Annotated in this window: 43 protein-coding genes, 2 tRNA genes and 1 pseudogene; 26 read left to right on the top strand and 20 right to left on the bottom strand. The window is 49.0% G+C overall.

What is annotated here, in order from left to right; genetic code table 11:
* The 8 genes and pseudogenes from rpoB to Q0577_RS14330 form a co-directional block, all read left to right on the top strand.
* Window positions 1–1,533, top strand: a pseudogene (gene rpoB, locus Q0577_RS14365) (DNA-directed RNA polymerase subunit beta); the annotation flags it as partial.
* A gap of 117 nt (window positions 1,534–1,650) precedes the next feature.
* Complete coding sequence (gene rpoC / locus Q0577_RS14360) at window positions 1,651–5,946, top strand: DNA-directed RNA polymerase subunit beta' (RefSeq protein WP_298737424.1); 4,296 nt, start codon at window positions 1,651–1,653, stop codon at window positions 5,944–5,946.
* 146 nt (window positions 5,947–6,092) lie between these two features.
* Entirely contained in the window at window positions 6,093–6,806 is a 714-nt protein-coding gene (locus Q0577_RS14355; protein ID WP_298737422.1) for a DUF4397 domain-containing protein, read from the top strand.
* A gap of 141 nt (window positions 6,807–6,947) precedes the next feature.
* Window positions 6,948–7,565, top strand: coding sequence for an OmpH family outer membrane protein (locus Q0577_RS14350; RefSeq protein WP_298737421.1), 618 nt, complete (start codon window positions 6,948–6,950; stop codon window positions 7,563–7,565).
* Window positions 7,566–7,682: 117 nt separating this feature from the next.
* A complete protein-coding gene (locus Q0577_RS14345) occupies window positions 7,683–9,089 on the top strand; it encodes an amino acid permease (protein WP_298737420.1) in 1,407 nt (468 codons plus the stop codon).
* Between the two features lie 756 nt (window positions 9,090–9,845).
* Window positions 9,846–10,415 carry a FecR domain-containing protein gene (locus Q0577_RS14340; protein ID WP_298737418.1) on the top strand — a complete coding sequence of 190 codons (570 nt, stop codon included), beginning with the start codon at window positions 9,846–9,848 and terminating at the stop codon, window positions 10,413–10,415.
* A 39-nt stretch (window positions 10,416–10,454) separates the two neighbouring features.
* Window positions 10,455–10,811 carry a DUF4974 domain-containing protein gene (locus tag Q0577_RS14335; RefSeq protein WP_298737416.1) on the top strand — a complete coding sequence of 119 codons (357 nt, stop codon included), beginning with the start codon at window positions 10,455–10,457 and terminating at the stop codon, window positions 10,809–10,811.
* A 159-nt stretch (window positions 10,812–10,970) separates the two neighbouring features.
* On the top strand, window positions 10,971–12,164 hold the full coding sequence (locus Q0577_RS14330; protein ID WP_298737415.1) for a carboxypeptidase-like regulatory domain-containing protein: 1,194 nt from the start codon (window positions 10,971–10,973) through the stop codon (window positions 12,162–12,164).
* Here Q0577_RS14330 and Q0577_RS14325 read toward each other — a convergent pair.
* Together Q0577_RS14325 and Q0577_RS14320 are read right to left on the bottom strand one after the other, a co-directional pair.
* Window positions 12,142–12,603 carry a hypothetical protein gene (locus Q0577_RS14325; RefSeq protein ID WP_298737414.1) on the bottom strand — a complete coding sequence of 154 codons (462 nt, stop codon included), beginning with the start codon at window positions 12,601–12,603 and terminating at the stop codon, window positions 12,142–12,144. The two genes, Q0577_RS14330 and Q0577_RS14325, sit on opposite strands and share 23 nt — an antisense overlap.
* 6 nt (window positions 12,604–12,609) lie before the next feature.
* Window positions 12,610–13,143, bottom strand: coding sequence for an RNA polymerase sigma factor (locus Q0577_RS14320; RefSeq protein ID WP_298737413.1), 534 nt, complete (start codon window positions 13,141–13,143; stop codon window positions 12,610–12,612).
* A gap of 125 nt (window positions 13,144–13,268) precedes the next feature.
* On the opposite strand from Q0577_RS14320, the gene Q0577_RS14315 reads away from it, so the two are divergent.
* The 4 genes from Q0577_RS14315 (at window position 13,269) to Q0577_RS27215 (ending at window position 15,755) form a co-directional block, all read left to right on the top strand.
* Window positions 13,269–13,874 carry a DUF4254 domain-containing protein gene (locus tag Q0577_RS14315; RefSeq protein ID WP_298737412.1) on the top strand — a complete coding sequence of 202 codons (606 nt, stop codon included), beginning with the start codon at window positions 13,269–13,271 and terminating at the stop codon, window positions 13,872–13,874.
* 7 nt (window positions 13,875–13,881) lie between these two features.
* Window positions 13,882–14,913 (top strand): glycosyltransferase family 9 protein, encoded by a 1,032-nt coding sequence (locus tag Q0577_RS14310; RefSeq protein ID WP_298737410.1) that lies wholly within the window; start codon window positions 13,882–13,884, stop codon window positions 14,911–14,913.
* 83 nt (window positions 14,914–14,996) lie between these two features.
* A tRNA-Gln gene (locus tag Q0577_RS14305) sits at window positions 14,997–15,067 on the top strand.
* A 448-nt stretch (window positions 15,068–15,515) separates the two neighbouring features.
* On the top strand, window positions 15,516–15,755 hold the full coding sequence (locus tag Q0577_RS27215) for a hypothetical protein (RefSeq protein WP_366884428.1): 240 nt from the start codon (window positions 15,516–15,518) through the stop codon (window positions 15,753–15,755).
* Between the two features lie 45 nt (window positions 15,756–15,800).
* Here Q0577_RS27215 and Q0577_RS14300 read toward each other — a convergent pair whose 3' ends face one another.
* Genes Q0577_RS14300 through Q0577_RS14290 form a run of 3 tightly spaced genes read right to left on the bottom strand, consistent with a single transcriptional unit; the run spans window position 15,801 to window position 18,536 of the window.
* Window positions 15,801–16,700: a DMT family transporter gene (locus Q0577_RS14300; protein WP_298737408.1), complete on the bottom strand. Its 900-nt coding sequence runs from the start codon at window positions 16,698–16,700 to the stop codon at window positions 15,801–15,803.
* A 37-nt stretch (window positions 16,701–16,737) separates the two neighbouring features.
* Entirely contained in the window at window positions 16,738–17,463 is a 726-nt protein-coding gene (locus Q0577_RS14295) for a response regulator (protein ID WP_298737406.1), read from the bottom strand.
* Entirely contained in the window at window positions 17,460–18,536 is a 1,077-nt protein-coding gene (locus Q0577_RS14290; protein ID WP_298737404.1) for a histidine kinase, read from the bottom strand. Before Q0577_RS14290 ends, Q0577_RS14295 begins: the two co-directional genes overlap by 4 nt.
* Before the next feature lie 202 nt (window positions 18,537–18,738).
* Between Q0577_RS14290 and Q0577_RS14285 the strand changes: the two genes are divergently transcribed.
* Window positions 18,739–19,740 (top strand): DUF6268 family outer membrane beta-barrel protein, encoded by a 1,002-nt coding sequence (locus Q0577_RS14285; protein WP_298737402.1) that lies wholly within the window; start codon window positions 18,739–18,741, stop codon window positions 19,738–19,740.
* A gap of 24 nt (window positions 19,741–19,764) precedes the next feature.
* Complete coding sequence (locus Q0577_RS14280) at window positions 19,765–20,010, top strand: hypothetical protein (RefSeq protein WP_298737400.1); 246 nt, start codon at window positions 19,765–19,767, stop codon at window positions 20,008–20,010.
* Between the two features lie 339 nt (window positions 20,011–20,349).
* On the opposite strand, the gene Q0577_RS14275 is transcribed toward Q0577_RS14280, so the two are convergent.
* Genes Q0577_RS14275 through Q0577_RS14265 form a run of 3 tightly spaced genes read right to left on the bottom strand, consistent with a single transcriptional unit; the run spans window position 20,350 to window position 24,170 of the window.
* A complete protein-coding gene (locus Q0577_RS14275) occupies window positions 20,350–22,479 on the bottom strand; it encodes a type IA DNA topoisomerase (RefSeq protein ID WP_298737398.1) in 2,130 nt (709 codons plus the stop codon).
* A 48-nt stretch (window positions 22,480–22,527) separates the two neighbouring features.
* On the bottom strand, window positions 22,528–23,490 hold the full coding sequence (locus Q0577_RS14270) for a hypothetical protein (protein WP_298737396.1): 963 nt from the start codon (window positions 23,488–23,490) through the stop codon (window positions 22,528–22,530).
* Entirely contained in the window at window positions 23,490–24,170 is a 681-nt protein-coding gene (locus Q0577_RS14265) for an aspartyl/asparaginyl beta-hydroxylase domain-containing protein (protein ID WP_298737394.1), read from the bottom strand. The genes Q0577_RS14270 and Q0577_RS14265 overlap by 1 nt, the downstream gene beginning before the upstream one ends.
* Before the next feature lie 124 nt (window positions 24,171–24,294).
* Here Q0577_RS14265 and Q0577_RS14260 point away from each other — a divergent pair, with 124 nt between their 5' ends.
* Genes Q0577_RS14260 through Q0577_RS14245 form a run of 4 tightly spaced genes read left to right on the top strand, consistent with a single transcriptional unit; the run spans window position 24,295 to window position 28,073 of the window.
* On the top strand, window positions 24,295–26,229 hold the full coding sequence (locus Q0577_RS14260; protein WP_298737392.1) for a PAS domain S-box protein: 1,935 nt from the start codon (window positions 24,295–24,297) through the stop codon (window positions 26,227–26,229).
* Window positions 26,230–26,263: 34 nt separating this feature from the next.
* Complete coding sequence (locus Q0577_RS14255) at window positions 26,264–26,566, top strand: hypothetical protein (protein ID WP_298737391.1); 303 nt, start codon at window positions 26,264–26,266, stop codon at window positions 26,564–26,566.
* Window positions 26,563–27,246, top strand: coding sequence for an ATP-binding cassette domain-containing protein (locus tag Q0577_RS14250; protein WP_298737389.1), 684 nt, complete (start codon window positions 26,563–26,565; stop codon window positions 27,244–27,246). The genes Q0577_RS14255 and Q0577_RS14250 overlap by 4 nt, the downstream gene beginning before the upstream one ends.
* 23 nt (window positions 27,247–27,269) lie before the next feature.
* Window positions 27,270–28,073 (top strand): AraC family transcriptional regulator, encoded by an 804-nt coding sequence (locus Q0577_RS14245; protein ID WP_298737387.1) that lies wholly within the window; start codon window positions 27,270–27,272, stop codon window positions 28,071–28,073.
* A gap of 59 nt (window positions 28,074–28,132) precedes the next feature.
* Here Q0577_RS14245 and Q0577_RS14240 read toward each other — a convergent pair whose 3' ends face one another.
* The 4 genes from Q0577_RS14240 to Q0577_RS14225 all read right to left on the bottom strand — a co-directional run bounded on the left by Q0577_RS14240 (window position 28,133) and on the right by Q0577_RS14225 (window position 34,856).
* Window positions 28,133–28,993 (bottom strand): SDR family oxidoreductase, encoded by an 861-nt coding sequence (locus tag Q0577_RS14240; protein WP_298737384.1) that lies wholly within the window; start codon window positions 28,991–28,993, stop codon window positions 28,133–28,135.
* Between the two features lie 95 nt (window positions 28,994–29,088).
* Window positions 29,089–31,449: a phosphoketolase gene (locus Q0577_RS14235; protein ID WP_298737382.1), complete on the bottom strand. Its 2,361-nt coding sequence runs from the start codon at window positions 31,447–31,449 to the stop codon at window positions 29,089–29,091.
* Window positions 31,450–31,460: 11 nt separating this feature from the next.
* Entirely contained in the window at window positions 31,461–32,594 is a 1,134-nt protein-coding gene (locus Q0577_RS14230) for an acetate/propionate family kinase (protein ID WP_298737380.1), read from the bottom strand.
* A gap of 63 nt (window positions 32,595–32,657) precedes the next feature.
* A complete protein-coding gene (locus Q0577_RS14225) occupies window positions 32,658–34,856 on the bottom strand; it encodes a PQQ-binding-like beta-propeller repeat protein (protein ID WP_298737378.1) in 2,199 nt (732 codons plus the stop codon).
* 180 nt (window positions 34,857–35,036) lie between these two features.
* On the opposite strand from Q0577_RS14225, the gene Q0577_RS14220 reads away from it, so the two are divergent.
* From Q0577_RS14220 to Q0577_RS14210, 3 genes are all read left to right on the top strand, one after another.
* Window positions 35,037–35,885: a helix-turn-helix transcriptional regulator gene (locus tag Q0577_RS14220; RefSeq protein ID WP_298737376.1), complete on the top strand. Its 849-nt coding sequence runs from the start codon at window positions 35,037–35,039 to the stop codon at window positions 35,883–35,885.
* Window positions 35,886–35,991: 106 nt separating this feature from the next.
* Window positions 35,992–36,540 (top strand): carboxymuconolactone decarboxylase family protein, encoded by a 549-nt coding sequence (locus tag Q0577_RS14215; RefSeq protein ID WP_298737375.1) that lies wholly within the window; start codon window positions 35,992–35,994, stop codon window positions 36,538–36,540.
* A gap of 171 nt (window positions 36,541–36,711) precedes the next feature.
* A complete protein-coding gene (locus tag Q0577_RS14210) occupies window positions 36,712–37,707 on the top strand; it encodes an alpha/beta hydrolase (RefSeq protein WP_298737374.1) in 996 nt (331 codons plus the stop codon).
* A 72-nt stretch (window positions 37,708–37,779) separates the two neighbouring features.
* Here the strand turns inward: Q0577_RS14210 and Q0577_RS14205 are convergent, their stop codons facing one another.
* From Q0577_RS14205 to Q0577_RS14180, 6 genes are all read right to left on the bottom strand, one after another.
* Window positions 37,780–37,950: a hypothetical protein gene (locus Q0577_RS14205; protein ID WP_298737372.1), complete on the bottom strand. Its 171-nt coding sequence runs from the start codon at window positions 37,948–37,950 to the stop codon at window positions 37,780–37,782.
* Window positions 37,951–38,025: 75 nt separating this feature from the next.
* The gene (locus Q0577_RS14200; RefSeq protein WP_298737371.1) at window positions 38,026–39,828 is read right to left on the bottom strand and encodes an ABC transporter ATP-binding protein; all 1,803 of its coding nucleotides are present in this window, start codon (window positions 39,826–39,828) and stop codon (window positions 38,026–38,028) included.
* Window positions 39,770–41,527, bottom strand: a complete 1,758-nt coding sequence (locus tag Q0577_RS14195; RefSeq protein ID WP_298737370.1) for an ABC transporter ATP-binding protein — start codon at window positions 41,525–41,527, stop codon at window positions 39,770–39,772. The genes Q0577_RS14200 and Q0577_RS14195 overlap by 59 nt, the downstream gene beginning before the upstream one ends.
* A 108-nt stretch (window positions 41,528–41,635) precedes the next feature.
* Window positions 41,636–42,961: a GntP family permease gene (locus tag Q0577_RS14190; protein WP_298737369.1), complete on the bottom strand. Its 1,326-nt coding sequence runs from the start codon at window positions 42,959–42,961 to the stop codon at window positions 41,636–41,638.
* Between the two features lie 12 nt (window positions 42,962–42,973).
* On the bottom strand, window positions 42,974–43,372 hold the full coding sequence (locus tag Q0577_RS14185; protein WP_298737366.1) for a response regulator: 399 nt from the start codon (window positions 43,370–43,372) through the stop codon (window positions 42,974–42,976).
* Between the two features lie 14 nt (window positions 43,373–43,386).
* Entirely contained in the window at window positions 43,387–44,565 is a 1,179-nt protein-coding gene (locus Q0577_RS14180) for a PAS domain-containing sensor histidine kinase (protein ID WP_298737364.1), read from the bottom strand.
* A gap of 109 nt (window positions 44,566–44,674) precedes the next feature.
* Here Q0577_RS14180 and Q0577_RS14175 point away from each other — a divergent pair.
* Window positions 44,675–44,745 (top strand) — tRNA-Gln (locus Q0577_RS14175).
* A 77-nt stretch (window positions 44,746–44,822) separates the two neighbouring features.
* Here Q0577_RS14175 and Q0577_RS14170 read toward each other — a convergent pair.
* The gene (locus Q0577_RS14170; RefSeq protein WP_298737362.1) at window positions 44,823–45,308 is read right to left on the bottom strand and encodes a hypothetical protein; all 486 of its coding nucleotides are present in this window, start codon (window positions 45,306–45,308) and stop codon (window positions 44,823–44,825) included.
* Window positions 45,309–45,731: 423 nt separating this feature from the next.
* On the opposite strand from Q0577_RS14170, the gene Q0577_RS14165 reads away from it, so the two are divergent.
* Window positions 45,732–45,956, top strand: coding sequence for a hypothetical protein (locus Q0577_RS14165; protein ID WP_298737360.1), 225 nt, complete (start codon window positions 45,732–45,734; stop codon window positions 45,954–45,956).
* A gap of 1 nt (window position 45,957) precedes the next feature.
* Here Q0577_RS14165 and Q0577_RS14160 read toward each other — a convergent pair whose 3' ends face one another.
* On the bottom strand, window positions 45,958–46,098 hold the full coding sequence (locus Q0577_RS14160) for a hypothetical protein (protein ID WP_298737358.1): 141 nt from the start codon (window positions 46,096–46,098) through the stop codon (window positions 45,958–45,960).
* A 90-nt stretch (window positions 46,099–46,188) separates the two neighbouring features.
* Between Q0577_RS14160 and Q0577_RS14155 the strand changes: the two genes are divergently transcribed.
* From Q0577_RS14155 to Q0577_RS14145, 3 genes are read left to right on the top strand one after another with little or no spacing between them, the layout of a single operon-like run.
* Window positions 46,189–49,374: an NAD(P)/FAD-dependent oxidoreductase gene (locus Q0577_RS14155; RefSeq protein WP_298737357.1), complete on the top strand. Its 3,186-nt coding sequence runs from the start codon at window positions 46,189–46,191 to the stop codon at window positions 49,372–49,374.
* A gap of 28 nt (window positions 49,375–49,402) precedes the next feature.
* The gene (locus Q0577_RS14150; RefSeq protein ID WP_298737356.1) at window positions 49,403–49,909 is read left to right on the top strand and encodes a hypothetical protein; all 507 of its coding nucleotides are present in this window, start codon (window positions 49,403–49,405) and stop codon (window positions 49,907–49,909) included.
* 19 nt (window positions 49,910–49,928) lie between these two features.
* The gene (locus Q0577_RS14145) at window positions 49,929–50,108 is read left to right on the top strand and encodes a hypothetical protein (RefSeq protein ID WP_298737354.1); all 180 of its coding nucleotides are present in this window, start codon (window positions 49,929–49,931) and stop codon (window positions 50,106–50,108) included.
* Window positions 50,109–50,351 lie beyond the last annotated feature (243 nt).

The raw sequence follows: 50,351 nt of genomic DNA, 5'->3' as shown, positions 1-50,351 counted from the left end.
CTGGCCCTGGGCCGTAACCTGAAAGTGGCCTTCATGCCCTGGAAAGGTTACAACTTTGAGGATGCGATTGTGATCTCTGAGCGTGTTGCACGTGAAGACCTGTTCACCTCCATCCACATCGATGAATATGAACTGGAAGTACGCGATACCAAACTGGGTGAAGAAGAACTGACACCGGATATTCCGAACGTAAGTGAAGAAGCTACCAAAGACCTGGATCAGAATGGTATCATCCGCGTAGGCGCCCATATTAAAGAAGGCGATATCCTGATCGGTAAGATCACCCCCCGCGGTGAATCCGATCCTTCTCCGGAGGAAAAACTGCTCCGCGCCATATTCGGCGACAAGGCTTCTGATGCGAAAGACGCTTCCCTGAAAGCGCCCCCGAGCACAGAAGGTGTGGTGATCGACAAAAAACTGTTCAGCCGCGCCAAGAAAGATAAAAACTCCAAGACCCGTGAAAAAGCGGCGCTGGAAAAACTGGAAAAGGTACACCAGAAGAACGAGGAAGACCTGCTGGAAGTGCTGATGAGCAAACTGCTGGTACTGCTGAAGGAAAAAACATCTGCCGGTATCACCAATACCTACGGCGAGGTGCTGATCTCCAAAGGCTCCAAGTTCTCTCCGAAGAACCTGGCCAATATCGACTTCCAGAACGTAAACCCGCTGGGCTGGACCACAGACGATGTGACCAACGAGCAGATCAACATGCTGCTGCACAACTACAACATCAAGTACAATGAAGAACTGGGCCGCTACAAACGCGAGAAGTTCAACATTTCCATTGGTGATGAGCTGCCTGCAGGCGTGCTGAAACTCGCGAAAGTATACCTGGCCAGCAAACGTAAACTGAAAGTAGGTGATAAGATGGCAGGCCGCCACGGTAACAAAGGTATTGTGGCCAAGATCGTACGCGATGAAGACATGCCGTTCCTGAGCGACGGTACCCCCGTAGATATCGTACTGAACCCGTTGGGCGTACCTTCCCGTATGAACCTCGGACAGATCTACGAAACGGTACTGGGCTGGGCTGGTCTGAAACTGGGCGTAAGGTTTGCTACCCCGATCTTTGACGGTGCTACTACCGAAGAGATCGCAGACTACATCGGAAAGGCAGGGCTGCCGAGCTTCGGCCACACCTACCTCCAGGATGGAGAAACCGGCGAACGCTTCCACCAGAAAGCAACCGTGGGTGTTATCTACATGCTCAAACTGAGCCACATGGTAGACGACAAGATGCACGCGCGTTCTATCGGACCCTACAGCCTCATTACCCAGCAGCCGTTGGGTGGTAAAGCGCAGTTCGGTGGTCAGCGTTTCGGTGAAATGGAAGTGTGGGCGCTGGAAGCATACGGTGCATCCAATATCCTGCAGGAACTGCTCACCATCAAGTCTGATGACATTGTAGGCCGTGCAAAAGCTTACGAAGCCATCGTGAAGGGCGATAACATACCGAAAGCCGGTGTGCCTGAATCCTTCAACGTACTGATCCACGAATTACGTGGTCTGGGCTTGGACCTGAAGTTTGAATAGAGCTTTTAGCTATTGGCCGTTAGCATGCAGCTAATGGCCAATAGCAATATGATATTTCGGGAAAAAAAATTTGCCAATAGCCAACAGCTAAAGGCTAACAGCTAAAAGCTATAGAAGATGGCCATTAAAAAAGAAAATCGTCCTAAATCAAATTTTAGCAGCATCACCATCAGCCTGGCTTCTCCGGATGCAATCCTGGAGCGCTCTTATGGAGAGGTGCTGAAACCGGAAACCATCAACTACCGTACTTACAAACCGGAGCGTGATGGCTTATTCTGTGAAAGGATATTTGGCCCTGTAAAGGACTATGAATGCTATTGCGGAAAATATAAACGTATCCGTTATAAAGGCATTGTGTGCGACCGCTGTGGTGTGGAAGTAACGGAGAAGAAAGTACGCCGTGAAAGGATGGGGCACATCCGCCTGGTAGTGCCTGTTGTACACATCTGGTACTTCAAATCACTGCCTAACAAGATCGGCTACCTGCTGGGTATGTCGTCCAAGAAACTGGAAACCATCGTATACTATGAAAGGTATGTGGTGATCCAGCCGGGCGCCAAGCAGGAAAAAGGCATGAACTACGGCGACCTGCTTACAGAAGAAGAATACCTGGATATACTCGATACCCTGCCTAAAGACAATCAGCTGTTGCCGGATGAAGATCCCAACAAGTTTATTGCCAGGATGGGCGCCGAAGCGGTAGAAATGATGCTGGCCCGTATAGATCTGGACAGCCTTTCTTACCAGCTGCGTAACCAGGCCGCTACTGAAACCTCTCAGCAACGTAAGGCAGAAGCCCTGAAACGCCTGAGCGTAGTGGAAGCCTTCCGTGAAGCAAATACCCGCGTAGAGAACCGCCCCGAATGGATGGTAATGCAATATATACCGGTGGTGCCGCCTGAACTGCGCCCGCTGGTGCCCCTGGATGGCGGCCGTTTCGCGTCTTCTGACCTGAACGACCTGTACCGCCGGGTGATCATCCGTAACAACCGTCTCAAACGCCTGATCGAGATCAAGGCGCCCGAGGTGATCCTTCGTAACGAAAAACGTATGTTACAGGAAGCGGTAGACTCCCTGTTCGATAACTCCCGTAAGTCGAACGCAGTGAAGGCAGAAGGCGGCCGCGCCCTGAAATCACTGTCTGATGTACTGAAAGGTAAACAAGGCCGTTTCCGTCAGAACCTGCTCGGTAAACGTGTGGACTACTCCGGTCGTTCCGTGATCGTGGTAGGCCCCGAGCTGAAACTGCATGAGTGCGGTCTGCCCAAGGATATGGCGGCTGAACTGTTCAAACCGTTCATCATCCGTAAGCTGATCGAAAGAGGTATCGTTAAGACCGTTAAATCCGCTAAGAAGCTTGTTGACAGAAAAGAAGCGGTAGTATGGGACATCCTGGAGAATGTACTGAAGGGACATCCTGTAATGCTGAACCGTGCTCCAACGCTGCACCGTCTGTCTATCCAGGCCTTCCAGCCTAAACTGGTGGAAGGTAAGGCTATTCAGCTGCACCCGCTGGTATGTAGCGCGTTCAACGCCGACTTTGACGGTGACCAGATGGCGGTACACGTGCCCCTGAGCAATGCCGCAATCCTGGAAGCCCAGTTGCTGATGCTGTCTTCACACAACATCCTGAACCCGCAGAACGGTACGCCGATCACGCTGCCTTCTCAGGACATGGTGTTGGGGCTGTACTACATCACCAAAGGACGCAAGTCTACTGAAACAGAAAAAGTGCAGGGTGAAGGTAAAGCCTTCTATTCTGCAGAAGAAGTAATAATAGCATATAACGAAGGCCGTGTTGACCTGCATGCACACATCAAGGTGAAAGCCCTGGTACGTAATGCAAAAGGTGAACTGGAAAATAAACTGACTGAGACCACCGTAGGACGCGTGATCTTTAACCAGTACGTTCCGAAAGAAGCCGGTTACGTGAATGCGCTGCTCACCAAGAAATCACTGCGTGAGATCATCGGCGACATCATCAAGTATACCGACATCCCGAAAACGGCCAAGTTCCTGGATGACATCAAACAGCTCGGTTTCCGTATGGCATTCCGCGGCGGTCTGTCATTCAACATCAATGACCTGATCATCCCCGAAGTGAAACAGCACATGATCGATGGCGCTGCCGGCGAGGTGGATGAAGTGTGGGATAACTACAACATGGGTCTGATCACCAACAACGAACGTTATAACCAGATCATCGACATCTGGTCACGTGTGGATACCAAGGTAACGGAAACACTGATCCGCGAGCTGGCAACAGACAAACAGGGCTTCAACTCTGTGTACATGATGCTGGACTCCGGCGCCCGTGGTTCCAAACAGCAGATCAAACAGCTGGCAGGTCTGAGGGGATTGATGGCCAAACCGCGTAAGAGCGGTTCTACCGGGTCTGAGATCATTGAAAACCCGATCCTGTCCAACTTTAAAGACGGTCTGAACGTATTGGAATACTTCATCTCCACGCACGGTGCCCGTAAAGGTCTGGCAGATACCGCCTTGAAAACAGCGGATGCCGGTTACCTCACCCGCCGTCTGGTAGACGTTGCACAGGATGTGGTGATCACCGAAGAGGATTGCGGTACCCTGCGTGGTATTGCCACTACAGCGCTGAAAGACAACGAGGAAGTGGTAGAGCCGCTGTATGACCGTATCCTGGGCAGAACTTCCCTGCATGATATCTATGATCCGATGAGCGAAGAGCTGATCGTAGCTGCAGGTGAAGAGATCACTGAAGATATTGCACATCGCATAGAAGAAAGCGCCATAGAAACCGTAGAGATCCGTTCCGTGCTTACCTGCGAAAGCCGCAGGGGCGTGTGCGTGAAATGTTACGGTAAGAACCTGGCTACCGGTTACCTGGCCCAGCGTGGTGATGCCGTAGGTATCATCGCTGCCCAGTCCATCGGTGAGCCTGGTACACAGCTGACACTGCGTACCTTCCACGTAGGTGGTGTGGCCGGCTCTGCTTCCGTAGAGTCTGCACTGAACGCCAAATTCGAAGGTACCGTACAGTTTGACGGCTTACGTACTACTACCTACGAAAACAACGAAGGTGAGAAAGTACAGGTGGTTATCGGCCGTACCGGTGAGCTGCGTATCATGGACGTGAAGAACGACCGTCTCCTGATCACCAACAACATCCCTTACGGTTCTACGCTGCTGGTAAAAGACGGTCAGAAAGTTGCCAAAGGCGATGCGATCTGTACCTGGGACCCCTTCAATGCCGTTATCGTTTCAGAGATCGCAGGTTCCGTTCGTTTCGACAGTATCATAGAAGGTATCACCTTCCGTGAAGAAGCTGACGAACAAACCGGACACCGCGAGAAAGTGGTGATCGAGACCAAGGATAAGAACAAGATCCCGTCCATCATTATCGAAGGCAATAAAGAGGTGAAATCCTACAACCTGCCGGTGGGCTCTCACATCGTAATTGATGAGGGAGACAGCGTAAGGTCCGGACAGGTGATCGTGAAGATCCCGCGTGTGATCGGTAAGCTGCGCGATATCACCGGTGGTCTGCCCCGTGTAACGGAGCTGTTTGAAGCCCGTAACCCGAGCAACCCCGCTATCGTATCTGAAATAGACGGTGTAGTGACCTTCGGTAACATCAAACGTGGTAACCGTGAGATCATCATCGAAAGCCGCGAAAGCCAGGTGAAAAAGTACCTGGTGCCTTTAACCCGCCACATCCTGGTACAGGACGGCGACTTTGTGAAGGCTGGTACCGCACTGTCAGACGGTTCTATCACCCCGGCAGATATCCTGTCCATCAAAGGACCTTTTGCTGTACAGGAATACCTGGTGAACGAGATACAGGAAGTATACCGTTTGCAGGGCGTGAAGATCAATGACAAGCACATTGAGGTGATCGTAAGGCAGATGATGCGTAAGGTAACCATCGAGGATCCGGGAGATACCCGCTTCCTGGAAGGCGATACTACCGATAAGTTCGAATTCTTTGAAGAGAACGATAACATTTTCGATAAGAAAGTTGTGACAGACGCCGGTGAATCAGGCACCCTGAAAGCCGGTCAGATCGTGACGCTGCGCCAGGTAAGGGAAGAAAACTCCCTGCTGCGCCGTGCAGATAAAAAGCTGGTGGAATACCGCGATGCCAATCCGGCTACTTCCAGCCCGCTGTTGCTGGGTATCACCAAAGCATCACTGGGTACACACAGCTGGATCTCTGCCGCATCCTTCCAGGAAACAACCAAAGTACTGTCATCTGCAGCCATCAACGGTAAAACAGATGATATGCTGGGCCTGAAAGAGAACGTGATCACCGGTCACCTGATACCTGCTGGTACAGGTCTGCGCGAGTTCGAGAACATGATCGTAGGCTCCAAAGAAGAATACGACATCCTCTCATCTTCCAAAGAGGTGTTCCAGTTCGACGAAGAAGAGTAATTGTACAATGTTTGATAGTATTGTGATTTAATTCACAGTAAAGTCCCGCTCTAACCGGCGGGACTTTTTTATTGGAATGATTGCCGTAAATCGCTTTATTTTGTATGCCTGAACAGGGCCTTAAACGTTATACTAAAAACGATAGAATGAAAAATCGGATCCGCGCTGCATGTGTGCTCTTTCTGCTGTTTGCAGCCGTTGCCTGTAGCAAAAGCGATGGTGATATTCCTGATACGCGGGCAGAGCTGCTTGTCTTCAATATGATACCTGGCAGCGCCAAATTTGATATCATGCTGGATACCGCTACCCTGGGCGGTGATCTGGCCTATGGAGATAACTCAGGCGCCTACAGGGCGTTCCGGGCACAGAAATATGACCTGTTGGTATATGAGGCCGGTAATCATACCACGCCCGTCATGGGAGGGGAGCTGAACCTCCGGAACGGGAAGCGCCTTTCGGCATTTCTTACGGTAGACAGCAGGAACGTGCCGCGCGTACTGCTTACAGAGGACAATATTAAGCCACCGGCCGGTTTAACGAATGCCCAGATGAGGATTGTGGATCTCTGTGATCCCTACCGCCGGGTAGGCACAGGCAACAACCAGCAACAACTGCCGCTGGATATTTACCTGGATTATAAAGACTCCACATCCATACCTGTTTATAAGGCCGTTACCTATTTTCGGGTGACAGACTTCGCTGAAATAACAGCGATGCAGCATAGTGTGGACTTTAACTGGCTGGATTCCACCACTCTGCAAAGCGTGCCTTTTAACGCCGAATCCGGTAAAGCATATACCCTCATCGCTACCGGCAACCCGCTGGATGCCAGCTTCAGAATGTTCCAGTACGTTCATTAAGGGCCGAAAGCACGTAACGCAGTAAGCGGAAGATCCTTTTAGAAAAAGTTAAAAACCGGAAGTGAATCCGCCAAAAATCTTATTTTAGCCGTTCAAATCTTAAAACGTTTTCAACCGGAGTTCAAAAATCCATTTATCAACATGTATAATGTTCAACAAACTGTAAAGAACGGATGCTTTACTTTTTTAGCCGCCGTACTATTTGTAGCCTGCCAGCCGGGAGGGAAGAATGTAAATAATACCGCCACCACGCCCTCCGGCACCAGTACCGGTGCGGCAGCAGCTGAAGGCCCCCGGATAGCTTATGTGGATCTTGATTCCGTAGAAGCCCACTATGAATATTTCAAGGAAAAAAAATCAGAGCTCGAGAAAAGGCAGCAGGCCATCGATAATGAGCTGAAAGCTAATTTACGCGCCTTGCAGAACGAGGCTGCCGATTTTCAGCGCAGGGCCAACAATAACCAGCTTACCCAGGCAGAAGGGGAGGCGGCACAACGTACCCTGATGGAAAAACAGCAACAGCTGGAAGGTAAAAGGCAGACCCTCTCCCAGCAATACATGGAGCAGGAAGCCAAGTTCAATGAAGACCTGCAGAAAAGGCTGGATGATTTTCTGAAAACCTTCAACTCAGATAAGAAGTACTCCTTTATATTCTCTTATCGTTCAGGCGCCAGCAACATCCTGTATAAGGATGAGTCACTGGATATAACCAGCCCGGTGATCGAAGGCCTTAATAAAGCAAACGCAGAAAAAAAATAATTAATAGTGAATTATTAATAATGAATAATTAATAATTAATAAATTCGTCACACCTGTGTTCTTTGTAACACTGCCGCCGCCTTTATTAATTATTAATTGTTCATTATTAATTTCTCTATGAGTCAAGACGCTTCATTTAAACCAAGCCTGAGTTTATTGGATGCTACTATGATTGTTGCCGGTTCCATGATTGGATCCGGTATTTTTTTAGTATCAGCCGAAATAGCCCGCAGCGTGGGTTCTGCCGGATGGTTCACCGTTATGTGGGTACTGGCCGGGATTGTAACCATGATCGCCGCCGTTAGCTATGGTGAATTATCAGGGATGTTTCCCAGGGCCGGTGGCCAGTACGTATACCTGCGGGAGGCCTATAATCCCTTCGTTGCCTTCCTCTTCGGATGGACACAGTTCAGCGTGATCCAAACCGGAACCATTGCCGCGGTAGCTGTGGCCTTTGCCAAGTTCACCGCTTACCTGATCCCGTCTTTCAGCGAACAGCATATCCTCTGGGACGCCGGCTTCATAAAGGTGTCTGCCGCACAGATCGTAGCCATTATCTCCATCGTATTACTCACTTATATCAATACCAGGGGTATACGCAATGGTAAGGTGATCCAGACAGTATTCACCCTGGCCAAGCTCTTATCTTTATTTGGCCTGATCATCTTCGGATTCCTGATAGGAGCTAAGCACGAAGTGTGGAACGCCAACTGGCAGAATGCCTGGACCGCCCACTCGCTGCAACAGGTGAACGGAGAGACCGTTACCACCTTGCTCACGGGTATGGCCTTCCTGGGCGCTGTGGCCGTATCCATGAAAGGATCCCTGTTCTCCAGCGATGCGTGGAACAACGTGACCTTTATTGCTGCTGAGATCAAAAATCCGCAAAAGAACATAGGCCGCTCCTTGTTCCTGGGTACGCTGATCGTGACCATCATTTACGTAAGCGCCAATCTCATGTACCTGGCTGTGCTGCCGATGAACGAAATCGCTTTTGCAGCGAACGACCGTGTAGGCGTGGCTGCTGCAGAGCAGATCTTTGGCAACAGCGGCTCACTGATCATTGCCGTAATGATCATGATTTCCACCTTTGGCTGTAATAACGGCCTTACACTGGCTGGCGCCCGGATTTACTATACCATGGCGCAGGATGGCCTGTTCTTTAAACAGGCCGCTGAACTGAACCGCTTCAGCGTACCTGCCAAAGGCCTCTGGATACAGTGTATATGGGCTTCGCTGTTATGCCTTTCCGGCCGCTATGGCGACCTGCTTGCGCTGGTGATATTCGGTGTACTGATCTTCTATGTGCTCACGATACTGGGCATATTTATACTGAGAAAGAAACAGCCGGATGCGCCCCGCCCGTATAAAGCTTTCGGTTACCCGGTGCTGCCTATGTTGTACATCATAGTGGCCGTGAGCCTGGCCTTACTACTGCTGATATTTGAAGCGAATTATACCTTGCCTGGCCTGGGTATTATCCTGCTGGGTATTCCCCTTTATTATATCGGCCGGCGTAAATAAACGTTTTAGCGGATATGATCATACACCCCCTTTAAGGATGACGTCTTTGAAGGGGGTGTATGCTTATTAGTGATTGCCATCCCATTCCTGCATCAATATGTGATCGATTTATCTCTGCCTTCCGCCCATTCTTCGCTAAATTGGACAAAAACGTACCAGTTTTAACACAAAAGTTGTAGCGATAATCCCACAAAAAACTACCTACTGCGGTAGTTTTTACAGTGGAGTAGCGTAATTTGCACATACAACAGTGTTAGGAACCCGTAAGAAGTTGACGTGAGTAACCCTGGATATTAACACACGTATGAAAAGAAAACCCGTCGCCAGCTTGAAGTGCTATGCCATGACAATTTGTGCTTCCTGGGTATATCTGATCATATCACACATTCAACAACATTAACAGAAGACATAAAATCAACTATGCCAATATCTGATGCTTAACGGCATTACTATTTGCATACGTTATTAATAATATTAAAACTTATAAACTAGGTGGTTAAAATATGAAGGTACTAGCCCCAATATAACCATTAAAAGCCTACACGATTTGCATTCTCGAACATTCACATGACAATCTTTTACAATAAGCGTAAGGTATCTACCTTACGCTTTTTTGTTGGCCCTCAGCGACAGCGCAATTCCCCCGCAGTATTAATAAATTGTAAACTCAGGTGATCCACCTGGTATCTCTCTTTTTACCAGGCGTACTCTTTCAGTACGTTGCCCGGCTAATGTCCGTGCTGCAATAAAGAAATCATGGATGTGGATAATCACTTACTGGAAAAATACTTTAAAGGCGCCTGTACGCCCGAAGAAGCTGCACTTGTGGAGAATTACCTTTCGCAGGATGCTTCCCCGGCGCTTGATGCTTTCTTAATGGCTGGCTGGGAACAGGTAACACGGGAAGCTGTAACTGCAGAAGTGCCTGCATCATTACCGCCGCGCCCGACAATACGAAACGCATATGGGCGCTGGTATAGCGCCGCGGCGGTTATACTGGTGCTGATAAGCGCGGGCGCCTGGTGGTGGCAGTCTCAACGCGGAGGCCTGCCGTTAAAGCATGCTGCCGTGCAGTGGGATACTATTTATAATGCCGGTAATAATATTCACCTGGTGTCTATGCCTGAGGGTTCAAGAATATGGCTGAACGCCCGTGCAGCGCTTGCTTATAACAACCACTATAATGACACTACCCGTGATCTGTGGCTGAAAGAGGAGGCTTACTTTGAAGCAGCTAAAGACGATGAACGACCCTTCAGCGTACATGTGGGCAATCTGGCTACCACTGCGCTGGGAACTTCTTTTAACATCGCCACCGATAATTAAGCCGACGGTAGCATTGCCGTTAGCCTGGTAAGCGGTAAGGTGACCATACGCACAGCTGCATTTGCCTGTGTGCTGACCCCAGGGCAGATGTTACTGTACAGGAAGGACAGCGCCCTTTCGCCTGTTGTTCGCTTTAATACACCGGAAGTGCTGGACTGGAAAAACGGTAAACTCATATTTGAAAATACCACCCTTGACGATGCTTTTGCCAAACTGCAAAGCCGTTATGATTGCAGGATTATTCTTGAAAACAGGCAACTGGCAAAAAGAAAAGTAACAGGCTCATTTACTGCAAATGAAACCCTCGACCACGTGCTGGCCACGTTGCAATATGTACACGGCTTTTCCTATACAAAAACAGGCAGCAGCATCTATGTAGCAGACAGTGATCACTGAACATACCAGAAGATAAAAGCACCGCAAAAAGCAGTGCTTTTCACCCGGATATACATCCGGGATCAGATATTCATTTTTAACTAAAAGCAATTCAAAAGTATGCAAAAATCTACAAACAGATTTTTTTACAGGGGTACTTTACAATGATGGCTGGTATCCTTGTTATGTTTTCTCTGGGGATGGCATCCCATGGTACTGGCGGCACAATTGTACCAGGGACTTAAAGACAAGGTGACAGTAAATATGCAACATACTACAGCTGCCGCTGTGGTAAAGCATCTTGAGCAACAAACCGGTTATACTTTTATATATGATCCTGAGTACCTGGCCCGGTGCAAAGTAGAGGGAATAAGATCTGCGAACAATACATTAGGGGAAGTATTAGCCCTGCTCGACAGGTACACACCCATTGACATCAGCTATTCAAACAATACCATCGCCCTGCGCAAGGGTAAACAGGAACGTGTAGCGGCAGAAGAGAACGGACGTATCAGTGGTAAAGTGGTAGATGCCAGGAATGAACCATTGCCAGGTGTTACCATACAGGTGCAGGAAGGAAAAGGAACGCTTACCAATGTGGATGGCACCTATGAGCTGTTGCTGCCTCCGGGTGTATATACACTTACCTTCAGCTATATTTCCTATGATACCCGTAAGGTAACAGAAGTGGTGGTAAAAGAAAAAGGCTTTACCCCGCTGGATGTTGTGATGAAAAGCAGCGGTTCCCGGCTGAAGGAAGTAACGGTAACGGCGAGCTATAAACGCACTTCTGTAGAAGGCTTATATGCACTGCAGAAAAACAGTGCAGTGATCTCAGACGGTATCAGTGCCGGGCAGATAAGCCGCACACCGGATAAGAATATCGGTGAAGTACTAAAGCGGGTAAGCGGCCTGTCTACCATGGATAATAAATATGTGGTAGTTCGCGGCTTAAGCGAACGTTACAACCAGGCGGTACTGAACGGGCAGATCATGCCCAGTACAGAGCTGAATCGTAAGAACTTCAGCTTTGATATCATTCCCTCCAATATCGTAGAGAATGTAGTGGTCGTAAAAACGATCACACCCGACCGCAGTGCAGAATTTGGCGGAGGTCTGGTAGAAGTGAACACGCTGGACATTCCTGCCGCAAACTTTCTGAATATAAGCGTAGGCGGTAGTTATAATGACAAAACCACCGGCAAGGATTTTCTTTCCCTTAAACTGGAAGGCAAAGCATATTCCGGGCGCATCTCCGATCATCGCAAACTAATGGGATCACTCGGCTGGAAAAATGAAAGTGATGTGCGGGCAAAGTTTGCAGCCGCAGGCGCTAAAGACGGCAATGCATTCAGCAATAACTGGGGCCTGTAGTAAAATACATGCCGCGTTGCAGCCCGGCCTGATGATTGGCAGGGGAGTTCGGCAATACAAGTTTTATTACCCCGATGGCGCCGCCGGCGGCCGCTGGCCAGTTGATCACGCTGAAGTCTATCCCGTAATTGTACAGCATATAGCGGGGATAGGTGGAATGATCAGCAGGATTATACAAAAAAGAGAAACGGTCGTCCTGGTGTTTCAGGCTGTTAAAGAACGCTGCGGCAGATAGCTGTGTATCGGCTGCAGCAGGCAGTGCGCTGTTCCACAAATAGAAATACCGCATACTGTCCAGTATCCAGTTGTTGATCTCCTGTTGCGTAAGCGGACCGGTGGGCGCAGGCGGAGCGGGATCATCTTTTTTACTGCAGGCGCCGATCATCGCCAGGCATACAAAGGCAATGAATAATTTATACATGCGGTGGGGGTAGAACATAACGGATTATTTAACTTCTATATCGTAATGTGCCATCATTTCCCTGCGGATGAATTGTAGGGCAAGATGCAGGTGGTTTCTGACAGTGGTGGGGGATAGGCTCAGCTGTTGTGCAATCTCTTTATGGCTACAGCCTTTATCCCGGCTCAGCAGGTACACATTCCGCCTTTGTTCCGGCATTTTGTCCACTACTTTCTGCACCTGTTGCCAGAATTCTTTGCGCATCAGCTGTTGTTCCTCCTTGTTTTCGGGGGCAGCAGAAGACTGGCTGGAAGATAGCTGCGCCAGTGTTTGTTTCTCCCGGTACAGTTTACGGGTCTGGTCTACCACGATGTTTTTGGTAAGCACGAACAACAGTGGAAAAACATCCTGCCCCTCCTGCACCTTGTGGATGTTTTCCCAAAGTCTGACGAAGCACTGCTGGGTGATCTCCTCTGCACGGGCAACATCTTCCGTAAGTTTATAGGCAAACCTGAACACCTTATCCCGGTTCGCCCCGAACAACTGCTGGAAAAGCGCTTTTGACGGGTTATCAGACATAGATTATGCATTAGCGATTTGCGATGTTAAATGTAACACGTGTATGTTACTTCAATGTTAAGGAAAGCCTGGCAGGGGGATGGCGCGTTCTTTGTACGATAGGTTCTTTTATATACATTTGTTCTATGTTCACAGCATTATGTAACCAGGTATTTAACCAGAGCATACAGGATTATCATGTACACGATGATGTACATCAGCCGATTGCCAATCCTTACGATAAGAACAGCATAGAGCACCTGCTCTACCTGAAGAACTGGATAGACACGGTGCAATGGCACCTGGAAGATATTGTCCGTGACCCGGCCATTGACCCGGTAAAGGCACTGGAGATCAAACGCTGGATAGACCGTTCCAACCAGGAGCGTACAGACGTGGTAGAGTATATTGACAGCTATTTCCTGGAGAAATACCAATCGGTAACACCACAGCAGGACGCCCGGATCAATACCGAAAGCCCTGCCTGGGCAGTGGACCGTCTCTCCATCCTCGCACTGAAGATCTATCACATGCAGGAGGAAGCGCATCGTGCCGATGCTACGGACGCGCATCGCGCTGCCTGTCAGCGTAAGCTGGATGTACTGCTGGTACAACAGAAAGACCTGGGCACTGCTATTGAAGAACTGCTGGAAGACATCAGCGCCGGAAAAAAATACATGAAGGTGTACAGGCAGATGAAAATGTATAATGATCCTTTCCTGAACCCGGTACTATACAAAACAGTAAAATAAAGAAACCTTGACGGTACTGGCCATCCGCTTTTCAGCAATGGGAGACGCTGCCATGACCATACCTGTTATGAAACAGGTGCTGGCAGAAAATCCCGGTACGCACATCGTTTTTGTATCCAACAAAAACTGGGGCGCCTTGTGTAAGGATATTCCCCGCCTCACCTTTTTTCCGGCCGACCTGAAGGGCAGGCATAAAGGCCTTCCCGGCTTATACCGGCTGTTCCGTGAGATCAGCAGGGCACATCACATTGAAGCTGTGGCCGACCTGCATGAAGTGCTGCGCGCTAAAATAGTACGTACCTTTTTTCGCCTGAAAGGAGTGCCGGTAGCTGTCATTGATAAGGGGAGGGCCGGTAAAAAAGCGCTCACCCGCCAGGAACAGAAAGTACTGCAGCCGCTCACTACTACCATAGAACGCTATGCCACCGTTTTCAGGCAGCTGGGCTTTTCGTGCAATATGCCGGCTGTCCCCGCACAGGTGATCCGCCTGCCATTAAGTGATAGCATCACTGCTGTTACGGGCCTTAAAAACGCCGATACCTGGATAGGTGTGGCGCCCTTTGCCACCTATCGGGAAAAGACATATCCACTGGAAAAAATGGAACAGGTTTTGGCCATGCTCAGCCGGGAACCGCAGCATAAACTGCTGCTGTTTGGAGGCGGTGCGCAGGAGGTAGCACAACTAAATGAGCTGGCGCAACGGTATCCGCAGGCCATCGTGATAGCCGGCCGTTTTTCGCTGGAAGAAGAGCTGGCCATCATCAGCCAGCTGCACCTGATGATCAGTATGGATTCTGCCAACATGCACCTGGCGTCGCTGTTCGGTATTCCCGTTGTATCTGTGTGGGGTGCTACCCATCCTTTTGCAGGATTTATGGGTTACGGGCAGCCAATAGACAGAGCCGTGCAGATAGACCTCTATTGCCGCCCCTGTTCCGTATTCGGCAATAAACCCTGTTTCCGGGGCGATCATGCCTGTATGGAGGAGCTGGGACCCGAAAAAATAGTGGATAAGGTGGTGCAGTTGTTACCTAAATGATTGATTTTCTGTGTTCAAAAAAAGTAGGTATATTTTTTTGAAGTAATAAAAAAAAGCCTAATTTTGCCATCCCAAATCAATGGTGCCCGATAGTATAATGGTAGTACGACAGATTTTGGTTCTGTTTGTCTAGGTTCGAATCCTGGTCGGGCAACAAAAAAGCTGAACCATCAGCTTAATGACTTTAAAGAATTTCAGACCCGCTGCAGACGAAAGTTTCAGCGGGTTTTTTCTTGCCCGGCAGCACATCAGTCATCAACGTAAGGTCAGGCCGCCACCAACACTGTTCAATCCCGTCTGTGCAGGAAATAATACGCAAATATCCCAAACAAAATGCCTGCAATGATCCATTTTATCACCGTTTCCCCGCTATAAGTTTGTTTCAGCATTACCGTTGCAATGATACCAAAAACAGCGAGAAAAAGGCCAGACCCTATACTGGCCGCATATTTTAGTAAGTGTTTATTATTCATGGCTGGGTTACTGTTATTACGATTCGCCGGTAAATTGTATAACGATGGTCGCCCTGAAAAAGTTTAATACTGATTTTTAGAAAATTGGGGTTGTGTATCACTCACCCAATGCAACCCACATAATACCTATTGTTTCCTAGTACTACCTGTCAGCTACCCGGCTTTGCGCATAACAGGGAAGGTGCGTTTAGTATAGTATGGAAACAACCTTTTATTGAGGGAGGACAAGCTGATTTAGCAAATATTAAAGAGCTGCCTGTATTCAACGGTTTCAGAATATCAAACGACAGGACTACTGCAATAAAGAGTTTAAATGGTTGCTTGAAGATATGCACAGTGTTTTACGTGCTTGAAGAAAGTCCGCTGTGAATAAAGAAACCTAAAGAGGACTAGAGGATAGCGTCTAAATCAACCTTACATCCCTTCTTTACTCCCCTTCCTGCTGCTCAGCCAAATCCCCGCCAGTACCAGCACCCCGCCCGCCAGCTGTAACCCCGTCAGCTTATCCTTCAAAAAAATGAACGCCACCAGCGCTCCAATCACCGGGTTAAGGTTCAGAAAATTTCCCACCTGTGCCGCCGGCAGACTTTCCAGCGCTTTATTGTATAAAGAATAAGCTACGGCAGATGCAAATATCGCCAGGCCTGCCATTCCCACCCATGCCTTCCATGAAATAGCAGGCATGCCGTCGCTGATGATCTCATATGCGGGTAGTGGTAGCGATAATGCTGTGCCAATAAACGTACTTACCGTTGTTATCAGCACGGTGTCAGTGTCCTTCAGGCTGCGCGAAAGCAAAGTATACGCACTCCACAGCAGTACAGCCGCAACGATCAGAAAACTGCCCATCATGGCATTACCAGACTGCTCCCCGTTGCCTACAAAGCCCACCAGTATCACACCTGCAACAGACAACACAATCCCCGCAATCGCCCGTTTGCCCAGCTGCTCTTTGAGCAGGATGGCCGCCGGTATAGCAATGGCCACTGGAACCAGTCCTTCAATAAGGGCCCCCGTACTGGCAGACACATACTTCATACCGGTATTAAATACATAGTAGTACAACGTGGTGCCTGTTAGTCCCATGAGGGTGAGCCGCATATACGGCAGCGGACCTTTCACTTTTCGCCGCCTTGCAATATAGAAGGGCAGCAGGGCCGCACAAGCCATCAGGTTGCGGATCCCTGCAAAGATATGGGGCGGTACTTCCGTAACTACCAGTTTGGTAACGGTAAAAGAGCTGCCCCATATCATCATCACAAAGATGATGCTGATCAGTCCCTGGGTGTGTTTGCTGAATAAAGGTCCTGGCATGATGCTGTAGGTTAAATGGCGCTGTCAAAGTTGGTATTCAGTCATCCGGGTTTAAAGACCCGCCTGAATACGTCATAAAGAAATCCTTTTTGTATACATCTCCCAGTGGTATCTCCGCATCACCGATATAGATATTATGATGATCAAAAGAATGAATATGCTGCATGTTCACCACGTAGGATTTACTTACCCGCAGAAAGACCTGTTGCGGTAGTTTCTGATGAATCGTTTTCAGGTTCATAGCGGTGATCAGTTTCTGATTACCGGTATATATTACCACATAGTCTTTCAGCCCTTCAATATAAACAATACTGCTGAAATTGATCCTGTGAAACCGGCGCTCTGATTTAACCAGCAGGAACTCCGGTGTATTGGCTTCGATGGTGCTTTTGGCGGTGCTGTCAGCCAACAGCTTCTGGTATACCTGCGCTTTGTTGATCGCTTTCTCCAGGCGGTGCTTTTCTACAGGCTTTAAGAGGTAATCAATCGCATCCAGCTCATAGCTTTTCAGCGCATACTGCGGATAGGCGGTGGTGAAGATAGTAAGGGTCTGCCCGGACAATTGTGAGGCAAATTCCAACCCCGTTACCTTGGGCATTTGAATATCAAGAAAAACAAGATCTACATTATGCTCCTTTAAAAAGTTTAGTGCGCTTGGGGCATTGGAGAATTTTCCCAGTATATCAATATTGGAAACATCTTTGATCAGCGCCTGCATTTCTTCTCTTGCCAGTGGTTCATCATCTACTATAATACAGTTCATATGGGAATTGTTAAGTTAACCGTGTATTCATTTTCTGTTGCGCTGATATCCAGGTTATAATCATTGCCGTATAGCAATTCCAGCCGCCTTTTTATATTGGCCAGTCCTAGTCCGCTGCTTTTCTCACCCTGGGGCCTGTGATCAGCATTTGTTGAATTAACGCAATGGAAATTTAATTTACCCGCATGAACAGTGATCCTGATCCGGATGTAAGATCCGGCGCCGCTGATATCAACGCTATGCTTTACCGCATTCTCTGCAAAGGTAGTGAATAGGTTGGGGGGCAGAAATACACTGTTGATCACCGCAGAACTGGCCCCACAGCTGATCTCAACGGAAAGATTGTCCCTTCTCAGCTTTTCCAGCTCCAGGAAGTTGGACAGGAAATTGATCTCAGACCTTAGCATGGTCATTTCATCATCGTTCTCATAAAGCTGGTAGCGCAGGAATTCAGATAATTTCATGATGACGATGGTAGCCTTCTCGGGATCACTGCGTACCAGGGCTTTGATCCCGTTTAGCATATTGAACAGGAAATGAGGATTGATCTGGTTTTTCAATTCCTTCAGCTCCATTGTAAGTGTAATGTTTTTCAGTTCGGCAAATCTTTCATTATCTCTCATCCACCGCTGGAACAGCTTTATCATCGTAGTGACCAGAATCACGGGGATGATCCTGATCGTACCATCATAGAGACTCCGTTTCGGGGTAAGCTCAGACTGTATAAACGATTCATCTGATCCCGTATATGCATCCAGCGAAAAATGCAGCAATAGCAGTATTGCCTGCACCAATAGCAGCAGCAGTACCACGTAGAGCATGTAACGGCCCCTGAAAAAGAAACGCGGAACCAGGATGCCCATGTTGATATAACATAAGGTCATCACAGCCGTATAGGAGGCAAATAAAGTGAAATACTTATAGGCGCCTGTAATTGTTGCGATGTTATTGGAATACAAGATCAAAAAAAAGCTTCCCAATAATAATATGGCATGACGTAAAAGCCTGTGCCTGTCGTCAACGATCAGGTTAATGATCCTTGTATCCCTCAGCTCCGGTGGATAATTTTTCATGTGTGACAGTAAAAGGGTTGAACCCATAACGAAGATAAAACGATTATCCCCCGCACCAGGGGAAATTATACGAAACGCCTGCTTTGTTATACCAAAAATCAGCCGGGGTGGGTTTGGTATAAAAAGTAAACGCCTTCGTATAAAAACCGGATACCGCTATGCTAATAAGTATTTCTTTGTGCCCATAACTGAATCATTGACTATGGACATTACACAAAGAACAGTAGCGCTGTCATTCGGAATGTTGTTCTCATTTGCGGATGCGTTTTCACAAAACGGGGATAGCCCGGGTACTTCCAGGCGTGTGGAAACCTATGCTGCCGATAAGTTTGCAGTTACCCGTCCCTTCAATATTGAATATACCTATTCGGCTCCCTGCAACTATACTGCAGAAAGAGAGGGAAAGCCTTTGCCCGAAAGCAGGATAACGGGCTTTTCACAATTAAAGGTAAGTTCCAGTTTCAACTTTATAAAAAAGAGCCGCTGGCTTTTAGGCGCGTCAGCAGGTTACCGGTTCACGGCTGTTAAGGCAGATGTAACAGACGCCTCTACGGCTGGTGTCAATCCTATTGATAAAGATTTTCATTACTTCTATTCATCCCTGAACTTTACTTACTTCTCCACCCTGTTCAATAAACGAACGGTATATACTTCCAGTATCCTGCTGGATGGCAGTGAAAAGCATGTGGAAAGGGTAAGGGGCCTGCTAACAGGAACGGTTATACTCAAGGCCAGCCAGCGTACCAAACTGGGAGTTGGTATCCTTGTCAATATCGATCCCACAATACAAACGCCTGTACTGCCCATTTTCTCCTATGAGCACAGATTCGATAACGGCCTGCTGGCAGATATTGCATTCCCCAGGAACGTCTATCTCAGGAAACCTGTCTTTGGCAATGGAAGAGTATCACTGGGTGCGGAGCTGGACAGAACATCCTTCTACCTGTACGATATAGACGGCACCTCACAGCGTTACGAGTACCGCCAGATGGATATCAAATCAGGGTTAACCTACGAGCATCTTATCGCCAAATATTTTGTGCTCACTGCCAAAACAGGAATGAAATTAACCACTACCGGCCGCCTGTTCAGAAAGGAGGACTCATTTAATGACTACGTGTTAAAAACAAGCCCGGACCCTACGTTTTATTTTAACATCGGGGTATCGTTCAATCCCTTTTCTGTCATTGGAAAGAAGAAATAATATCTGTTCAACCAAGTGATGATCATGATAAAAGTTTTCAAAACAGATGTGCAATGTTTGGCAACGGCAGCGGACATTATCACAGACTTGCTGCAACATCATCCGGACTTCAGGATCAATTTTGACCTGGCAGATGAAGACAGGATCCTGCGGGTGGAAGGTTACGCCTTCAGCGCAGCAGATATAGCAGACCGGGTAAGGCAATATGGTCACTACTGTATTGACCTGCCCATCGACCTTGTGTTTTTAAAGGAAAGGGAGCAGTCCTGACACAGGATACTCCCTTCAGTTTAACGCTCCAATCTCCCTAAAATCAAGATAATCAATGTGTTAAAGGGTTGTGGCCCGGTTCGGGTCCGCCAAAAGCCCGATACATTCATTCGGCTGAAAGCCACTGTGCTCGGTGCTTTCCCGAGGATGTAAGCTATATGTAAGCTATTTGTAACCAGGATGTAACCAGGATGTAAGCTCTCTATATAGATAGCAAACATCTCCCTGTCAACCTGATGATAAAATTGAAGAAATATGGGGTTTTCACTGGGATACCATGCAATACAAGGCTGCAGGACCCTGAATCCCGGCCAGTTAAAGCAATAAGTAATGGTGGAATTAAGGCGCTGTAGTCAGCTCAAATTGGGCATTGAGCACCAGCCGCGCCTGCACGGGTTCGGTATTTCCCGGAACCTGGAGGCCTTTGAGCTTCGGTGTTTTGCCCTTGGTAATGAGCTCGGCCAGCTGCTTGTCTGTCAGCTTTTTGCCGAAGGCCTCAAAGGGCAGTTTAAAGCCGCATACCTGGTAGTTGGCGCAGCCATAGGCGGTATTGCCTTTCTTAAGCGCATGGGTTTTGCATTTGGGGCAGGATAGCGCCGTAATGTCTGTTGGCGTTGCCGGGGTCTTAGGCGCTTTGGGTTTGGCGGTTTTAGCCGGTTTTTCCGGTTCGGGGGGCGTTTCAGGAGCTACAGAGATCACTTTATAACCGGCCGTCTTTACTTCATTGACCAGCTCCGTGACCATCTGTACCAGTTCTTCCTTGAACGTGTCCATGGCGTATTCGCCTTTTTCTATCAGCCGCAGCTTGCGTTCCCACTGGCCTGTAAGCTCGGGACTTTTCAGCAGTTCTGACTGGATGGTGTCTATCAGGTCGATACCTGTCTGTGTGGCGTAGATATTCTTTTTGCGTTTTTCGATGTATTTACGGCGGAACAGGGTTTCAATGATATTGGCGCGGGTAGAAGGTCTGCCAATACCATTGTCTTTCAGCAATTCGCGCATTTCTTCATTGTCTACCTGCTTACCGGCGGTTTCCATGGCCCGCAGCAGGGTCGCCTCTGTATAAGGCTTGGGAGGCGAAGTTCTGCCTTGGTGTATCCTGGGGGTATGCGGACCGCTTTCGCCTGCTTCGAACACGGGCAGTATCTTTTCTTCTTCTTCGTCCTCTTTTTTCTGGCTGGCGTCATTGGCATATACTTCCTTCCAGCCCGGCTCGATGATCTGTTTGCCGGTGGCCTTAAAAGGCACCTGTCCTACCTTGCCCATCACCGTGGTATTGGCAATGCGGCACTCGGGGTAGAAGGCGGCAATAAAGCGCCGGGCCACCAGGTCATAGATTCGCTTTTCTTCGGGCGAGAGCCCGGAGGGGTATACCCCTGTGGGAATGATGGCATGGTGGTCGGTGACTTTCTTGTCGTCAAACACCGTTTTCAGCCTGGGAATGGGCTTTTCCAGCAGCGGGGCTATCAGGGCCTTGTAGGGCGTCATTTCCTGCAGGATACCGGCAATTTTCGGATGCAGGTCTTCAGACAGGTAGGTGGTATCTACGCGGGGGTAGGTCACCATCTTTTTTTCGTACAGGCTCTGGATATATTTCAGCGTATCATCCGCGCTGTAGGCATAGCGTTTGTTGGCTTCCACCTGCAGGGCGGTCAGGTCAAACAGGCGGGGATTGCCTTCTTTCCCTTCCTTTCTCTCAAACGATACCACTTCAAAAGGATGCTGCTGCAGGTAAGCCAGTCCGCGGTTGGCTTTTTCCAGGTCTTTCAGGCGGTCAATAGCAGCGGTGAACTCTGTGTCGCGGTAGATGGTCTTCAGTTCCCAGTAGTCTTCCTGCACAAATGCGTTGATCTCTTTTTGCCTTTGTACGATCATGGCCAGGGTAGGGGTTTGTACCCGGCCGATAGACAGTACGGTTTTGCCGATGGCGAATTTCTTGGTAAAGAGCCGGGTAGCATTCATGCCCAGCAGCCAGTCGCCGATAGCGCGGGCGCTGCCGGCGGCATAGAGGTTGTCGAACTGCGCACTTTCACGCAGGGCGGCAAAGCCATTGCGGATCGCTTCGTCTGTGAGGGAAGAGATCCATAATCTTTTCACGGGGGCGGTACAACGCGCTTTAAGCAGTACCCAGCGTTGTATCAGTTCTCCTTCCTGGCCGGCGTCACCGCAGTTGATCACTTCTTCACATTGCTGTACCAGCTGTTCTATTACGGAAAACTGTTTCTGTACACCCGCGTTGTCTATCAGTTTGATGCCGAAGCTTGCCGGCAGTATGGGCAAATCTTCCAGCTGCCAGTATTTCCAGCGTTCAAAATAATCATGCGGTTCTTTCAGGGTACAGAAATGTCCGAAGGTCCAGGTTACCTGGTAACCGTTTCCTTCATAGTAACCGTCACGGCGCTGCGCAGCGCCGATGATATGCGCAATGTCCCTGGCCACACTTGGCTTTTCTGCAATGCAAACCTTCATAGTGCCTTGAAAAGAACGGCAAATGTCGGATAATTTATTGTAACGTCATTACCGCAATACCTGGATAAGCTCCTTCAGCCCCTCATATGCTGCATGGCAATCCTCAAAAAAATATTTGTTATCATTCGCTGGCTTATCCGGCTGAAACACTTCCTGCGGGGCTTTACTGTAATGCTTTAAGCGCTGGTCCATTTCATCCCTATGACGGATGGGGATGCCGCTGAAGCGGCTGAAATGATCTGCCATTGCTCTTACGCCATCTGCATAATCGAAAAAAGTATTGGCGGGATGATGGAGCGCATGAATAGCCTGCAGCTTCAGGTAGTACTGCTCCAGCACGTCGGCGGTATAACGGTTCAGCTCTCCCTGGTAGGTGGCTGGCGCTGCTGTTTTGAGCAGAACATGATCCACTATCCCGGGTACGGCGTGTATGCCCCGCTTTTTTTCGTGGGAGGCGATCACCTCACCGGGTCTGCGGTAGAGAAAGAAGAACGGTGTTTGCGGAAACCATTCGCGCAGCAGCTCATAGAAATGAATATGCCAGCTGTCCAGTTTGATGATGTAGTGGGTTTCTCTGAAATTGCGCTGCTGGCCCATTAACTGCAAGGCACACCTGAACCAGTGTTCGCGGGTGGCGGTGCTGAGGTGCGCATCTTTTTCCGTTGCTCTTAATATCTCATCCAGTAATGGCGCTTCTGCCACGACAATGTTTTCTTCCGGCGCTGAAAAAGCCTGCGATAGCAGGGTAGAGCCGCAACGGGAAACATGGAAGATAAAGGCGGACGGCGTCAATGAGCGGAGGTCTTCACAGGCAGGCGACAGGAAATCTGCGGTGCTGCGGCTTTCGAGGCGGGACCTTTCTTTCTGCCTGCATCGGCAAATGGTGATGGTCTCATCAAAAAAGGGATGTATCATCCGTTCGCTGCCAAGGTCCAGCCATGTAAGCTGCCATTCCCTGTTAGTATAGCTGAGGCGGTAGGGTATCCAGTTAGCGATCAGTGCGGGCTGCATTATTGTGCTGCTTTTAAACGGGCAACCAGTTCCCTGGATGCGGCGGTGTCCATTTTTTCCAGTTCTTCTATCATCCTTGTACGGGTGGTGGCATCAAGGTTTTCCACCGCATGCTTATCTGTGAGCCGGTAGCCATGTGCGGTGAACAGCTCGTCCGTCCAGCTGTTGCGGATGCCGTCTATTACCAGGTGTATCCTGGCGCTGCTGCCATTGTTGATGATGCTGTGGGTGGCGCTGAAATTCATGTACCAGCATTCACCCGCTTTCAGCGGCAGCTGCTCATCTTCCAGTATAAACTGTACCTGTGGGTTGGTGATGATGGGTATATGTATCCTGAAATGGCCGTCATCATAAGAACAGCCCGGGTCGCGGTGTGGTTTTATCACGCTGCCGGGCGCGAGCGACAAGAGTCGCACTGCCTCTTTCTCACATTGCCAGGCGTCCAGGATCTCTTTTACATAGGGCATCCGCGTCAGTACCGGGGTATCGCTGTAGGCGCCGTTGGCATGTGCGTAGATGTCTTTACTTGCTCCGCTTACAGAGCGGAGAGATATACTCCGCCAGTCGCCGTTAAAGTCGCGCGTGTTGAAGTGCAGGGGCCATTCTTCCTGCAACACTGCTTCCAGTTCGGCGCAGAGTTTTGCTACGTTATAGGTGTAGGAAAATTTGATATAGTTCATCCCGGTAGTTAATGCCTGGCTAATATAATAGATTCCTGCCAATAGGATACCCGCCTCATCTTTAAATATTTTTTATTAACTGTACAAATTTGTATATCTTTTATAGGAATCCGTGAAAGTTGCTATGTTTAGACCGCCCTCACCGCTTACAACCGTTATCATATATGCCATCTGTGCTGTTATCTGGGCATTGTCTGTCGATTGGATGATAGCTATGCTCAGCGGCCACGTTAACCCGCAATTGTTAACCTGGCTGTTGCATTACAAGGGTATTATATTCGGCCTGTTATCTGCCGTAGTATTGTTCCTCCTGCTTAGAAACTACCGTAGCCAGGTAATTACTTCTGAAAGGGCCTATGTCCGCATGTTCCGTGAGAATCCGCAGCCTATGTGGATCTATCGCAAAAGGGACTTTCGCTACCTGGAAGTGAATGACGCAGCCATTGCCCTGTATGGCTACAGCCGGGAGGAATTTCTGCAGATGACGATACTGGATATCCGTCCTAAGGAAGACATTGAGCGCCTGCTCAGGAACCGGGATCTGCAAACAAAGCCGGGGTACAGCCCTTCAGGCATCTGGCGGCATTTTAAAAAAGACGGGAGCCTGATGTATGTGCGGGTGGAAGCGTTTATGATCGCTTACGGCGATGAACCGGCAGAAGTGATCAGCATATACGATGTGACGGAAGCGCACCTGGCAGGAGAAGCGCTGAATAAGCAGGAGCAGCTGCTGAAAACCATCATTAACAGCTCGCAGAAAATGGTATGGGCAGTGAACAACCAATTCCAGCTCATTGCCGAAAACAGGGTATTCAGAAGCCGCCTGGCCCTGCTCAGGGATATTGAAAAACCATCTGAGTTCTGGCTGGAACACTATAAGAAAAGCCTTTGCGGCGAAAAACAGCTGATCGCTTACGAATCGGGAACTACAGAAAGAACCTGGAGATATATGGAGATCTCTTTCGATCCCATCTGCGACCAGGGTAGTATTACCGGCGTAGCCTGCATGGCCGGGGATGTTACCAGGGAAAAACTACATGAGCTCACCCTGCGCAAAGCCCTGGAGCGCTATGAGGTGGTTACCATGGCCACCAACGATGTGATCTGGGATTTTGACCTGGTGAACAGGCAGGTGAGCTGGAGCGATAATGCCATCCACTTTTTTGGATTCAGCAAAAGAGAGGAAGAGCCTGAGTTCTGGGCTTCCCGCATACATCCCGAAGAGCGGGAGGATATCATGAACAGCTTATACCAGGCCGTAAGGGAAGGACATACCCACTGGCAGCGGGAATACCGGCTCATTGATCTGAAAGGCCAGTATCGCCACGTGGTTTCCCGCGGCTACATCCTGTATAATGAACAAAAGGAACCTGTGCGCATGATCGGCGCCATGCAGGATATTGAAGAAATAGTGGTGAAGAATGAAGAGATCCGCCGGCTTTCCCTGGTAGCCAGCATGACCCATAACCCCGTGATCATTACAGACGAAAATGCCTGTATTGAATGGGTGAACAAAAGCTTTGAAGATCTTTCGGGTTATGCGCTGGAAGAGATCAAAGGTTTAAAACCGTATGCCTTCCTGCATGGAGAAGATACCGATACGAAAATCTACCAGGAGATCAGCGAAAAACTGGCCGCCGGCAAACACTGCGTGGTAGAACTGCTCAACTATAGCAGCAGCGGAGAACCCTATTGGATCGTGATGGATATTACACCCATCGTAAACCAGGCAGGAGAAGTGGAAAGGCATATCATCATCCAGACCAATATCACGGAGAAGAAAAAATTTGAACAGCAGCTGGAAGAACGGAACCGCCTGCTTACCGAAGTGGCCTTCATCAGCTCTCACCGCCTGCGTATGCCTGTAGCCTCTTTGCTGGGATTATTTGCCCAGATGGATAAAGAGAACCTGGCCAATCCCGATAACCGGCCTTTCCTGGAATACATGGAAAAGCTGGTGAACGACCTGGATGTCATGCTGCACGAAATGGCAGACAAGTGCAACCAGATCTATCACAAAAGCGAAGAAGGTAACGGGCAAAGTTTTAACAATCCTTAAAAGATATTTAGCCTAATTTCCGCTAAAATTCGCAGTGTTCCTTCATTACTTCAGAACCATACAACGGTATAATCTGCTGTTCTCCGTAGTAACCGCCTTATTCGCATATGTGGGCGCTGAAAGGTCTATACAGGCATTTCTTCATACTTTCTGGTTATCCATTTTCAGCGGCGGTTTCCTGCTTGCCTCATTTCTTTATAACCTCAGACACAAGCGGCAGTACTATTTCTACCACAACAGGGGCTTTTCAAAGATCCGGCTTATGGCGTTGTCTTACCTGTTACTGGTACCGGTGCTGCTGTTATACCTGATCGTCAAAAAATGGATCGGCTTATGAAACATCAGCTGGAAGCAGATAGCATACAGAAAAACTACGGTACTAAAGAACTGCTCACCGATGTGTACCTGAAATGCGAAACCGGCGATATCATCGGGCTGCTGGGCCGTAATGGCAGCGGTAAATCCACTCTGCTGAAGATCCTCTTCGGTACTGAACCCGCCCTTAACAGCAGCATCCGGATCAATGGCAAACCCTGCCCTTTTCCATACCGGCAAGGCGGCCAGATCGCCTATTTACCACAACATCGTTTTCTGCCTGCAGACATACCGGTCAGGAAGATCATCGGGATCTTCATTGCTGATAAACACGCTCAACAAAGCATACGGGCAAATGAAAGGATTAGTCCGCACCTGAACAAGTACGTTAACGAACTCTCCGGCGGTGAGCTAAGGTATCTTGAAATTATGCTGCTCCTAAACCTGGACGTGAAATTTGTGTTGATGGATGAGCCTTTCTCCGGTATGGAACCGCTCTATAAGGAACGCATAGCAGCGTTGATCACAGCCTATCGTACTACCAAGGGATTTATTATTACCGATCACGATTATCGCAACATCATCGGCACCAGCACCCAGCTGCTGCTGCTGAGCAACGGCGTCTGTAAACGTATTCAATCACTGGATCAGCTGGAAACCCAGCACTACCTGCCTCCCGGAACATTGGCTGAATTTTACTAAGTTAGTGTTACAAACAATTTCTTATGGCAGACCCAGGCAGACGTTACCCGGTAGATCCACGCCTGGCAGGCGTATTGAGCCATTGCTATGCGGCCCGCACACCGCCCGGTATGCAGCCGCAGCTGTACCACCTGGCGCCCAGCCTGGAAATGATCGTGGTCTTTAATTTCGGTGCAGCAATACCGTATGCCTTTGGCGATGAAGCGCCGGGAGCACAGGTCATTGATCGTATTGTCATACTGGGGCCGCTGCGCTGTATGATGAACTACCAGCTGCAGGCAGACAGCGATCTGCTGGTGCTGCAGTTTATACTGGATGGCTTTTACCGTTTCCTGTCTGTTACGCCCGGTGAAGAAGCTGCTGTTGCGGAGCGGCTGGAAGATGTCTGGCATTTACTGGCTGCTATTCCTGATACGGAACAGCGCATTGCCGCGCTCACCGATTACCTGCTGCTGCACATTGCACAAAGTGAACCGCCAACACAACAGCTACTGGATCATGTAGATGATATCCATAACCCGGTGGTGAACCCGGTGAAGGTGATCGCCGGCAGGTATGGCGTTTCAGCACGCGCTGTGCAGCTGCGCTTTAAAAAGTATGTGGGCTATTCGCCTAAAGAGCTGCTGCGTTTTCTGCGCTTTAAACAGGTGCTTGCCTACCTGCTTGATCATCCTGCTGCAAAGGTGAACTGGTTTGAGCTGGTGGTGCAGTTTGGCTATCATGACCAGAGTCACCTGATCAGGGATTTTAAACACTATACCGGTGTGAGTCCCCGGCAATTCATGCAGCTCAATGAAGATGATAATTTCTGCATTGGCAGGGATTAACAGGGAAAGAACAGCTCACCACAAGATGAGCTGTTCTGATATATATAGATCAAATAGTGTTAGTGTGCCACTACGCTGCCTTCAAAACTGGTAGCGGTAGCTACTTCTCTCCATGCCTCCATCTCACTTTTCACGGATGCAAATTTTGCGTCCGCCAGCAGGTAAGCATCTTCCCCGAGTATGAGGTGCAGCGGCGGGTTTTGATCTTCGGTTACCTTGATCATAACGGCTGCAGCCTTTTCAGGATCGCCGGCCTGGTTGCCGTTCATTTCGTTCATATGGAAAGCCTCCACTTCTCTTACTTCTTTGTATGCCGCAATCGGGTTAGCGGGCAGCTTTGCCGAATCCGAGGTAAGGAAGGATGTTCTGAAGTAACCGGGTTGTATCAATGTAACCTTTACACCAAAAGACTTCACTTCTGCAGACAATGATTCAGTAAGTCCGTTCAGTGCAAATTTGGTGGCGCAGTAAACGCCAAAGCCCGGGAAAGCGCCGGTAACACCGGCAATGGAAGAAATGTTGAGGATATGGCCGGAGCGTTGTTTCCTCAGCTGCGGCATTACGCTGCGGATCACGTTCAGGGCGCCAAATACATTGATGTCAAAATTCTCTCTTGCTTCTTTATCTGAAAGCTCTTCCAGTCCGCCTGCCTGTCCGTAGCCAGCGTTGTTCACTACTACATCCAGTTTACCGAAGCGGGCAATCGCAGCATTCACTGCTTTGCTTACGCTGGCTTCCGTTTTCAGGTCTGCAGTTAATGCAAGGAAGTTAGTATTGTGCTCACCTACTGCCTTGGTCAGATCATCCAGGCTCCTGGAGGTAGCTGCTACCTGGTGGCCGAGGCTCAGTAATTGTTTAACGAGTGTAAGGCCTAAGCCTTTTGATGCGCCGGTTATAAACCATGTTTTTTGTGTGCTCATAGTATGTTGTGTTTTGTAGCAACAAAATTAGCACAGCAACATGCCCCGGTACTTACAGCTTTCAAACGTATAATTGTATAATTCAAACACTGGCGTTATTCCCACTTCCAGTTTTTTACTTCGGGCATATCTTCCAGGTGTTCTCTTATATAAACAGCATGTTTTTCCAGTTGCGCCGTAAAATAATTTACGGCAGGCTCGGATTGATCCTGTACGCGCGCTACGCGGCGGATGGCTTCCAGCGCCAGCTGATAGCGGCTCATGTTGTTCAGCACCACCATATCAAAGGGCGTGGTGGTACTGCCTTCTTCCATGAAGCCGCGCACATGAAAACGCTCAGGTTCCGGCCGCCCGTGCACCAGGTCATGTATAATGCGCACATAACCGTGAAAGGCAAAGATCACCGGCGCATTGTCTGTAAAGAGTTGCGAAAAAAGCGCATCTTCCAGTCCGTGGGGATGATAGGCTTTAGGTGATAATGACATCAGATCCACTACATTCACTACCCTTACTTTCAGTTGGGGCAGGTGTTGGCGTAAGAGCCAGGCGGCGGCCAGTGTTTCCTGCGTGGGCACATCTCCCGCGCAGGCCAGTATTACGTCGGGCGTATGACCTTCATCGTTAGAGGCCCATTGCCATACGGAGGCGCCCTGCGCACAATGCGCCGCTGCTGCTTCCATATTGAGCCATTGCAGTTCGGGCTGTTTACCGGCTACTACCAGGTTCACATAATTGCGGCTGCGCAGGCAATGATCCATTACCGATAAGAGGCAATTGGCATCCGGCGGCAGGTAGATCCTGATCACCGTGCTTTTTTTATTCACCACGGTATCAATGAAACCGGGGCCCTGGTGGCTGTAGCCATTATGATCCTGGCGCCAGCTGTGCGAGGTAAGCAGGTAGTTGAGTGATGCGAGCTCCGTTCTCCAGGGTAATTCCCGGCAGCTTTTCAACCACTTGGCGTGCTGGTTGAACATGGAGTCAATGATGGTGATAAAGGCTTCATAACAGGGAAAAATGCCGTGCCTGCCGGTGAGCAGGTAACCTTCCAGCCATCCCTGGCAAAGGTGTTCGCTGAGCACTTCCATCACGCGGCCGTTGGGCGAGAGATCTTCGTCCGTACTCAATACCGGTTCCATGAAACAGCGGCTGGTGGCTTCAAATACGGCCTGCAGGCGGTTGGAGTGTGTTTCATCAGGACAGAACAAGCGAAAGTTCTGCGCCGCTTCGTTCAGCTTAAATACATCGCGCAGCCATTTTCCCAGCCGGGTGGTGCTCTCTGCCACGGTTACACCGGGTGTTGTTACTGCTACGGCATATTCCCTGTAATCAGGCAGCTGCAGTTCCTGCAACTGCAAACCGCCATTGGTATGCGGGTTGGCGCTCATCCGCTGTTGCCCCTGTGGGGCAAGCGCTTTGAGCGCGGGTATTAATTTCCCGTCCTGGTCAAACAATTCGGCGGGGTGGTAGCTTTGCAGCCACTGTTCCAGTAATGCCAGCGCTTCGGGCTTTTCCTTTACATGCATGATGGGCACCTGGTGTGCGCGGAAACTGTCTTCCAGGGGCTTGCCCTCCCATTCTTTTGGGCAGGTCCAGCCTTTGGGCGTGCGTAGTATAATCACGGGCCATGGCAGCCAGCTATGGGATTTACCTGTTTGTGTTCTGCTAACTGCCTGTATGTCCCTGATGATAGTATGGGCCCTGTCCAGTGCATGTGCCATGAGCGAATGCACGGCCATGGGTTCATTACCTGATACAAAGATGGGTTTGTACCCATATCCCCGGAAAAGATCTGCCAGCGCTTCATCACTCATACGCGCCATTACCGTAGGGCCGGAGATCTTGTATCCGTTCAGGTGCAGGATGGGCAGCACCGCGCCATCTCTTGCGGGATTGAGGAACCTGATGGATTTCCAGCTGCCGGATAAGGGGCCTGTTTCTGCTTCTCCATCGCCCACCACACAGGCGGCCACCAGGTCAGGATTATCGAATACGGCGCCAAAGGCATGTGCCAATGCATAGCCCAGCTCACCGCCTTCGTGAATGGAGCCGGGCGTTTGCGGACTAACGTGACTGGGTATACCACCGGGGGAGGAGAAGCGGCGGAACAATGTACGCATACCTGCTTCATCCGGTGTAATATCAGGATAGATCTCTGACATAGTGCCTTCCAGGAAACTGTTGGCCAGTATTGCAGGCGCCCCGTGGCCGGGCCCGCAGATGAACAGGAGATTGGCATTCCTTTCTTTTATGAGGCGGTTTAAATGCACGTAGATAAGGTTCAGTCCCGGACAGGTGCCCCAGTGCCCCAGCAGCCGCGGCTTGATGTGCTCCGGCTGCAGGGGTGCTTTCAGCAGGGCATTGTCCTGCAGGTAAAGCTGTGCTGCGGCCAGGTAATTGGCGGCGCGCCAGTATTTATCTGTTAATTGCAGTTGCTCGTCAGTTAGTGTAGCCATGATCGTTGGTATTAATGCTGCTGCAGCCACTGCCGGGTATGTTGCGCAATCATCCGTTCTTCACTGGCAGGTATTACGCGTATGGCAACGGCGCTGCCCGGGGCAGATATCAGTGCTGCAGCCTGCTCATTCTGTGTACTATCAATATGCATACCCAGAAATTCAAGCCCTTCGCAGATACGCTGCCGGATCTCCGCCGCATGTTCTCCGATACCGCCGGTAAAGATGAAAGTGTCCAGTCCGCCCATGGCGGCGGCCAGCGCCCCGGCATGTTTCCGGGCCTGGTAGCAGAAAAGATCGATGGCTTCTGCAGCGTGCGGATGCTCCGGCGCGCTGGCCAGGAGGTCTTCTACGTCAGACATTTTACCGGATAATGCTTTTAGTCCCGACTGTTTATTCAGCAGCTCATTCAGTTCATCTGCGCTGAGCTGTTGTTCTTTGAGCAGGTAGAGTATAACGCCGGGGTCCAGGTCTCCGGGGCGGGTACCCATTACCAGTCCGCCTGCGGGTGTTAAGCCCATGGTGGTATCTATACTGCGGCCATCCTGTACGGCGGTCATACTGGCGCCGTTGCCCAGGTGGGCGATGATGATCCTGCCGCGGGCCGTTTCAGGCGCTGTTTGCTGCAGCGTTTGCATAATATACTCGCAGGAGAGGCCATGGAATCCGTAGCGTAGCAGGCCCTGTTCCCAGAACCTTCTCGGCAGGGCATAGTGGCGTGCTACAAAGGGCATGTGCTGATGAAAGGCCGTATCAAAACAAACGATCTGTGTAGCTTTCGGGAATACCTGTGAAAAGGCGCGGATGGCGGTTATTTCCGAAGGTAAATGCCCGGGGGCAAGTGGTACCAGTTTGCTGAGAGCAGCCAGCAGCTGATCGCTGACCTGCTCCGGTTCCATGTGCTGCAGGCCGCCCTGCACCATTCTATGGCCGATGGCCCTGACCTCGTAGTGCGCAAAGCGTTCATTGAACAGGGCAATGAGCTGATCTACAGCCGCCTCCATATCTTTTACCGGCGCTTTGCCTATATCACGGATCTGGCCGCTGTGTAAGGGCGCGGCATCGCCCGTCAGGCTGAAGAGCCCATACTTCAGGCTGGAAGACCCACAGTTGACAGTTAGTATAACAGGTGTAATTGTACTCATGACAACTGGGGAAGGCCAAAAAATATGCCGCATTGTGTAAAGCAGGCGACATACCGGGGTGCATCAGGGCAATGCGAATGCTACGTAGCTGTCGCCGGATCTGCTGCCTATCTTTCCGCCGCCGCAGGCGATCACTACGTACTGTTTGCCGTTCAGCATATAAGTGGCCGGGGTGGCATAACCGGCGGCGGGGAGGGCGGCTTCCCACAATACTTTTCCGCTGGTTTTGTCAAAGGCCCTGATCTTTTCGTCTTTAGTAGCCGCAATAAATACCAGTCCGCCTTTTGTTACCAGGGGGCCGCCGTAGTTCTCCGTGCCTGTAGGCGGAAACCCTTTCTTACGCAGTTCGGCATACTCGCCCAGGGGTACTTTCCATAAAAGTTTACCGCTGTTGAGGTCAACGGCGTTGAGCGTGCCCCAGGGCGGTTTGATACCCGGATAGCCGTCGTTGTCCAGGAAACGGTTGTAGCCTGTCATGGTATAAGGCACCTCATCCAGGATGCTTTTCTTTTCATCCGTCTTACCGGCGGTAATGGCTTTGGCTACGGCGCCGGAAGCAGGCTCTTTGTCTTCCAGGTGCAGCAGGAAGGCCAGGAGGGCCTGTTTTTCACTGGGTTCCAGCTGTGTAAAGGCTGGCATCATGTTTTTGCCATGTTCAATGATATCCTGCACCTGGTCCTGGGTATATTTCTTATCCAGGTCAAGCAGCGAAGGGTAGGAGGGGCCATTGCCTTTCAGGGTGGCGCCATGGCAGGAGATGCAGTATTTGCCGTATACGGTTTTTCCTACGCCTTTGATGGAGCGGTCATGCGTTTGTGTGGCGGGTACGTCTATCATAGTTAATGACCAGGGTAGCTCGCTGCTGTTTACGTAAAGAATGCCCGTTTCGGGATCTACGGCTGCGCCGCCCCATTCGCCGCCGCCGTCAAAGCCCGGGAAGATCCACACACCAGCTTTGCTGGGTGGGGTGAATGGCGCATTATACTTTACCTGGCGGAACTTTTCCATCAGGGCCTGCTGCTTCTCCGGTGTGAGGCCCCATACCTGGGTGGAGTCAAAATGCTGCCTGGCAAAAGGCTCGGGAAGGTCTGGGATGGGTTGTGTGGGCCAAGGCGCTTCTCCCGGCAGATCTGACGGAGGAACGGGCACTTCCCTGATGGGAAATACCGGCTGGCCGCTGGTACGGTCAAATACAAAGATGTACCCGTGTTTGGTGATCTGCGCCACGGCGTCTATCTTCTTCCCGTTTCTCCTGATGGTCACCAGGTTGGGATTGGCCGCCAGGTCGCGGTCCCACAGGTCGTGATGCACCACCTGGTAATGCCACCGGTATTTACCCGTGGCAGCATCCAGCGCTATGAGCGAATTACCGAACAGGTTCTGCCCTTTGCGTATACCGCCATAGAAATCGCCGCCGATAGAACCGGTAGGCACATAGAGGATGCCTTTTTGTTCATCCAGCGACATGCCCGCCCAGCTATTGGCGCCGCCAAATTTTTGCCAGGCGTCTTTATCTTCCCAGGAATCATAGCCTTTTTCTCCCGGTTGCGGTATGGTATGGAAGATCCAGGCGCGTTTACCTGTACGGACGTCGAAAGCGCGTATATGCCCCGGCGCCGCGTCGGCAGATTCTGCCACCCGCATACCCATGATCACCAGGTCTTTGTAGATGATGCCCGGCGTAGTAGCGGCGATGAACTTGTTATAGGTAGCGGTATCCCTGTCCAGGCCAACATCCAGCGAAATATACCCGCCGTTACCAAAGCTTTTCACTACCTGCCCGTTAGCGGCATTAACGGCGTATAATTTAGCCCCTGCGCTGTAGAGGATCCTTTTATCGGTGCCCTCTTCGTTCTGCCAGTACATGAGGCCGCGGCTTACTTTAAAGAAGGCAAAGGGGTCTTGTGACACGGTATCCGGTTCCAGGGTAGCGGGGTCGAAGGTCCATTTGGGCTGTCCGCTGGCGGCGTCCAGGGCAAACAATTTTACCCGGGGCGTAAGGCCGTACAGCACGCCATCCACCATAATGGGGTTACACTGGTTCTGGGAGTGATTGCCCGTGTCTTTATCCTGCGAGCTGTAGGTCCAGGCTACCTGTAAGCCGCTCACATTGCCGGTGTTCAGCTGGTTGTTGGAAGAGTAGCGGCTGCCGTCCTTAGATCCTGCATAGGCGCTCCATCCGCTGTAGTCAGGATTGCTTTCCTGGTTCCGGCAGGCTGTTATGCAAAGCAGCAGGCAGCCGGCGGCTATAAGTAGTTTCATACGTGGCCATGCTTTAAGAAGATAAATATAATAGATACTGATAGTATTTTAACAAAATGGTCCGGCACAAGGATATTTGAAGGAGCAGCCTAAGAGAAGACCTGGTGAAGCGAAGGAGAAAAGGGGGAAAATAATATTAAGCCGGAAAATCCCGACTTTTGTAAAGCGAGGAAACAAACGATGAGACTATTTTTCAAAGACCCGGGCACCGGCGGAGAACTATTACTGGTAGAAAAAGAGCCTGCATTTGACCGGCAATACTTTACCCGGGACCAGCATAACCAATACCTCACCATTGCCTGGAACAGGGGACCGGAACAGGAAGCGGTGATCGATGAAGTGCGCTACCGCTTCCCGGCCAACAGTATGCTACCCCTGCTGATCAACCAGTCTTTCCGCTTTGAAAACCCGGAAGACATTACGGCCTGGCAGTTTAACCGGGATTTCTACTGCATTATAGACCATGACAAGGAAGTAAGCTGCGTAGGCTTCATCTTCTCTTCCGGGGCCATGTTCATTGCGCTGGACGAGCAGAACCAGCATAAAATGGCCGTGCTGCTGGAGATCTTCAAAGATGAGCTGGAAGATGCAGACGAGATACAGGCCACTATGCTGAGGGCCTTACTGGTAAGGCTGATCATCAAGATCACCCGGCTGGGGAAGAGGCAGCATGTAGATCAGACCAAGCTGACTAACGGTAAGCTGGATATTATCCGGCATTTTAACCTGCTGGTGGAAGATCACTATAAAAAGCAGCACCAGGTGCAGTATTATGCCAACCAGCTGAATAAATCGCCCAAAACGCTGTCTAACCTGTTTGCCATGTACAATGAGCGTACCCCCCTGCAGGTGATCCATGACCGGCTGATCCTGGAGGCCAAGCGCCTGTTCCATTATACCGACAAATCTGCCAAGGAAATAGCGCAGGAGCTGGGGTTTGAGGACAGCGCCCACTTCAGCCGCTTCTTTAAGAACCAGACCGATATGAGCCCCTCTGATTTCAAGAAAATACTGCAAACCCCGGCTTAGGGAAAAAACGCCAACTCTTCGGGAAAAGCGTCTATTCTTACAGGACTGAAATCGTTGCAATTTTACATCGTCAATAACGACAACGAAAAATAAAAAACGATATAAAATGAAAACGATCACAGTTCCAACCAGAGACACCGTATCCCCCGCTAACCAACAGATATTTGACAACCTTGCCAAGAAACTGGGCAGTGTGCCCAACCTTTTTGCCACCATGGCCCTTTCTGAAAACGCCCTTGCTACTTACCTGGCCTTTTCCGGTGCAAAGAGTTCGCTGAAAGCAAAAGAGAAAGAAGTGATCAACCTGGCTGTAAGCCAGGCCAATGGTTGCGAATACTGTACTGCTGCTCACACGGCTATTGCCAAAATGAACGGTTTTACGGATGATCAGATCCTGGAGATCCGCAGCGGCAGTGCTTCATTTGACAGTAAATACGACGTGCTGGCCAAACTGGCCATCAGCTTCGTGGAAACCAAAGGTAAACCTGACGGGGAATTGCTGGACGCCTTTTATGCTGCCGGCTATACCAACGAAAACCTGGTAGACGCTATCACGGTGATTGCCGATAAGACGTTTACCAATTACCTCTTTGGCGCCACCAGGATACCAGTAGATTTTCCTGCCGTTCCCTCTCTTGAAACTGTTAAAGCATAATATATATACCGGGAGAGGCGCTAATGCTTACACGGTGTCTCTCCCATCTTCACATCCGGCCGATAATTTGTACAATTAAATCCCTCACATATACATTGACAGGCCGGTCATCCATCATCATCTTTACACCCTGGAAAAAGACTAAGCATCACTCTTTAAAATTCATTAACCATGAGTACTACAGCCACATTAAAACCCAGCACCGTTGTAAACTGGGCAGAAGACCCCCGCCTTGACTCCGGCACCAAAGCATTCCTCAAAGTGTTGAATTCCGGCGGCGCACCTGTAGAAAGTTTGTCCAAAGAAGATGCCCGCAACGTACTGGTAGGCGCGCAGGCGTCTGTTGAGGTAGATCTCTCCGGCATTGAAGAATCAGAAAAGACCATTACTGCAGACGGTTATACCATTAAGCTGAATATTGTACGCCCGCAGGGCGCCACAGGTACACTGCCTGCATTCATGTTTATACATGGCGGCGGCTGGATACTGGGCGATTATCCCACACATAAACGGATGGTAAGAGACCTGGTAGTGTTGTCCGGCGCAGCAGGCGTGTTCGTGAATTATACACCATCGCCCGAAGCGCGGTATCCGCAGGCGATCAATGAAATATATGCCGCTACCAAATGGGTGGCAGACAACGGCAGTGAGATCAATGTAGATGGAAAGCGGCTGGCGGTAGTGGGTAACAGCGTAGGCGGTAACATGACGGCGGTAACGGCGCTGATGGCCAAACAAAAAGACGGCCCTGATATTAAGCTGCAGATAATGATGTGGCCGGTGACAGATTATAACCCGGAACGTGAATCGTGGAAGCAGTTTGGAGAAGACCGTTTCCTGACCGCCTCCCTGATGGAATGGATGTTTGACCAGTATACGACAGATGCGGCCCAGCGTAAAGAGATCTTCCATTCTCCGCTGCAGGCTACTACCGGGCAGTTAAAGGGTTTGCCTCCCGCACTGATCCAGGTGGCAGAAAATGATATACTGCGTGATGAAGGTGAGGCATATGGCCGCAAGCTGGATGAGGCAGGGGTGAAAGTGACCACCATCCGATACAATGGTATGATCCATGATTTTGGCCTGCTGAATGCACTGGCTGAACTGCCTGCTACGCGTTCACTGTTTGTACATGCAGCAGCCGAACTGAAGAAATACCTGTTCTGAAAATAGTTTGACATACACACCGATGTTCCCGGTTCAATACCATCCAGGTATGCTGCCGGGAACATCGTGGTGTCAGAACAGGTACAAAGAAAGCACATCTATCAGGTCGTCTTGTGTAAGACCCCCTTCTTCCTGCACTTCTTCCTCCTCCACTTCATAATTTTCCAGCGTCCATACGCCCGGTTCATCTGCACCGCACCATACTATCTTTTCCGGTTTTGTTGTTTGCCTGATCGTAATCATATTCTTCTTCTTTTCGCTGATACAAAATAACAACGGGCTGGTGACAGCATTATGTCAGCAGGTCAAAAGAAAATTTTAACTCGCCCTTTTCTCATGTAACAGCATATTCACCGCATGATCCAATGAGCCTGCCCGGATCACTTCACCGGCGTTCACAAAAAATATCTCGTCTGCATTCTCAATGGTGTTGAGCCTGTGGGCGATGATCACCCTGGTAGTATCTTCGGGCAGTTGCTGTAAAATCTTTTCCAGCAGCTGTTCTGTAATGGTATCAATATTAGCGGTGGCTTCATCCAGGATCAGCAGCTGGGGGCGCCGCAGCACGGCCCTGATAAAGGCGATGAGCTGTTTTTGTCCCAGGCTGACGGAGTCGCCGCTGGTCTGCACTTTTGTATCCAGTCCCTGTTCAAAGCGGACCAGCAGGCTTTCCAGCTTTGCTTCGCGGATCACTTCCAGCAGCTGTTCATTGCTATAATCTGCGTACTGAGGGTTACCATAGAGGATGTTATCCTTTACGGTGCCGGTGAAGAGGAAAGGTTCCTGCAGGATAAATCCAATTTTACTGCTGCGTGCTGCCGCATCGTAAGAGCGGATGTCGCGGCCTTCCAGCAGCACTTCCCCTTCGGTAGGATCGTATAGCCGGGCGATCAGCGATGCGGTGGTGGTTTTGCCGCCACCGGTAGGCCCTACCAGCGCATAGGTTTTGCCGCGTTCCAGGCGGAAGTTTACATTATGCAATACCGGTTTACTGTCAGGGTACCGGAACTGCACCTGTTTAAACTCGATCACGGCAGCGGCAGCATCGCCATTGTCTTTTGCGGGGATCAGCGGCAGGTCTGACTGCAGGCTGAGTATCTGCGAGATCCTGTCCCATCCTGCCAAAGCCACCTGGAAGTTGGCCCATAGTACGGAGAGCTGGCGTATAGGTGTGTAGAAGCTGTTTACATAAGCCAGGTAACTGATCAGCACACCGATGGTCAGATGGCCGCCTGCTATCAGGTAAATGCCGTAGGTAAGCACGATCAGCTGCGCCAGTTGTGAGCAGAAGCCGAATACGGGCATAAAGGTGCTGTTGGCAAGGCCTGCAGCAGTGGCGGTAGCGTAGTTCCGGCGGTTCACTTCATCGAAACGTTTCCTGAAGTAGTCGCGGCGGTTAAAGGCGAGGATCACTTTAAAGTTGTTCAGGCTTTCCTGAATCTCTGCGCTCATATTGCCGGTGCTCTGCATATAGGCGGTGTTCTTACGCCGTACCCAGGGAGAGATAAGCCGGGTAAAGACGAACAGCAGCAGTGCCGGGCCCAGGGCCGCTGCACCCAGTTGGGGGTGCAGGGTCAGTAAAAAGATACCTGCGCCTGTCATCAGGAAGATGTTGCTCACAAACTGCATGAGGTATTGTGAAAAGAACTGGTTCACTCTTTCCGTATCGTTATTGATGCGGGAGATCAGGTCGCCCGCCTTGTTCTGGTTAAAGAAAGCCACGGGCAGTTCTGTGAGCTTGCTGAACACAGCATTGCGGAGATTGAACAGCATACGCTGCCCGATGTTGCCCATCAGTCTTGCCTGCAGGTAATTGGCGCCAAAGGCAGTGAAATAGATCAGCAGCAGCGCACCGCAGGCGAGCAGCACTTTGTTGTATTGATGATCCTGTATAAAGTGGTCTATGGTATAGGCCGTGATCACCGGACCAGTAAGGTTCAATCCTGAACTGATCATGATGGTGATGAACGCCATTATGAGTGTTTTCTGTTCTGCCGCGAGGAACTGGAACAGTTTCCTGAGCGCAGCGAGCGTGCTGGTTTTCTGCGCCGGGTTGGCGGTATTATTCAGGTTGTAATTCATAGTGACTGGTGCTGCGTTGTGATTGATAGATCTGTACATATTCCGGGCATGTTTGCATCAGCTCCCGGTGGGTGCCGGATGCCAGGATCTCACCTTCCATGAGCAGGATGATCTGGTCATAGTGCTCAATGGAAGCGATCTTCTGTGTAACAGATACCAATGTCAGCGCAGGGTAGTTGCGCAACAGGTTATCCAGTATCTGTTGTTCTGTATGATTATCTACGCGGGCGGTGAAATCATCCAGCAGTAATACTTTCGGTTCAATGGCCAGGGCGCGGGCGAGCATGATGCGCTGTTTTTGTCCGCCGGAGAGGCTGTTGCCCCGTTCAGACACCACAGTGTCCAGTTGCTGGGGCAGGGAGGCCACAAAATCAGCCAGTGCAGCGGTGTTGATGGCGCGCTCCATTGCTGCCGGTGTTACCTCGTCATTAAAGGCGATATTTTCCCGCAGGCTCATGTTAAAGATGATGCTGTCCTGGAACACGATGCCCACCTGGCTATGCAGGGTATGCCGTTTATAACCGGCAATATCGTGGTTGTCATAAAGAATGCTGCCGCTGTCGGGTTTTCCCAGGTGGGAGAGGAGGTTCAGCAGCTGTGTTTTACCGGCGGCGGTGGGGCCGATGATGGCTGTTCTGGATCCTGCCTTAACGGAGAAGGATATATTTTTCAGCACCGGCTTTCCGTCGAGCTGCAGGCTTACATTCCGCACCTCGATATCACCGTGTAAGGCGCCTGTTATGCTGCCTTCTTCTGCGGGATCGGGCAGGGATAAAACTTTTTCTACCCTGGCGTAAGCAGCGCTGGATTGAGCGATCACGTTACTCATGACGCCAATCAGGATAACGGGGAAGATCAGTATGGTGAGGTAGGCGTTAAAAGCGGCGAGGTCGCCCAGGGTCATGCTGCCGTTGATCACATAATGGCCGCCCAGCGCCAGGATGGTGACTACGGCCATATTGGCGATCAGCATGATCGTGGGCAGCAGCACGGCATAGAGGCGTATCATGGTCAGGCCGATGTCCCTGGCCTCGGTATTGGCGGTGACGAATTTTTCATATTCCATTTGTTGTGCGTGCAGCACGCGGATAAGGGCAGCGCCCAGGATACTTTCTGTGATCACTTTGTTAAGCCAGTCTATCACTTCGCGGATCTTCCCGAACCATACCTTCAACTTACCCAGCACCAGGAAAAAGGTGCCGCCAATCAGGGGGATGATGGCCATTACCGTTAAGGCCAGCTGCCTGTTGACGGTGAACAGCAGTACGCTGGCGCCTATGATCAGGATCATGGATGCGGCGATGGAGGAGATGGCCTGCGCTACAAAAAGTTTGATGGTATCTACATCGCCTGTGAGGTTGGTGAGCAGCCGGGAGGGGTTGGTCTCCTGTATGCCTGCAAAGCTTTGCTGCGAGATCTTGTCTGCCAGGCGGGTGCGCAGATCTTTGGCCACCCGTTCAGACGCAAACGCCTGTACGATGTTCTGCAGGTAGGTGAAGATAAAGATAAGCAGCGCGGCGCCGGAAAACCAGGCGATCACCGGCTGGAACTGCAGTTCCCCTCTGCCGTATGCATCAATGCTGTTGGCGATGATCTTGGGCAATACCAGGTTTAAGCCGTTGCTGATGAGGGCCAGCAGTATAAGCAACAGTATCTGCCTGCGGTAAGGTTTTATCAGCGACGACAGTTTAGGAGGCTTATTGCCGGGTGCATGGTTCGATTTGTTGGCCTTTTCCATAGTGTTTAGTCAGGATGATGAGGGTATTGCTACAGTAGACGAATGTAACGGGTCAATATTTTGAAAAGGTAGAAAATAATTCTTTAATAAGAAAGCCGGGCTAAGGTATCATAGCAGGAAGAGCGATAAGATGTAGACGGTGGCCAGTGTGACCAGCCCCATCCAAAGGGTGGCCAGGGAGTACACTTTGAGCATGGTACGCATTTCAAGCCCGGAGAACTTGCTGATCACCCAGAAATAGGCGTCGTTGGCGTGGGAGATGGTCATGGATCCACCGCCCAGGGCCAGGATGCATAGCAGTCTGCCCATACTGCTGTCTAAGCCGAGGGCGGGCAATAGCGGCTGGATAATAGAAGCTGCGGTGATAATTGCCACGGTAGAGGAGCCCTGTGCGGTTTTGAGCAGGGCGGTAAGCAGGAAGGGGAATACGATACCGAAGCTGCCCAGGGGGAGGGCCGCGCTTACATGCTGCCCTATTTTGGTAGCTGCCAGTACGGCACCGAAGGCGCCGCCTGCGCCGATGATCACCAGTATGCCGCCCGCTTTTTCTGCCGATTCTGTTAAGAGGGTGCTGGTGGTTTTCCGGTTCCATTGCCGGCCGCCTGCGAAGGCCAGGAGTACGCCGATGGACAGTGCCACGATGGGGTCTCCGAGGATATGAAAAATACGTATACCGCTGGCGGTGGCGGTTTCAATATTGGTAAAAGCGCCGATGGCGATCAGTATAATAGGTACTATCACCGGCATGAAGGCCATCCATACGGGAGGGGTAGGGCCTGCTGCCAGGGTTTGAGTGGGCTCAGCGGCCGTTATGGGTATTTTTTTGCCCGCATAGTGGGCCCACCAGCTGCCTGTGATGGCGGCGGGTATGGCTACCAGGATACCTGCCAGGATCAGCTGGCCGAAATCAGCGCCAATGACGCCTGCGGCGGCTGTTGCACCCGGGTGCGGGGGAATGAGGCAGTGTACGGAATACAGGCCGGTGGCCAGGGATACGGACATGACCACTACGGAAATACCGGTACGCCTGGCGAGGGACTGGTTCAGTCCGCTGAGTACAATGTACCCGGAGTCGCAGAAAATGGGGAGTCCGACGATAAAGCCGGTGATGCTCATGGCGATGGCGGCATAGCGTTCGCCCACCAGTTTCAGGATGGAGGCGGCCATAACGCGGGTGCTGCCCGTGTGCTCCAGTAAAACGCCCAGTGTGGTGCCCAGCACGATAATAAAGCCCAGGGAGCGCATGATATGACCAAAGCCTTCCTTGATGGCGGTAATGATATCCGCAACGGACAGCTGGGCGCAGAGGCCCGTTATAAAGCAGGCCAGGAAAAGCGCAAAGAAAGCGTGTACGCGGAATTTGGCTGTCAGGAGGATGATGGCTGCAATACCTGCCAGCAGGGCAATCATCACCTGGAGAAGATCGATGGTCATTAGCAAGGTTTTCTATATTGCCTGCCAGTCCTGGTATATTTTTTCCGCAAACTTATCATACTCCACGAAGGTGTTTGGTTTGGTATGAAAAGCGTGTGCGCCGGATGACATGCATTTATTGATAATGGTGCTGGTAAAAGAGGTAGAAATGATAATTACGGGAATATGTAGCAGTTTCGGGTCTTTCTTGATATCATGGAGCAGGTCCAGCCCGTTTTTACCGGGCATATTTAGATCGCTGACGATGAGATCGGGGAGGGGGAGTTGTTCGCCCGTGATCACCTTATAAGCCTCATCGCCACTGCTGGCTACAGCGATGATATTGAAGAGATTGGTGGATTGGAATCCTTCCTTCATGAAGAGCTGTTCATCTTCATCATTCTCCACCAGCATGATATTTAATTTCTTCATAAATGCAAAAATAACTATTTAACCGGCAGGTTTTTATCAATAGTAAAGTAAAAAACAGAGCCTTTTCCGGGGCTTGATTCCACCCATATTTTCCCGCCATGGTTCTCCACTATTTTCTTGGATACGGAGAGCCCGATGCCGGTGCCCGGGTACTTATTGCCGGTGTGCAGGCGTTTGAACACTTCAAATACTTTAGGTATATGTTCTGCGGAGATGCCGATGCCGTTATCCCTGATGGCGAATTTATAGCATCCTGCATCGTCCTGGCAGCGGATCGTCACTTCGGGTTGCTTTTCACCCCTGAACTTGAGGGCATTCCCTACCAGGTTTTGGAGCACCTGCACCAGCCGCAATTTATTACCTTTTACAAAAGGAACATCCAGGGTCACCTTAATGTTCGCGCCTGTTTCTTCTATGCTTTGCTTGAGGTTGAGGAAGGTTTCGTTGATGATTTCTTTGGTGGATACCAGTGAAAAGGTCTGCTTTTCCATTGCCAGGATAGCATAGTTCAGGAGGCTGACGATCAGTTCCCGCATCCGGAGGCTGGAGTGGATGGCCCGCTCAATGTAATGCAGTGTATCCGGGGTGACGGTGTTGGCGCCCTGCATTTGCTGCTGGATGAGTACGAGGTAGCTGTAAGTGGTGCGCAGCGGTTCCTGCAGGTCGTGGGATACGATGGAGTTGAACTGCTCCAGTTCTTCATTGGCGGCGGCCAGCTCCTGTACGGTTTTATTGAGCTGGGCGGCCAGCAGCCTGTACCGTTCTTCGCTTTCGGCGAGGGCCTGTTCTGCCTGCTTTTTCTCGGTGAGGTCACGGGTAACCTTTGAGTACCCGATCAGTTGCTGCTGGTCGTTATAAATGGCGGTAATGACCACGTTGGCCCAGAAGCGGGAGCCGTCTTTCCTGACCCTCCATCCTTCGTCTTCATATTTTCCTACTTCCCCGATGACGCGGAGCTCCATCTCTGGTTTGCCGTTGTCTTTATCTTCCTGGGGATAAAAAATGGAGAAGTGTTTGCCGATGATTTCCTGTGCTGTATAACCTTTAATTCTTTTAGCGCCCTCGTTCCAGCTGATCACATGACCGGTTTCGTCGAGCATGAAAATTGCGTAGTCTTTTACCTGTTCTACCAGGAGCCTGTAGCGCTCATAATTATTAATACTCTGGATATCCCGTAGATTTTCCTGCTTCATAAAGGTTAAGAAATCAATTATTCTACCACAGTCTGCATTTATGGAAATTTAAAATAATTATTGGGTTTTTTGAAAAAAACTTCTACATTTGCGGTCCCGAATTGCGAATTGCCCGATAGTATAACGGTAGTACGACAGACTCTGACTCTGTTTGTCTTGGTTCGAATCCAGGTCGGGCAACAGGAAATAAAGAAAGCAAAACCCACTCGTGAGAGCGGGTTTTGTTGTTTCAGGGAGTGTATGAAATGAATCTCTTGTCAGATTATTTTCCCCAGCTGTTTTAGTACGATCAGCAGTATGATGATGGCGATAGACAAACCGGCCAGGAAATAAGCGGCTTTTTTCTCCCAGGCGCCTTTTATAAATATGGGTTCATTTCCCCTGTCAATAAAATACGCCAGGCGGTTAATGTGGTCTGGCTGTTCATCGAAGTAAATGGTGATCTCATCACCTTTCTTAAGCTGGTCTATCTGTTCAAATGCGGGTTTAAAATCACCCGCATCCTTTCCCACAAAGATCTCAAAAACGGATGGCGAATTGTTTAGTGCGAGGTAACGGTATTTGTCTTTATCCCTGTTGGGAAAGTTTTGATACGAACGTTCGAAGTAAACAAGTTCTCCGCTTAATTTATGAAAGGCCGTTTTTTCTTTATCCGCTCTCAGGTAAAGGAAGCCGGCCAGCAGGATAACGCCAATCATGGAGAGAAGGCTTTTGATAAAAATAACATGAGGTGTTTTGGACATAGGGTTTTAAGTATATGTTCCAAATATAATGTTTTTTGGATACCGGTTTCGATGTATAGATAAGAAAGGTATGATCAGCATGAAAGATCAAAATTGATCCAAAATGACAACGAAATTTATTCCCAAATGATAACGCTTATTTGAAAAGTTTTCCTGAGATTTGTTCAAGTGATACGAATTGAAGGAAGCATAAATGCCAACTCAAATGAAAGATCCGGTTTTACCATACTATCCATATCGACATGTTTGTCCAACTTAACCCGTATTACAAATGAATCTCTGACTGACTATGGTACATCAATACCCTCAACAATAAGCATCGGGCTACGGCCGGATGCCCGGGAAGTAATTGCCGGTTTCAACGCTGTTCAGACAGTTGTTGAGTATCGGTACCTCAAAATAACCTGACTTAAATGTTTAACCATGGCAGATGTAAAAATATCTGTTCCCCTCCTGTTGCCTGTAGAGGAAAGGTCTCCTTTAATTTCCCTGGTAAGAGGAAATATTACGCCTGAGATGTATAATTCCATTGAGCAACTGCGGGAGTTTGAAGGAAGTAAGGAGGAGGCGCCGCAATTTCTAAGCGATATAATCAGGGAGCTGGTTACCCGCGCTTTGACTGATCCAACTGCAAGAGATGTAACATGAATCACTGTCTTTTACTGCTAACGTAGGCCTGTTCCAGTATCCTGTGGAGGATGATGGGGTAGCCGGGATACCTGGTGTTCATTTGTTCAGGTACCTGGATGCTGCTTGTTGATGCAGCAGGCCTTTGAATGCTTACAACCATGTAGCGATCGTTACAACAGTCACAAGTTTTACTTAACAATTTACCTTCTTTAACAGGAGGGTGAGCAGCGTATGTCTTAAAGCATAGCATATGGAAAAGAAAGCGATCATCATAGGCGCCGGTCCTGCCGGCCTTACAGCAGCATATGAATTGTTGAAGCGGACAGATATAAAACCTGTTATCCTGGAGAAGTCTGGTGATATAGGCGGTATTTCAAAAACAGTTAATTATAAAGGCAATCGCATTGATATAGGCGGTCATCGTTTCTTCTCCAAATCAGACCGTGTGATGAACTGGTGGCTGAATATTATGCCTATACAGGCGGAAGGGCAGTCCAGTTTCAATATCAGTTATCAGCATAAATCCCGTGAAATAAATACAACATCCATTGGAGCATCAGACCACGCAGGGAAGGATCCTGATAAAGTCATGCTCGTGCGTAGACGTTTATCAAGGATCTATTTCCTGCGAAAATTCTTTACATATCCTATCCAACTATCCCTGGATACCCTCACCAAGCTTGGGCTATGGACCACTATTGCTATTATGTTTTCTTACCTGAAGGCCCAGCTGTTGCCCCGTAAGCCGGAGAAGAACCTGGAAGATTTTATGATCAACCGCTTTGGACAGGTATTGTACAAGCTGTTCTTCAAGGATTATACAGAAAAGGTGTGGGGTATTCCGTGTGATAAGATCTCTGCAGAATGGGGCGCCCAGCGTATTAAAGGCGTATCCATCAGCAAGGCGATACAGCATGCCATACAATCTGCTACTAAAAAGAAGCAGCAGGCATCCGGCAATGATATTGCCCAAAAAGATACTGAGACGAGTTTAATAGAACAATTTTTGTATCCGAAATTCGGACCTGGCCAACTATGGGAGGAAGTAGCGCGGCAGGTGGAAAGCATGGGAGGGAAGATACTGATGCACCATGATGTGAAAAGGATCTATACTTCTGACAATGCCAATCAAGTGACCGCTGTAGCTGCTGTTAACAACATAACCGGTGAAACCAGTTACCTCGAAGGCGATTATTTCTTTTCAACGATGCCAGTACAGGAGCTGATTGGAGGCCTGGACGGCCCCATACCAGAAGAAGTGCGGGAAGTGGCGGCGGGCCTCCAATACCGGGATTTTATTACGGTGGGGATATTGCTGAAGAAACTGTCTTTCCAGGATAAAAAGACAGGGGAGTGGAAGCCACTGGAGCTGAAGGATACATGGATATACATCCAGGAGAAGGATGTTAAAGTAGGAAGGTTACAACTTTTTAATAACTGGAGTCCGTATATGGTGAAAGATCCGGATACGGCCTGGGTAGGGATGGAGTTTTTCTGCAATCAAACAGACGATTTCTGGAACAGATCTGATGAGTATATAAAAGATCTGGCGATCAAGGAACTGGAGAAGATTGGATTAGCCAGCCAGGCGAATGTACTGGATGCAACGGTGCTGAGGATGGAGAAGACGTACCCGGCTTATTTTGGGACGTATGAACGATTTGATGTGGTTCGTGATTTTGTGGACAAATTTGAGAACTTATTTTTGGTGGGAAGGAATGGGATGCATAAGTATAATAATAGTGATCATAGTATGCTGACGGCGATGGTGGCGGTGGATAATATTGTGGAAGGGGTGGTGGAGAAGGAGAGGATTTGGGAGATCAATACGGAGCAGGAGTATCATGAGGAGAGGGAAATAAAGAGGAAGTCACTTTCTGATGTGAGTAGCAAGAATAAGAATGATCTTATAGATCTGTCAGTTTTAAGTTTTAAGGACTACATATCTAGTAATCCGGTGCATAGATGGCTTGTTACAATAGGATTAGTGGGTATTATACTCCAGTTGGTGGTATTTAAATATCTTTATCCGTATGCCAGTTTCATAAATGGAGACTCCTACGTATATATGGAAACTGCCTATCTGAATCTAAGTATAAATACATATCCTGTTGGTTATTCAAATTTCCTTAGGCTTTTTAGTGTCTTCACTAAATCAGATACAGTGTTGGTCATTTTTCAGTATCTGCTTCTACAATCAAGTATCTTGGGGCTTTTGTTTACAACTTTTTATATTTATAGGCCAGGGCATCTTACAAAGATTTTATTGTTTGGTATTTTGTTGTTCAATCCTGTGTTTCTATTTCTAGCAAACTACGTTTCAAGTGATTCATTATTTCTTTCTCTAAGCCTAATTTGGTTTACCCAATTAATTTGGATTGCTAACAGACCTAGTATGAGTTTGATAGTTATAAATGCAGTTATTCTGTTTCTCGCATTTATGGTAAGATATAACGCACTATACTATCCATTAGTGACAATCGTTGTATTCATCTCATCACGACAATATTTCTTCAGGAAAGTACTTGGCCTCGGAATAAGTGTGCTTTTAATAGGATGCTTTATTCTGTTTACAAGTAGTAAGTACGAAGAGCTTACAGGGGAACGTCAATTTACTCCTTTTTCGGGATGGCAAATGGCTAACAATGCAATGTATGCATATAGATATATAGATAGTGCAGATTTAAAAGTAGTCCCTCATCGTTTTAGGAAATTAGACGCTATGGTGAGGACGTATTTCGATACTAGTAGGGATGTTAAAAAGTATCCTCATGAAGCATGGCAAGCAAGTACTGTTTACATGTGGTCTCCTTTTTCGCCGCTCCAAATGTATATGGAGCAACAATTCAAAAAAGATTCATCAGCTACAAAGTTGAAGAAATGGGCGACAGTTGGTCCTTTATATTCCGATTACGGTAAGTACCTTATTAAGCAATATCCTTTGGCGTTTGCACGATATTATTTATGGCCGAACATGATGAAATACTATACGCCGCCTGTTGAATTTCTGGAATATTATAATATGGGAACAGATAGCGTTGCGCCGATAGCTGCGCAGTGGTTCGGCTATAAAGATATAAAGGTAAAAACCCGTATTGGTACATTTAATGTTGGTATTCTTTCATTGTATCCAGTTTTTTCTGGTGTCATAAATATTTTACTTATATGTAGTGTTGTTGGATTCTTTATGCTAAATGGAAATTCGAAATATCCCATTTTGTCAAAGGGCATTAAGTTAATATTGATATTCTGGATCATCAACTTTTCGTTTAGTGTTTTCGCGTCTCCAATAGCGCTTAGATTTCAGCTATTTCCGGTTATTGTTACATTTTTGTATGCGGCAATGGCAATAAGTTACCTCATTGAAATGGCCTTTAGGAATGATGTTGAGCCTACTATTAAACCGATAGCTCAAAGCCTTCAAATGGCTAGGTGAGAATTATTTTGTTAACAAATTGATACATATGGATACTGTTAAGTTATTTGTGGCTATATTTTTTGCAATTGTCGGATGTACTTCAGATCAAAGTGGAATTGCCGATAATGGGAAGGAACATTATCCCGTGTTTGAAGTTTTATTGCAAGATAGCACTACAGTTAGTACAATTAATGTTCCAAAAAGTGAACCCGTTGTTTTTTTTTGCTTTGGTACATATTGCCAATATTCTCGTGTTCAAATGAATGATATAGTATCTAATATCGATTCACTTAACGGGATCCAGATATTTGCAGTAACGATTTCTCCAATAGCCGAGTTGAAGGATTTTTGTAGGAATTTTAATCTCGACAGGTACCCAAATATTAAGACAGGAATAGACCGAATTGGATATTTTCCACAACATCATAAAATTGATGTGGTCCCTTATATAGCCGTGTATAATGCTAATAAAATTTTGACTGGAACACATAAAGGATATATATCAAGTAGTCAAATTCGAAATATGGCATATGCAGGGGAGGATAATAAGTAAGAGCAAACAGAATTTCAAAATGTTAGTATGTAACGTGGAGAGGCTGACTTACAAAGAGCAAGCAATATTTAGCTTAAAAATTTTCTTTTTTAACAAAGAAGCAACAAGGATTATGAAAAGAGCTCGTATGGTTTTAGCCGCTATCGTAGTTTTTACTGTAGTTGGCGGTGCAGTAGCCTTTAAGAAAACTATCAAATGAAACAAATAAAGGGTATCCAAGTGTTGTTTGAAATGACCATATTGAGAATAAGGGGAGATGTAAGCAATCATAACATCATACATGTATGCATACAACGTGGAGGAAGCCGAAAACCACTTAGAAAAGAGTAGGCAATGTTTAACTTCAAATTTTAGCTTTTTTAACTAAAAAAGCAACAAGAATTATGAAAAGGTAAGCTCCCGGTAGACAGCATCTTCAAGATTCGGCTATTTGGATTTATGT

The organism is uncultured Chitinophaga sp. (genome assembly GCF_937898475.1).
Lineage (GTDB): Bacteria > Bacteroidota > Bacteroidia > Chitinophagales > Chitinophagaceae > Chitinophaga.
The sequence above is the reverse complement of the archived record's forward strand: the minus strand, read 5'-3'. Positions and strand labels throughout refer to the sequence as shown.

Coding starts and splice junctions, on each gene's coding strand:
- Q0577_RS14225 (WP_298737378.1), bottom strand. CDS start 34,856: ATGAAACTACTTATAGCCGCCGGCTGCCTGCTGCTTTGCATAACAGCC.
- Q0577_RS14320 (WP_298737413.1), bottom strand. CDS start 13,143: ATGTCTGATAACCCGTCAAAAGCGCTTTTCCAGCAGTTGTTCGGGGCG.
- Q0577_RS14250 (WP_298737389.1), top strand. CDS start 26,563: ATGAAACATCAGCTGGAAGCAGATAGCATACAGAAAAACTACGGTACT.
- Q0577_RS14165 (WP_298737360.1), top strand. CDS start 45,732: ATGGCAGATGTAAAAATATCTGTTCCCCTCCTGTTGCCTGTAGAGGAA.
- Q0577_RS14285 (WP_298737402.1), top strand. CDS start 18,739: ATGGACATTACACAAAGAACAGTAGCGCTGTCATTCGGAATGTTGTTC.
- Q0577_RS14220 (WP_298737376.1), top strand. CDS start 35,037: ATGAGACTATTTTTCAAAGACCCGGGCACCGGCGGAGAACTATTACTG.
- Q0577_RS14300 (WP_298737408.1), bottom strand. CDS start 16,700: ATGCCAGGACCTTTATTCAGCAAACACACCCAGGGACTGATCAGCATC.
- Q0577_RS14280 (WP_298737400.1), top strand. CDS start 19,765: ATGATAAAAGTTTTCAAAACAGATGTGCAATGTTTGGCAACGGCAGCG.
- Q0577_RS14160 (WP_298737358.1), bottom strand. CDS start 46,098: ATGGTTGTAAGCATTCAAAGGCCTGCTGCATCAACAAGCAGCATCCAG.
- Q0577_RS14155 (WP_298737357.1), top strand. CDS start 46,189: ATGGAAAAGAAAGCGATCATCATAGGCGCCGGTCCTGCCGGCCTTACA.
- Q0577_RS14290 (WP_298737404.1), bottom strand. CDS start 18,536: ATGAAAAATTATCCACCGGAGCTGAGGGATACAAGGATCATTAACCTG.
- rpoC (WP_298737424.1), top strand. CDS start 1,651: ATGGCCATTAAAAAAGAAAATCGTCCTAAATCAAATTTTAGCAGCATC.
- Q0577_RS14295 (WP_298737406.1), bottom strand. CDS start 17,463: ATGAACTGTATTATAGTAGATGATGAACCACTGGCAAGAGAAGAAATG.
- Q0577_RS14180 (WP_298737364.1), bottom strand. CDS start 44,565: ATGAAGCAGGAAAATCTACGGGATATCCAGAGTATTAATAATTATGAG.
- Q0577_RS14215 (WP_298737375.1), top strand. CDS start 35,992: ATGAAAACGATCACAGTTCCAACCAGAGACACCGTATCCCCCGCTAAC.
- Q0577_RS14235 (WP_298737382.1), bottom strand. CDS start 31,449: ATGGCTACACTAACTGACGAGCAACTGCAATTAACAGATAAATACTGG.
- Q0577_RS14240 (WP_298737384.1), bottom strand. CDS start 28,993: ATGAGCACACAAAAAACATGGTTTATAACCGGCGCATCAAAAGGCTTA.
- Q0577_RS14345 (WP_298737420.1), top strand. CDS start 7,683: ATGAGTCAAGACGCTTCATTTAAACCAAGCCTGAGTTTATTGGATGCT.
- Q0577_RS14170 (WP_298737362.1), bottom strand. CDS start 45,308: ATGTCCAAAACACCTCATGTTATTTTTATCAAAAGCCTTCTCTCCATG.
- Q0577_RS14185 (WP_298737366.1), bottom strand. CDS start 43,372: ATGAAGAAATTAAATATCATGCTGGTGGAGAATGATGAAGATGAACAG.
- Q0577_RS14145 (WP_298737354.1), top strand. CDS start 49,929: ATGTTAGTATGTAACGTGGAGAGGCTGACTTACAAAGAGCAAGCAATA.
- Q0577_RS14230 (WP_298737380.1), bottom strand. CDS start 32,594: ATGAGTACAATTACACCTGTTATACTAACTGTCAACTGTGGGTCTTCC.
- Q0577_RS14200 (WP_298737371.1), bottom strand. CDS start 39,828: ATGTACAGATCTATCAATCACAACGCAGCACCAGTCACTATGAATTAC.
- Q0577_RS14315 (WP_298737412.1), top strand. CDS start 13,269: ATGTTCACAGCATTATGTAACCAGGTATTTAACCAGAGCATACAGGAT.
- Q0577_RS14340 (WP_298737418.1), top strand. CDS start 9,846: ATGGATGTGGATAATCACTTACTGGAAAAATACTTTAAAGGCGCCTGT.
- Q0577_RS14245 (WP_298737387.1), top strand. CDS start 27,270: ATGGCAGACCCAGGCAGACGTTACCCGGTAGATCCACGCCTGGCAGGC.
- Q0577_RS14265 (WP_298737394.1), bottom strand. CDS start 24,170: ATGAACTATATCAAATTTTCCTACACCTATAACGTAGCAAAACTCTGC.
- Q0577_RS14150 (WP_298737356.1), top strand. CDS start 49,403: ATGGATACTGTTAAGTTATTTGTGGCTATATTTTTTGCAATTGTCGGA.
- Q0577_RS14210 (WP_298737374.1), top strand. CDS start 36,712: ATGAGTACTACAGCCACATTAAAACCCAGCACCGTTGTAAACTGGGCA.
- Q0577_RS14195 (WP_298737370.1), bottom strand. CDS start 41,527: ATGGAAAAGGCCAACAAATCGAACCATGCACCCGGCAATAAGCCTCCT.
- Q0577_RS14190 (WP_298737369.1), bottom strand. CDS start 42,961: ATGACCATCGATCTTCTCCAGGTGATGATTGCCCTGCTGGCAGGTATT.
- Q0577_RS14270 (WP_298737396.1), bottom strand. CDS start 23,490: ATGCAGCCCGCACTGATCGCTAACTGGATACCCTACCGCCTCAGCTAT.
- Q0577_RS14205 (WP_298737372.1), bottom strand. CDS start 37,950: ATGATTACGATCAGGCAAACAACAAAACCGGAAAAGATAGTATGGTGC.
- Q0577_RS14350 (WP_298737421.1), top strand. CDS start 6,948: ATGTATAATGTTCAACAAACTGTAAAGAACGGATGCTTTACTTTTTTA.
- Q0577_RS14260 (WP_298737392.1), top strand. CDS start 24,295: ATGTTTAGACCGCCCTCACCGCTTACAACCGTTATCATATATGCCATC.
- Q0577_RS14355 (WP_298737422.1), top strand. CDS start 6,093: ATGAAAAATCGGATCCGCGCTGCATGTGTGCTCTTTCTGCTGTTTGCA.
- Q0577_RS14275 (WP_298737398.1), bottom strand. CDS start 22,479: ATGAAGGTTTGCATTGCAGAAAAGCCAAGTGTGGCCAGGGACATTGCG.
- Q0577_RS14325 (WP_298737414.1), bottom strand. CDS start 12,603: ATGTTCTACCCCCACCGCATGTATAAATTATTCATTGCCTTTGTATGC.